Annotated in this window: 47 protein-coding genes (2 of these 47 only partly in view); 19 read left to right on the top strand and 28 right to left on the bottom strand. The window is 73.8% G+C overall.

All coding sequences use genetic code 11. The features are described from left to right. On the top strand, positions 1 to 595 hold the 3' portion of the coding sequence (locus tag AC6CKD_RS01645; RefSeq protein ID WP_498325390.1) for a DMT family protein. 233 nt of this gene lie to the left of the window's left edge; the window shows 595 of its 828 coding nt (coding positions 234–828); its start codon lies off the left edge, out of view; the stop codon is at positions 593 to 595. 272 nt (positions 596 to 867) lie between these two features. Here AC6CKD_RS01645 and pdxR read toward each other — a convergent pair whose 3' ends face one another. After that, a complete protein-coding gene (gene pdxR, locus AC6CKD_RS01640; RefSeq protein WP_498324649.1) occupies positions 868 to 2274 on the bottom strand; it encodes a MocR-like pyridoxine biosynthesis transcription factor PdxR in 1407 nt (468 codons plus the stop codon). Positions 2275 to 2320: 46 nt separating this feature from the next. Between pdxR and AC6CKD_RS01635 the strand changes: the two genes are divergently transcribed. Next, positions 2321 to 2809, top strand: coding sequence for a carboxymuconolactone decarboxylase family protein (locus AC6CKD_RS01635; RefSeq protein ID WP_498324648.1), 489 nt, complete (start codon positions 2321 to 2323; stop codon positions 2807 to 2809). 55 nt (positions 2810 to 2864) lie between these two features. Here the strand turns inward: AC6CKD_RS01635 and AC6CKD_RS01630 are convergent, their stop codons facing one another. Beyond that, on the bottom strand, positions 2865 to 3287 hold the full coding sequence (locus AC6CKD_RS01630; protein WP_498324647.1) for a serine/threonine kinase C-terminal domain-containing protein: 423 nt from the start codon (positions 3285 to 3287) through the stop codon (positions 2865 to 2867). Here AC6CKD_RS01630 and AC6CKD_RS01625 point away from each other — a divergent pair. Then, positions 3265 to 3663, top strand: a complete 399-nt coding sequence (locus AC6CKD_RS01625) for a hypothetical protein (RefSeq protein WP_498324646.1) — start codon at positions 3265 to 3267, stop codon at positions 3661 to 3663. The genes AC6CKD_RS01630 and AC6CKD_RS01625 overlap by 23 nt on opposite strands. 403 nt (positions 3664 to 4066) lie before the next feature. On the opposite strand, the gene AC6CKD_RS01620 is transcribed toward AC6CKD_RS01625, so the two are convergent. The 5 genes from AC6CKD_RS01620 to AC6CKD_RS01600 form a co-directional block, all read right to left on the bottom strand. After that, entirely contained in the window at positions 4067 to 4483 is a 417-nt protein-coding gene (locus tag AC6CKD_RS01620; protein ID WP_498324645.1) for a hypothetical protein, read from the bottom strand. Next, on the bottom strand, positions 4473 to 6179 hold the full coding sequence (locus AC6CKD_RS01615) for an AbeC-like domain-containing protein (RefSeq protein ID WP_498324644.1): 1707 nt from the start codon (positions 6177 to 6179) through the stop codon (positions 4473 to 4475). The genes AC6CKD_RS01620 and AC6CKD_RS01615 overlap by 11 nt, the downstream gene beginning before the upstream one ends. A 136-nt stretch (positions 6180 to 6315) precedes the next feature. After that, positions 6316 to 7305, bottom strand: a complete 990-nt coding sequence (locus AC6CKD_RS01610) for a malate dehydrogenase (protein WP_266905310.1) — start codon at positions 7303 to 7305, stop codon at positions 6316 to 6318. Between the two features lie 209 nt (positions 7306 to 7514). Beyond that, positions 7515 to 8111: a DUF3017 domain-containing protein gene (locus AC6CKD_RS01605; RefSeq protein WP_498324643.1), complete on the bottom strand. Its 597-nt coding sequence runs from the start codon at positions 8109 to 8111 to the stop codon at positions 7515 to 7517. Continuing rightward, positions 8101 to 8964, bottom strand: coding sequence for a bifunctional methylenetetrahydrofolate dehydrogenase/methenyltetrahydrofolate cyclohydrolase (locus tag AC6CKD_RS01600; RefSeq protein ID WP_498324642.1), 864 nt, complete (start codon positions 8962 to 8964; stop codon positions 8101 to 8103). Before AC6CKD_RS01600 ends, AC6CKD_RS01605 begins: the two co-directional genes overlap by 11 nt. Before the next feature lie 349 nt (positions 8965 to 9313). On the opposite strand from AC6CKD_RS01600, the gene AC6CKD_RS01595 reads away from it, so the two are divergent. Beyond that, a complete protein-coding gene (locus AC6CKD_RS01595; protein ID WP_498324641.1) occupies positions 9314 to 9949 on the top strand; it encodes a hypothetical protein in 636 nt (211 codons plus the stop codon). A 121-nt stretch (positions 9950 to 10070) separates the two neighbouring features. Here AC6CKD_RS01595 and purH read toward each other — a convergent pair whose 3' ends face one another. Beyond that, complete coding sequence (purH, locus tag AC6CKD_RS01590) at positions 10071 to 11660, bottom strand: bifunctional phosphoribosylaminoimidazolecarboxamide formyltransferase/IMP cyclohydrolase (RefSeq protein ID WP_498324640.1); 1590 nt, start codon at positions 11658 to 11660, stop codon at positions 10071 to 10073. 32 nt (positions 11661 to 11692) lie between these two features. Continuing rightward, on the bottom strand, positions 11693 to 12316 hold the full coding sequence (purN, locus tag AC6CKD_RS01585; RefSeq protein WP_243333506.1) for a phosphoribosylglycinamide formyltransferase: 624 nt from the start codon (positions 12314 to 12316) through the stop codon (positions 11693 to 11695). A gap of 262 nt (positions 12317 to 12578) precedes the next feature. Here purN and AC6CKD_RS01580 point away from each other — a divergent pair, with 262 nt between their 5' ends. Further along, a complete protein-coding gene (locus AC6CKD_RS01580) occupies positions 12579 to 13280 on the top strand; it encodes a hypothetical protein (protein ID WP_498324639.1) in 702 nt (233 codons plus the stop codon). Here the strand turns inward: AC6CKD_RS01580 and AC6CKD_RS01575 are convergent, their stop codons facing one another. After that, the gene (locus tag AC6CKD_RS01575) at positions 13281 to 14996 is read right to left on the bottom strand and encodes a cell division protein PerM (protein WP_498324638.1); all 1716 of its coding nucleotides are present in this window, start codon (positions 14994 to 14996) and stop codon (positions 13281 to 13283) included. Between the two features lie 119 nt (positions 14997 to 15115). Between AC6CKD_RS01575 and AC6CKD_RS01570 the strand changes: the two genes are divergently transcribed. Beyond that, positions 15116 to 17101 carry a helix-turn-helix domain-containing protein gene (locus AC6CKD_RS01570; RefSeq protein ID WP_498324637.1) on the top strand — a complete coding sequence of 662 codons (1986 nt, stop codon included), beginning with the start codon at positions 15116 to 15118 and terminating at the stop codon, positions 17099 to 17101. A 125-nt stretch (positions 17102 to 17226) separates the two neighbouring features. On the opposite strand, the gene sucD is transcribed toward AC6CKD_RS01570, so the two are convergent. The 5 genes from sucD to AC6CKD_RS01545 form a co-directional block, all read right to left on the bottom strand. Then, positions 17227 to 18117, bottom strand: coding sequence for a succinate--CoA ligase subunit alpha (gene sucD / locus AC6CKD_RS01565; protein ID WP_498324636.1), 891 nt, complete (start codon positions 18115 to 18117; stop codon positions 17227 to 17229). Between the two features lie 21 nt (positions 18118 to 18138). Continuing rightward, entirely contained in the window at positions 18139 to 19317 is a 1179-nt protein-coding gene (gene sucC / locus AC6CKD_RS01560; protein WP_498324635.1) for an ADP-forming succinate--CoA ligase subunit beta, read from the bottom strand. A gap of 277 nt (positions 19318 to 19594) precedes the next feature. Then, positions 19595 to 20758 carry a VWA domain-containing protein gene (locus AC6CKD_RS01555; RefSeq protein ID WP_498324634.1) on the bottom strand — a complete coding sequence of 388 codons (1164 nt, stop codon included), beginning with the start codon at positions 20756 to 20758 and terminating at the stop codon, positions 19595 to 19597. A gap of 484 nt (positions 20759 to 21242) precedes the next feature. Continuing rightward, positions 21243 to 23621, bottom strand: coding sequence for a DUF5682 family protein (locus AC6CKD_RS01550; RefSeq protein WP_498324633.1), 2379 nt, complete (start codon positions 23619 to 23621; stop codon positions 21243 to 21245). After that, positions 23618 to 24724, bottom strand: a complete 1107-nt coding sequence (locus AC6CKD_RS01545; protein ID WP_498324632.1) for an ATP-binding protein — start codon at positions 24722 to 24724, stop codon at positions 23618 to 23620. The genes AC6CKD_RS01550 and AC6CKD_RS01545 overlap by 4 nt, the downstream gene beginning before the upstream one ends. 134 nt (positions 24725 to 24858) lie before the next feature. On the opposite strand from AC6CKD_RS01545, the gene AC6CKD_RS01540 reads away from it, so the two are divergent. Then, a complete protein-coding gene (locus AC6CKD_RS01540; protein WP_498324631.1) occupies positions 24859 to 26298 on the top strand; it encodes an SWIM zinc finger family protein in 1440 nt (479 codons plus the stop codon). Positions 26299 to 26538: 240 nt separating this feature from the next. Then, complete coding sequence (locus tag AC6CKD_RS01535) at positions 26539 to 28128, top strand: DUF5691 domain-containing protein (RefSeq protein ID WP_498325389.1); 1590 nt, start codon at positions 26539 to 26541, stop codon at positions 28126 to 28128. Positions 28129 to 28363: 235 nt separating this feature from the next. Here the strand turns inward: AC6CKD_RS01535 and icmB are convergent, their stop codons facing one another. After that, positions 28364 to 28771 (bottom strand): coenzyme B12-dependent isobutyryl CoA mutase small subunit, encoded by a 408-nt coding sequence (icmB, locus tag AC6CKD_RS01530; RefSeq protein WP_266905332.1) that lies wholly within the window; start codon positions 28769 to 28771, stop codon positions 28364 to 28366. Positions 28772 to 28957: 186 nt separating this feature from the next. Here icmB and AC6CKD_RS01525 point away from each other — a divergent pair, with 186 nt between their 5' ends. Both AC6CKD_RS01525 and AC6CKD_RS01520 read left to right on the top strand, forming a co-directional pair. Continuing rightward, positions 28958 to 29707 carry an esterase/lipase family protein gene (locus AC6CKD_RS01525; RefSeq protein ID WP_498324630.1) on the top strand — a complete coding sequence of 250 codons (750 nt, stop codon included), beginning with the start codon at positions 28958 to 28960 and terminating at the stop codon, positions 29705 to 29707. A gap of 267 nt (positions 29708 to 29974) precedes the next feature. Continuing rightward, positions 29975 to 31534, top strand: a complete 1560-nt coding sequence (locus AC6CKD_RS01520) for a M23 family metallopeptidase (RefSeq protein ID WP_498324629.1) — start codon at positions 29975 to 29977, stop codon at positions 31532 to 31534. A 61-nt stretch (positions 31535 to 31595) separates the two neighbouring features. Here AC6CKD_RS01520 and pcrA read toward each other — a convergent pair whose 3' ends face one another. Further along, positions 31596 to 34124, bottom strand: coding sequence for a DNA helicase PcrA (pcrA, locus tag AC6CKD_RS01515; RefSeq protein ID WP_498324628.1), 2529 nt, complete (start codon positions 34122 to 34124; stop codon positions 31596 to 31598). Between the two features lie 148 nt (positions 34125 to 34272). Between pcrA and AC6CKD_RS01510 the strand changes: the two genes are divergently transcribed. The 5 genes from AC6CKD_RS01510 (at position 34273) to AC6CKD_RS01490 (ending at position 38628) form a co-directional block, all read left to right on the top strand. After that, a complete protein-coding gene (locus tag AC6CKD_RS01510) occupies positions 34273 to 35337 on the top strand; it encodes a C40 family peptidase (RefSeq protein WP_498324627.1) in 1065 nt (354 codons plus the stop codon). Between the two features lie 353 nt (positions 35338 to 35690). Then, a complete protein-coding gene (locus AC6CKD_RS01505) occupies positions 35691 to 36224 on the top strand; it encodes a hypothetical protein (RefSeq protein WP_498324626.1) in 534 nt (177 codons plus the stop codon). Between the two features lie 149 nt (positions 36225 to 36373). After that, the gene (locus AC6CKD_RS01500; RefSeq protein ID WP_498324625.1) at positions 36374 to 37033 is read left to right on the top strand and encodes a class F sortase; all 660 of its coding nucleotides are present in this window, start codon (positions 36374 to 36376) and stop codon (positions 37031 to 37033) included. Between the two features lie 21 nt (positions 37034 to 37054). Beyond that, a complete protein-coding gene (locus AC6CKD_RS01495) occupies positions 37055 to 37408 on the top strand; it encodes a hypothetical protein (RefSeq protein WP_498324624.1) in 354 nt (117 codons plus the stop codon). A 140-nt stretch (positions 37409 to 37548) separates the two neighbouring features. Beyond that, positions 37549 to 38628 carry a C40 family peptidase gene (locus AC6CKD_RS01490; protein ID WP_498324623.1) on the top strand — a complete coding sequence of 360 codons (1080 nt, stop codon included), beginning with the start codon at positions 37549 to 37551 and terminating at the stop codon, positions 38626 to 38628. A gap of 55 nt (positions 38629 to 38683) precedes the next feature. On the opposite strand, the gene AC6CKD_RS01485 is transcribed toward AC6CKD_RS01490, so the two are convergent. Both AC6CKD_RS01485 and AC6CKD_RS01480 read right to left on the bottom strand, forming a co-directional pair. Next, positions 38684 to 39379 (bottom strand): LuxR C-terminal-related transcriptional regulator, encoded by a 696-nt coding sequence (locus AC6CKD_RS01485; RefSeq protein WP_243333471.1) that lies wholly within the window; start codon positions 39377 to 39379, stop codon positions 38684 to 38686. Beyond that, positions 39376 to 40671, bottom strand: a complete 1296-nt coding sequence (locus tag AC6CKD_RS01480; protein WP_498324622.1) for an ATP-binding protein — start codon at positions 40669 to 40671, stop codon at positions 39376 to 39378. The genes AC6CKD_RS01485 and AC6CKD_RS01480 overlap by 4 nt, the downstream gene beginning before the upstream one ends. A 131-nt stretch (positions 40672 to 40802) precedes the next feature. On the opposite strand from AC6CKD_RS01480, the gene AC6CKD_RS01475 reads away from it, so the two are divergent. From AC6CKD_RS01475 to AC6CKD_RS01465, 3 genes are read left to right on the top strand one after another with little or no spacing between them, the layout of a single operon-like run. Further along, a complete protein-coding gene (locus tag AC6CKD_RS01475; protein ID WP_498324621.1) occupies positions 40803 to 42209 on the top strand; it encodes a PspC domain-containing protein in 1407 nt (468 codons plus the stop codon). Continuing rightward, positions 42196 to 42429 (top strand): hypothetical protein, encoded by a 234-nt coding sequence (locus AC6CKD_RS01470; RefSeq protein WP_498324620.1) that lies wholly within the window; start codon positions 42196 to 42198, stop codon positions 42427 to 42429. Before AC6CKD_RS01475 ends, AC6CKD_RS01470 begins: the two co-directional genes overlap by 14 nt. 13 nt (positions 42430 to 42442) lie before the next feature. After that, the gene (locus AC6CKD_RS01465; RefSeq protein ID WP_498324619.1) at positions 42443 to 42607 is read left to right on the top strand and encodes a hypothetical protein; all 165 of its coding nucleotides are present in this window, start codon (positions 42443 to 42445) and stop codon (positions 42605 to 42607) included. A gap of 13 nt (positions 42608 to 42620) precedes the next feature. Here the strand turns inward: AC6CKD_RS01465 and AC6CKD_RS01460 are convergent, their stop codons facing one another. From AC6CKD_RS01460 to guaA, 4 genes are all read right to left on the bottom strand, one after another. After that, on the bottom strand, positions 42621 to 43139 hold the full coding sequence (locus AC6CKD_RS01460) for a DoxX family protein (protein WP_498324618.1): 519 nt from the start codon (positions 43137 to 43139) through the stop codon (positions 42621 to 42623). Between the two features lie 18 nt (positions 43140 to 43157). After that, entirely contained in the window at positions 43158 to 44399 is a 1242-nt protein-coding gene (locus tag AC6CKD_RS01455; protein WP_498324617.1) for a hypothetical protein, read from the bottom strand. A gap of 117 nt (positions 44400 to 44516) precedes the next feature. Next, positions 44517 to 45320 carry a class II aldolase/adducin family protein gene (locus AC6CKD_RS01450; RefSeq protein WP_498324616.1) on the bottom strand — a complete coding sequence of 268 codons (804 nt, stop codon included), beginning with the start codon at positions 45318 to 45320 and terminating at the stop codon, positions 44517 to 44519. Positions 45321 to 45464: 144 nt separating this feature from the next. Then, on the bottom strand, positions 45465 to 47051 hold the full coding sequence (gene guaA / locus AC6CKD_RS01445) for a glutamine-hydrolyzing GMP synthase (RefSeq protein WP_498324615.1): 1587 nt from the start codon (positions 47049 to 47051) through the stop codon (positions 45465 to 45467). A gap of 295 nt (positions 47052 to 47346) precedes the next feature. Here guaA and AC6CKD_RS01440 point away from each other — a divergent pair, with 295 nt between their 5' ends. After that, positions 47347 to 47610 (top strand): chorismate mutase, encoded by a 264-nt coding sequence (locus tag AC6CKD_RS01440; RefSeq protein WP_498324614.1) that lies wholly within the window; start codon positions 47347 to 47349, stop codon positions 47608 to 47610. A 351-nt stretch (positions 47611 to 47961) separates the two neighbouring features. Here AC6CKD_RS01440 and AC6CKD_RS01435 read toward each other — a convergent pair whose 3' ends face one another. From AC6CKD_RS01435 to AC6CKD_RS01415, 5 genes are all read right to left on the bottom strand, one after another. Then, positions 47962 to 49623, bottom strand: a complete 1662-nt coding sequence (locus AC6CKD_RS01435; protein WP_498324613.1) for a COG1361 family protein — start codon at positions 49621 to 49623, stop codon at positions 47962 to 47964. A gap of 201 nt (positions 49624 to 49824) precedes the next feature. Next, positions 49825 to 51642 (bottom strand): GMC oxidoreductase, encoded by a 1818-nt coding sequence (locus AC6CKD_RS01430; RefSeq protein WP_498324612.1) that lies wholly within the window; start codon positions 51640 to 51642, stop codon positions 49825 to 49827. A gap of 42 nt (positions 51643 to 51684) precedes the next feature. Next, on the bottom strand, positions 51685 to 53313 hold the full coding sequence (locus AC6CKD_RS01425; protein WP_498324611.1) for a succinic semialdehyde dehydrogenase: 1629 nt from the start codon (positions 53311 to 53313) through the stop codon (positions 51685 to 51687). A gap of 151 nt (positions 53314 to 53464) precedes the next feature. Next, positions 53465 to 55168, bottom strand: coding sequence for a serine/threonine-protein kinase (locus tag AC6CKD_RS01420; RefSeq protein WP_498324610.1), 1704 nt, complete (start codon positions 55166 to 55168; stop codon positions 53465 to 53467). 117 nt (positions 55169 to 55285) lie between these two features. Beyond that, positions 55286 to 57328 carry the 3' portion of a serine/threonine kinase C-terminal domain-containing protein gene (locus AC6CKD_RS01415; protein WP_498324609.1) on the bottom strand. The gene runs 1206 nt beyond the window's last position, so only the last 2043 of its 3249 coding nucleotides appear in the window; the start codon falls outside the window, past its right edge; it ends in the stop codon at positions 55286 to 55288.

Below are 57328 nucleotides of genomic sequence, written 5' to 3'. Positions count from 1 at the left end.
GGCCAGCCTCGCGGTGACCGCGGTGGTCGCGGCGCGGCTGCTGGGGGTGCGGCTGAGCGGGACGGAGTGGGGCGCGGTCGGGGTGGTCTGCGCGGGGCTGCTGATGCTGGGGCTCGCGTCCGGAGAGGAGGGCGCGGGGAAGGGCGCGCTCGCGCTGAAGCTGGGACTGCTGGCGGTGGCCGGGCTGGTGCTGGTCGTCGGGGCCGTGGCGGGCGGACTGCCGGACCGCAGCCGGGCGCTGACGCTGGGTCTGGCCGCCGGGACCGGCTTCGGGGTGGTGGAGGTGGCGGTCCGGCTCATCGACGACGTCTCGCTCTCCGCACTGTCGAACCCGGCGTTCTACGCGCTGCTGCTGGGCGGCGGCGCCGCGTTCCTGCTTCTCACCTCGGCGCTCCAGCGCGGCTCCGTGACGGCGGCGACCGCCGGGCTGGTGCTGGGCGAGACGATCGGGCCGGCGGTGGTGGGGGTGGCCTGGCTGGGCGACCGCACCCGCGAGGGCCTGACCTGGCTGGCGGTCGCGGGCTTCGTGGTGGCCGTGGCCGGATCCCTGGCCCTGGCCCGCTTCGGCGAACCCCCGTCGGAGCCGGCCCCTTGAGCGCCACCGGCCCGGGCAGCACCAACCCAGCCGTCCGGCGTTTGAGGACCGGCGTCCGGGGCCGGGCCCCAGGCCCTTCCAGCCCGTCCGGCGCTTGAGAACCGGGTCCCGGGGCCGGGCCCCAGGCCCTTCCAGCCCGTCCGGCGCTTGAGAACCGGCGTCCGGGGTAGAGCCCCAGGTGCTTCCAGCCGTCCGGCGTTTGAGGACCGGGTCCGGGCAGCGCCCGGGGAACGGTGGAAGGGCGGGTAGGGGACCGCCCCGCAGGGTGCCCGTCACGGGAGCGTCGCGATCAGGGCGGCCAGGGTCGGGGCCCAGGCGCTCTGGGACGGCGTCCCGAAGCCGACGACCAGGGCCTCCCGCGCGGGCATGCCCGCCTCCGGGTGTCGGAAGAACGACAGCGGCAGCAGCCCGAGGTCCTGCCGGGCGGCCGACCGCAGGGCCGCCCGTTCGCCGCCCGGCGGGAGGTCCAGTACCGCGTGCAGGCCCGCGGCGATGCCGGAGACCGCCGCGCGGTCCCCGACGGCCGCCACCAGTTCGTCGCGCCGCCGCCGGTAGCGCAGCCGCATCTCCCGCACGTGCCGGTCGTAGGCACCCGACCGGATGAACTCCGCGAGCGTGAGCTGGTCCAGCGCGCTGGAGCTCCAGTCGCTCCGGTCCCTCACCGCGAGCACCTCGCCCATCAGCGCCCCGGGCACCACCATCCAGCCCATGCGCAGCCCCGGCGCCAGGGACTTGCTCGCCGTGCCCAGGTAGACCACCCGGTCCGGGTCCAGCCCCTGGAGCGCGCCCACCGGCTGGCGGTCGTAGCGGAACTCGCCGTCGTAGTCGTCCTCCAGGATCAGCCCGCCCGTGGACCGGGCCCAGTCGACCGCCGCCGTCCGCCGTCCGGGCGTCAGCGCGGCGCCCGTCGGGAACTGGTGGGCCGGCGTCAGCAGGACCGCCCCCGCGCCCGAACCGGCCAGCTCGGCGGTGCGGGCCCCGGCCCCGTCGACCGTCAGGGGCCGCGTCCGCAGCCCGGCGCCGGCCAGCAGGTCCCGGTGCACGTCCAGCCCGTACCCCTCCACCGCCACCTCCCGGACCCGGCGCGCCCGCAGCATCCGCGCGAGCAGCAGCAGGCCCTGCCCGAAGCCCGCGCACAGCACCAGGTGTTCGGGGTCCGCGTACACCCCGCGGGCCCGCGCCAGGTATCCGGCGAGGGCCTCGCGCAGCTCCACCCGGCCGCGCGGGTCCGCGTACCCGAACGCCTCGTTCGGGGCCTCGGTCAGCGCCCGCCGGGCCGCCGCCAGCCAGCCGGCGCGGGGGAAGCCGCCCAGGTCCGGGGAACCGGGCTGCAGGCTGTACGCGGTCCGCGCGCGCACGGGGCGCCGTACGGGCACGGCCGCCGCGGGACGCCGGCCCCCGACCCCCACCTGGGCCCGCTCCGCGACCCGGGTCCCGGAGCCCCGACGGGCCGTCAGCCAGCCTTCGGCGACGAGCTCGGCGTAGGCCTCGGCGACGGTGTTGCGGGCGATCCCGAGGTCCGCCGCGAGCGACCGCGAGGAGGGCAGCCGGGTCCCCGGCGCCAGCCGCCCGCCGCGCGCGGCCTCGCGCAGCGCCTCGGTGAGACCGGCCCGCACGCCGCGTCCGGGGACCGGTTCCAGATGCAGGTCAGCGCCGAAAGTGGCCCACGATTCCGTCATGGACATGGACCATATAGGCGGGCCGCCTGCCTTCTACGCTGGCTCCATGACCCACACGGAGAAGGCACCCGAGCACACCCCCCGCATGCAGCTGGCGAAGCTCGCCCCGGAGTTCTACAAGGCCGCCGTGGCCCTGGACGCGGCCGCAGCCAAGGGGCTGGACCCGGCCCTCGTCGAGCTCGTCAAGCTGCGCGCCTCGCAGATCAACCACTGCGCCTTCTGCATCGACATGCACTCCAAGGACGCCCTCGCGGCGGGCGAGGACGTGGAGCGGCTGCTGCTGCTGGGCGCCTGGGAGGAGTCGCGGCACTTCTACACGGAGAAGGAGCTCGCCGCGATCGAGCTGACGGAGGCCGTGACCGTCCTGACCGACGGCTTCGTGCCCGACGAGGTCTACGAGCGGGCCGCGCGGCACTTCGAGGAGAAGGAGCTGGCCCAGGTGATCGCCCTGATCGCCGCGATCAACGTCTGGAACCGGATCGGGGTCACCACCCGCCTGTCCCCGGGGCACTACACCCCGGGGATGTACAAGTGACCGTCCGGACGGCTGCCCTGCCCTGACGGCCGCCCGGAGGGCTGCCCGGCCGCCGTCAGCCGCCCGAGGGACGGAAGGCGGCCAGCGCGGCCCGGTGGTGCTCCTGGGTGAGCGTCCACTCGCCCGCCGGGCCGGCCGTCAGGACGGCCCACTTCTTGCCGTCCTCGGCGACGAAGACCCGTTCCACGCCGCGTCGGCGGCCGCGTGATTCCGCGCTGTCGTACTCGTAGACGAGCTCCCCGCCCTCGGGGGTGCCCGGGGCGGGGCCGACGCGGATCTCCTGGTAGCCGGTGGTCTGGGCGCGCAGGTAGGTGGAGGCGCCCTGGACGGCCGCGAGCGGGGTCAGTTCGGGCTCGCTCACCTCGAAGATCTGGATCAGCGCGGTGCGGTCGGGAGAGCGGTAGAAGACTCCCGTGGCACCCTCCTCCCGGGCCCATCCGGCCGGGACGGCGACGGTGAACCCCTGCGCGTCGCGCACGGTCTCGCGGGCGGGGTCGCTGCCGCTCGGGCTGGGGGTGGGGCTGCCGCTGCCGCTGCCGGTCGGCGACGGGGAGCGGGTGGCCGTGGCCGAGGCGGCCGGCGAGTCCTCGCCGCTCGGCGGGGCGCTGGAAGCCGTCGGCCCCGCGTGCGCGGGCCGCTCGCCGGAGTCCCGCGCCACGAACCACACGGTGGCCGCGCCGATCGCGAGCGCGGCCACCGCGACGGCCGCCGTGGTCGGCGTCAGCCACCGCCCGCCCCGCGCGGGCCCCGGCGGGGCCGGGTGGCCCGGCCGTTCCGGCTGCGGGTACGGGTACGCGGGGTACGGGTACGGGTCCTGCGCCGACGGCCCCGGCCCGTACCCGTCCGGCCCGTAGCCGCCCGCCCCGGTCCCGGGAACGGGCCCCGAGGCGGGCGGGTAGCCCGGAGCCGGGGCCGGAGGGGGAGCCGGGTCGTGACCCGGAGGAGGAACGGGTGCCGGTCCGGAGCCTGTTGCCGGCCCCGGCTCCGGCCCCGGGGCCGGAGCGGGCACGGCTGCCGGACCGGTAGCGGGCGCCGGAGGCGGCCCGGGAGCCGGGTCGTGGCCCGGAGCCGGAGGCCTCCCCGAGGTCGGGTCGTAGCCCGGAGCCGGAGCCGCAGGGCGTCCCGACGCCGGGTCGTAGCCCTGGGGCGGAGTGGGGGGCGGAGACGGGTCGGGGGTCGGGGGCGGGGTCTGTGGGGGGTCCGTGACCCAGCGTTGGGTCGCGGGGTCCCAGCGGGGGGTGTCCTGCGGGGACACGGTCAGCCTCCCAGGGTGGTCAGGAGCCCGGCCAGGGCCGTGGCGGCGCTGACCGAGTCCACCAGCGGAGCCCACCGTTCCAGCGCCCCGCGGAGCCGCGGGACCAGGCCGGGCCGGATCTCCGAGGCCCCTTCCAGCCCCTCCGCGACCCCGTCCAGTTCGGCGTCGAGCGCCGCCCTGTCCTCGCCGCGCGGCAGCCGTACGAGGGCCGCGCGCAGCTCCAGTACGGCGTCGAGGAGGGCCTGCGGCCCGACGGTGTCCGGCCCCGCGCCCCCGTGGTTCACGCTGTTGGTGTTGTTGCTGCCGCCGATGCTGAACGCGCTGGCCGAGACCTCGCCGATGTGGACCCCGGGCTCCCGCCCGGCCGCGCCGGCACCCGCACCCGCACCCGCACCCGTAACGCCGTCTTCAATTGCCACCGGTACTCCCCTTGCCCCTGGTGCTGTTGGTGTTGTTGCTGCCGCCCACGCTGAAGGCGCTGTGGCTCATCGACTGGATGAACACCCCGCCCTCGGCGACGTTGACCGCGCGCTGCGCGAACTCCTCCGTGTGCCAGCCCGCCTCGTGCAGCGCGACGACGACGCCCCCGACGACCCGGTCCTGAATGGTCTTCAGGAAGCGGTCGAGGTCCATCAGGTGGAACAGCGAGCCGTTGTCCTCGGAGGCCAGGTCGCGCACCGACACCCGCGGCCCCTCGGGCCGGGCCCCGCCGTGGCCGCCGGTGGCGATCCGCCACCAGCTCGCCAGGCCGCGGCCCAGGGTGGCCGCGGAGGCCGCGAGGGAGCCGGGGGTGTGGCGCAGGGCCCAGACGGCCTTGCCGAAGGCGCTGTTGTTGCGGTAGCGCTGGGCGTCCGCGTCCGCGTTGTGGAAGTCGGTCCGGACGGGCAGCAGCACGTGCGGCGCCACCTCCAGCATCATCATCCCGCCCTGCGTGTGGACCCGTACGAAGACGGTGACGACGAGGTTCTCGTCCCAGCCGCCCACCCGCACGCGCAGGAAGTGCCGGCGGCGCTCCCCGCCCTCCTCGATGGCGGCGGCCCGCTGCTCGCCGAACTGCCCGTGCACGACCTGCGCGGTGTCCCGGTGCGGCAGCCCGCCCGCGGGCAGGAACACGCACTCGTCCAGGACCAGTTCGCGCATCCGGTCGCCCACGGCGGCGGCCTGCGCCGGGGAACCGTGCGGGGAGGGCACCCGCAGGCGCTCCAGCAGCGGCACGATCCGCGCCAGGATGTGGGCGTTGGTGACCGGGACCGGCTTCCGCTCGGGGCCGAGGTCCTCGCGCGGGCGCAGCTCCACGGAGAGCTGCCAGGGCCGGAAGGGATCACCCGCGCCGCAGAACGGGTCGTTGACGTCGTACATGATCATCGGCGTGTGCTGCTCGGCCCGGATGCGCTGGCGGACCCGCTGGAACCGGGCCCCCTCGGCGGCTTCGGCCGGGTCGTTCGCGTGGTCGGCGTAACGGCGCTCGGCGAGGTCGGTGGCGATGGTCCGGAAGACGTGTCCGCGCTGGAGCCCCACGACGGCGACCACCCCGGCGAAGACCACCGGCACCCACCAGAAGCCCACGGCGGCGTCGAGGTTCCCGCCGGTCGGGGCGAAGGGCAGGAAGCCGCCCGCGCCGATCTCCGACAGGACGCCGAACAGGGAGAACCCGCCGAAGGCGAGGACGAGCAGGACGGCGGCCAGCGTCCACCAGACGTAGATCCGCAGGATCACGGACAGCACGCGCAGCACCGGGACGTTCCGGGCGCGCAGCCAGTCGGCCAGGCTCAGCAGCAGGAAGGGCAGGATCAGCGCGGCGAGGGCGCCGCCCGTGAGCAGTGAACCGACGAACCAGGCCCCGAGGACTCCGGCGGCCCAGCCGAGCTCGGCGCGACGGGCGCGCAGCGCGTGGGCGAGGACCCGGGAGGCGTCGTAGCCGTAGGAGGGGGCGACGATCCGTTCCTCGTGGACGTACAGCTCGTCGATGACCCGGTCGCGGTACCCGGCGTCGAGGTAGGTGCCCGCGCACAGGAAGCGGCCGGCCTCGCTGAGGGAGGGGTGCACCGGGGGGCGGGCCGCGGAGGGATCCGCCCAACTACCGCCGGGCTGATGGGGAATCGGGATCTCGGTCACCGACCGACCCTAGGGTTCCCCTACATCGGGCGACAGAACGATTCACGCCAAACGCCCCGGCCAGGTTTGGCCGGGGCGCTCGGGTGATCACACCTGTTCGTACGGGGGCCCGCGCGGCCCGGCCGTACGGGGACGATCAGATCAGGCCGAGCTCGCGCACCGCGTCGCGCTCCTCGACGAGCTCCGCCACGGACGCGTCGATGCGCGCACGGGAGAACTCGTTGATGTCCAGGCCCTGGACGATCTCGTAGCGGCCGTCCTTGGTGGTGACCGGGAAGGAGGAGATGATGCCCTCCGGGACGCCGTAGGAGCCGTCCGACGGGATGCCCATGGAGGTCCAGTCGCCCGCCGCGGTGCCGTTGACCCACGTGTGGACGTGGTCGATGGCGGCGTTGGCGGCCGAGGCGGCCGAGGACGCGCCGCGGGCCTCGATGATCGCCGCGCCGCGCTTGGCGACGGTCGGGATGAACGTGTCGGACAGCCAGGCCTGGTCGTTGACCAGCTCGGCGGCGTTCTTGCCGGCGATCTCCGCGTGGAAGATGTCCGGGTACTGGGTCGCCGAGTGGTTGCCCCAGATGGTCAGGCGCTTGATGTCGGAGACGGCGGCGCCGGTCTTGGCGGCCAGCTGCGAGATCGCGCGGTTGTGGTCCAGGCGGGTCATCGCGGTGAAGCGCTCGGCCGGTACGTCCGGGGCGGCGGCCTGCGCGATGAGCGCGTTGGTGTTGGCCGGGTTGCCCACGACCAGGACCTTGATGTCGTCCGCGGCGTTCGCGTTGATCGCGGCGCCCTGCGGCTTGAAGATGCCGCCGTTGGCGGAGAGCAGGTCACCGCGCTCCATGCCCTTGGTACGCGGGCGGGCGCCGACCAGCAGCGCGACGTTGGCACCCTCGAAGCCCTTGTTCGGGTCGTCGAAGATGTCGATGCCGGCGAGCAGCGGGAAGGCGCAGTCGTCGAGCTCCATGGCGGTGCCCTCGGCGGCCTTCATGCCCTGAGGGATCTCCAGAAGACGGAGCTTGACCGGCACGTCCGCGCCGAGCAGGTGGCCGGAGGCGATGCGGAAGAGCAGCGCGTAGCCGATCTGGCCGGCGGCGCCGGTGACGGTGACATTCACGGGAGTGCGGGTCATGGCCTTCTCCGTTAGACAGCTGGCGGTGGGGCGTCCCTGCCCCATGTGCTGGGAGGACGCCGCTCCGTGGCCCAGTAAATCTTGACGTGAAGAGACATCCGCCGTCAGGCTATCCGACCCTGGACCACCCCAATCCCCCGCCCCGTGTGGCGCGGGGCACACGGGGCGTTCTCCGGGCGCGCCCCGGGGGCCCCACGGGGTCCGTGGGGTCAGCGGACCGTGAAGCGGATCGCGGTCTCCAGGAAGGGGACGTCCAGCCACGGGTTGGGCTCCATGACCAGCGCGAGCAGCGTGATCGCCAGGCCCAGCAGGCCGTACGTGACCATGTCCGTGAAGCGGGAGCGCACCGCGAGCATGCCCACGGAGGGCAGCAGACGGCGCATCACCGAGCCCGCGATCAGCGCGGCGCCGATCAGCAGGCACCCGCGGCGGGGGTAGCCCAGGGCGGTGAGCAGCAGTCCGACCGCCGTCGCGGCGAGGACGGCCAGCATCGGCCACTGCCGGGCCGGTGCCGGAGCGTCACCGGGCGCGGCCCGCCCGCCGCCCTCGGGACGCGCGGTGTCCCGGGTGACGGACGGGAACCGCCTGGACCTGGCCCCTTCGGCCCCTTCAGCCCCTTCGGCTCCTTCGGCCTCCTCGGCGGCCGCGGAACCGGAGGTCCGCCCGCCGTCGGGTCCCGAGGCCGGCCCGCCGCCGCCCTCGTCCTTCGCGGCCCAGCTCGGAACCGGCCGCGCGGCCGCCGGGGCACGCGCCGCGGCGGGAGCGGGCTCGGGGGCGGCGCCGGGCTCCGGCCGCTCAGCCGGCACGGGGAACCGCCCGCTCGGCGGCCTCGACCACGTTGACGAGCAGTTGCGCCCGGGTCATCGGACCGACGCCGCCCGGGTTCGGGGAGATCCAGCCGGCCACGTCCGCGACCCCGGGGTGCACGTCCCCGACGATCTTGCCGCTCTCGTCGCGGCTGACGCCGACGTCGAGCACGGCCGCGCCCGGCTTCACGTCCTCCGGCTTGACCAGGTGCGGCACACCGGCCGCCGCGACGACGATGTCCGCCTGGCGCAGCAGTCCGGACAGGTCGCGGGTGCCGGTGTGGCACAGCGTCACGGTCGCGTTCTCGGACTTGCGGGTGAGCAGCAGGCCGATGGACCGGCCGACGGTGATCCCGCGGCCGAGGACGACCACGTGCGCGCCGTTGATCTCGACGCCGTGGTGGCGCAGCAGCTGGACGATCCCGTACGGGGTGCACGGCAGCGGGCCCGGCTCGTTCAGGACCAGCCTGCCGAGTGACATCGGGTGCAGGCCGTCGGCGTCCTTCGCCGGGTCCATGAGCTCCAGGACCCGGTTGGTGTCGATGCCCTTGGGGAGCGGGAGCTGCACGATGTAGCCGGTGCACTCGGGGTTGGCGTTCAGCTCCCGCACGACCTCCTCGATGTCCTCCTGGGAGGCCGTCGCGGGCAGTTCGCGCTGGAGGGAGGCGAGGCCGACCTCGGCGCAGTCCTTGTGCTTGCCGTTGACGTACCAGCGGCTGCCCGGGTCGTCGCCGACCAGCAGGGTGCCGAGGCCCGGGGTGATGCCCCGGGCCTTGAGCGCCGCCACGCGGGCGGTCAGTTCGGACTTGATCGCGGCTGCGGTGGCCTTGCCGTCGAGAATCTGGGCGGTCATGGCCCCATCCTCCCGGATGGAGCGGTCGCGGATCCAGTCGCGGATTCACGACGCGGCCCCCGTACGACCTCTCCGGCCTCGCTCCGGGCTCGTCCCGGGCTCGCTCCGGGCTCGCTCCGGACACGCTCCGGACTCACTCCGCACTCGTCCCGGTCCCGTCCCGGCTTCGTTGCACTTGCACAACAAGTGCCGGGCGCACAGGGTCCCGGCTGGACAAGCCCGGTCCGGCCGGACGACCATGCGGGGATCAGTAGTGCCGCGGGCAGTGCCGGGGGGCGGGCCGCACGACGTGCAGTGACTCCTCCGCGCGTGCCGTGCGTCCCCGCACTTCCACGGAGGAACACCCCAGATGAGCTTCGGCGACCCGAACAACCCCTACGGGCAGCAGCCGCAGGGCGGCCAGCCCGCCTACGGCTACCCCCCGCAGGCCCCCCAGGGCATACCGGCCCAGGGCGGCTACGCCTACCCGCAGCAGGCCTACCCGGGCGTCCCCGGCTACCCGGGCGCGCCGATACCGATGCCGGGCGGGGTCAAGGGAGCGCGGGTCATCCTCTGGATCCTCGGGATCCTCCAGGCCCTCGGCGGCGTGGCCGTCGTCGTCATCGGCGCCGTGTTCGCCTCCGAGTTCACGGACTCCAGCTACTCGTCGAGCGACGCGGGCACCGCCCTGAGCATGTTCTTCGTCATCATCGGCGTCGTCGTCGTCGGCTTCTCGCTGTGGCCGATCCTGACCGCCGCCAAGCTGGGCAAGGGCCGCGGCGGCGTGCGGGTCTCCGGCATCATCTTCGGCTCGGTGCAGGCCCTCTTCGCCGCACTCGGCCTGGCCGGCAACCTGTTCACGCTCAGCAGCGCGCACGGCTCCGCCGCCGGGGCCGCGGTGTTCTCGCTGGTCCTCACGCTGATCTCGCTCGGCCTGGGCCTGTGGATCATCTTCGGCCTGGCCAACTCCGCCGCGGGCGCCTACTTCCAGCGCCCGCGCTACTAGAACCCGGGCCGGTGCGACCCCTCGTACCGGTACCGCGTACGGCGAAGGCCGCGCACCGCACTGCTGCGGTACGCGGCCTTCGCCGTCTGCGGGTGAGCGCCGGACTCGGCTACTCAGTGGCTCAGTGGAAGAAGTGGCGGGTGCCGGTGAGGTACATCGTCACGCCCGCCGCCTTCGCGGCCTCGATCACCAGCTCGTCGCGCATCGAACCGCCCGGCTGGACCACGGCCTTGATGCCGGCGGCCGTCAGGATCTCCAGCCCGTCCGCGAAGGGGAAGAAGGCGTCGGAGGCGGCGTACGAGCCCTGCGCGCGCTCGGCGCCCGCCCGCTCGACGGCCAGCTTCGCGGAGTCGACGCGGTTGACCTGGCCCATGCCGACGCCGACCGAGGCGCCGTCCTTGGCGAGCAGGATCGCGTTGGACTTGACGGCCCGGCAGGCCTTCCACGCGAAGGCGAGGTCGGCGAGCTCGTCGGCGGAGAGGGCCTCGCCGGTGGCGAGGGTCCAGTTCGCCGGGTCGTCGCCCTCGGCCTGGAAGGCGTCCGACTGCTGGAGCAGCACGCCGCCGGAGATGGGCTTGAGGTCGCCCGGCTGGTGCGGGTGGCCCTCGACCTTCAGGACGCGGATGTTCTTCTTCTTCGCGAGGACCTCGACGGCGCCCGGCTCGAAGTCGGGGGCCACGATGACCTCGGTGAAGATCTCCGCGACCTGCTCGGCGAGCTCGACGCTCACCGGGCGGTTGACGGCGATGACCCCGCCGAAGGCGGAGACCGGGTCGCAGGCGTGCGCCTTGCGGTGGGCCTCGGCGACGTCCTTGCCCACCGCGATGCCGCACGGGTTGGCGTGCTTGATGATCGCGACGCAGGGCTCTTCGTGGTCGTAGGCGGCGCGGCGGGCCGCGTCGGTGTCCACGTAGTTGTTGTAGGACATCTCCTTGCCGTGGAGCTGCTCGGCGTTGGCGAGCCCGCCCGGCTGCCCGTCCGTGTACAGCGCGGCCGCCTGGTGCGGGTTCTCGCCGTAGCGGAGGGTGGACTTGCGCTCCCAGGCGCCGGCCAGGAACTCGGGCAGCGCGGCCGTGTCCCGGGGGGCCTCGGGCGCGTACGCGTTCGTGAACCAGGAGGCCACGGCGACGTCGTACGCGGCGGTGTGCTGGAAGGCCTCGGCCGCGAGCCGCTTGCGGGCGGTCAGGTCGAAACCGCCGCCCTGGGCGGCGGCGATCACGGCGTCGTAGCGCGCCGGGCTGGTGACCACGGCCACCGAGGGGTGGTTCTTGGCGGCGGCGCGGACCATCGAGGGGCCGCCGATGTCGATCTGCTCCACGCACTCGTCCTCGGTCGCGCCCGACTGGACGGTCGCGAGGAAGGGGTAGAGGTTGACGATCACCAGGTCGAAGGGCTCGACGCCCAGCTCGGCGAGCTGGGCGCGGTGGTCCTCCAGGCGCAGGTCGGCGAGGATGCCGGCGTGCACGCGCGGGTGCAGGGTCTTGACCCGGCCGTCCAGGCACTCGGGGAAGCCGGTCAGCTCCTCGACCTTGGTGACGGGCACCCCGGCGGCGGCGATCTTCGAGGCCGTGGAGCCGGTCGAGACCAGTGCGACACCGGCCTCGTGCAGGCCGCGGGCCAGCTCTTCCAGTCCCGTCTTGTCGTAGACGCTGATGAGCGCGCGCCGGATCGGGCGCTTCGACGCGGCGAGGTCGTCGCCCTCTGCGGTCACGGTCTCTACGGTCCCTGCGGCCTCTGCGGCGGTCACTGGATTGTTACCTTTCGTCCCTCGATGCGGTAGCCGTGCCGGGCCAGGCGCCCCACGACGTCGACGAGCAGCTCGCGCTCGACTTCCTTGATCCGCTCATGGAGAGCGGCTTCGTCCTCTTCGTCCCTGACCTCGACGACACCCTGGGCGATGATCGGACCGGTGTCCACGCCGGCGTCCACGAAGTGGACGGTGCAGCCGGTGACCTTCGCGCCGTAGGCGAGGGCGTCCCGTACGCCGTGGGCACCCGGGAAGGCCGGGAGGAGGGCGGGGTGGGTGTTGACGAACCGGCCGCCGAAGCGGCCGATGAACTCCGGCCCGACGATCTTCATGAAACCCGCCGAGACCACCAGGTCGGGCGCGTGCGCGTCCGTGGCCTCGGTCAGGGCGGCGTCCCACTCCGCACGGCTCGCGTACGCCTTGACCGGACACACGAAGGTGGGGATCCCGGCCTTCTCGGCGCGCTCCAGGCCGGCGATGTTCTCGCGGTCGGCTCCCACGGCGACGACTTCGGCGCCGAAGCCCTCGGGGCCGCCGGGGTGGGCGTCGATGGCGTCGAGCAGGGCCTGGAGGTTGGTGCCGGATCCGGAGACCAGCACGACCAGGCGGGAGGCGGCCATGGGAGGCCCTTTCTCGTCGAGCGGGGGCGCCTCCCGGCGTGAACCGGGGGCGCGTCGTTCGTCTTGTGCGATCGTATGAAAACTCGGGTCCCTGAGATACGGGGGACCATACGAAGCCACCGACCGCCTGCAACGATACCGGCACACCGGACGGCCCCCGAGGGACGGGGGGACGGGTGGGCGGTAGCGTCTGGCGTACACGCCGTAAACAGGCCTCGGACGTCCCAGCGGCGTCCACGACACAGGGGATGAAACACACCCGATGCCGGACCGCCCCCAGCCCGACCGCCCCACCGACGACAACCCCTTCGCGGCGCCCCCGGAAGGCCGGCCCGACCAGCTCTGGGAACCGCGCGCCGGCGGCGACGGCGGCGACAAGCAGAACCCCGGGTCGGGACCGGGCGCGGACCCCGGGCCGGGACCGGCGCGCTGGGACCCCACGGACCCGATCCAGCGGCGGGCGCGGTACGCGCTGCTGGCCGGCATGTGGGGCTTCTTCTTCGGGGTCTTCGGCATCCCGTCGATGGGGCTGCTGCTGGGCGCGCTCGCGCTCTACTGGGGGATCAGCGCGCTGCGCGGGGTCCCGGCGAAGGCGTCCGGAGACGGCGCGCAGGGCGCCTCGGGCCGTTCCGGCGCCTCGGCGGCGGATGTCGGTACGGCGATGGGCAGGGGTGCCGCCCCGGAGGCGGCTGCCGGTGCCGGTGCGGCCACGGGCGCCGGTGCGGGCCGTGGCGGGCTGGCGGCGCTGGGTGCCGCCGCCCGGCCCCAGCGGACGGCGGCGGTGAGCGGCCTGGTGACCGCTTCGCTGGCGATCCTGCTGGCGCTGTCCTCGTACGCGGTGCAGCTCACGTACAAGGACTTCTACGTCTGCAAGCAGGACGCCCTCACCAAGCCGGCCGAGCTGCAGTGCAACGACCTGCTGCCGGACAACTTCATCGGCAAGATGCTCGAGGTCAAGCGGTAGCTAATCGGTCCGGGCGGCCGCCGGATCGGGCTGTGCCGCCCGGTCCGCCCGCTCGGGCCGTACCGGGTCCGTTTCCCCGTTCGTCGCGTTCGCCGTCGCCGTTGCGGCCGCCGCCGTCGCCGTTTCCGGGCCCGCTGCCGGCTTCCGGCGGGTCAGTACGCGGGATCCGGCCACCGGCGGGACCAGCGGGGCGGGGGCCGGTGAGTGCCGGGGCGGGGGCGGCTCCGCGGGCAGCGCGGGGATCGGGATCGGGGTCAGGTCCAGCTTGAGGCCGGGCATGACCAGCACCGGACGCTTCGGCGGTGCGGAGCCCGGCCGGGGCCCCTCCTGCGGAACCCGGGCCGGGGGCGGCCCGTCGCCCTCCGCCGGGGTGCTGGAGAAGTCCGGAACCAAGGTGCCCGCCGCGCGGCGCAGGGCCGCCCAGCGGACCTCGCGCACGCCGCTGTCGTGCCAGCCGTCCTCGGAGCCCGCGCCGACCGGGCCCTTCGCCGGCCGGTTCCGCCAGGCGTGCACGGTGACGGCCAGCGGGACCGCGAGGACCAGGGTCCAGCCCAGGGCCGCCCCGCCCGCCTGCCACCACACGGGGCCGAAGGCGGCCAGCTCCCGGGAGCCGAGCGGCCCCGCCGAAGCCGCGGCGAGAGCGGCCGTGGCCAGGGCGCACACCAGCGAGCCCAGCGCGGCCGTCAGCGCGGTCTCCCCGTACGAGACATCGCGTGCCCGGCGTACCGCGAACCAGCCCACCGCCAGCCCGGCCACCACCGGCACCGCGCCGACGGCCCAGGTCAGCGGCGTGCCGGCACCCTCCGCGGGCAGCGCCGCGAGCAGCGGGAAGCGCGGCAGCGCGGGCGAGCCGCCGAAGCCGAGCGGGGTCGCGGCGGCGCCGGTGCCCAGCGCGAAGCCGGGACCGAGGGCGTAGGCGGCGCCCCAGACGACGGCGTTCGGGATCAGCACGAGGGCGAGCAGCAGCACCGCGAAGCGGCCCGACCACACCCCGGTCAGCGCCGCGAAGGAACCCTGCACCTCCGCCCCGTGCCAGGCCAGTGAGGCCCCGACCAGCAGGGCTCCGCCGCCGAGGAGCACCAGCACACCGCCGATGCCGGCCCGCAGCGCGAGGGCGTAGCGGGGCCGGGCGAGCCGGCCGGAAAGCTGCCCGAGCGGCCTCCCCCGGGCCTCCCAGACCCCGCCGGCCGCGGCGACGGCGGCGACGATGGGGAGGTGCAGGGCCGCGCTGAGCGGGTCCGCGGGCATCGGCCCGGCGGCCGCGTACACGACGGCCAAAGCACCGACCCCGAGGTAGCCGCAGAGCACGGCGGCGAACACCACGCTCGCGGGCAGCGGCTCCGCGCCCCGCTCCTCCTGCGCGGCGCTGCCGAGCCGGGCGGCGCGCCGGATGAGCAGCGCGGGCAGGGCCACGAGCAGCAGCGGCGTCAGGCCGACGGGGGCGGGCACCCCGGAGAGCGTCTCGTAGCGGACGAGGTCGGTCCCGTGGGCGAGCAGCCAGAGGCCCGCGGCGAGGTGCAGCGCGCCGCCGGGGCCGCTGTCCGGGTAGGGGGAGCTGATCCACAGCACGATGACGAGCACGGCGAGGAAGCCGAGCCCCAGTACTGCGGCGACGGCGCCACCCACGACACACGCGGCGGCCGCCGGCGAACGGCGCCGTGCGGGGGCCCTGGGGGGCATGGGCAACGAGGTCCCGCGTTCGGTCACTTGGGTCACCCCGCCATGGTGCCAACGACACGCGCTATGGGCGGGTAACAGGCGAATGACCGTGGTGTCGCTCAATATACGTTTATGTACTTTTTCGCTCAGGGCGTCCGGGTCGCGGGGAGTGTGGCATGACACAAAGCGTCACGGAGCTGGGCCTCCCCACCCCGAAGGAACGCCGACGCCTGCGCGAAGCGGCCGACCTGACGCACGAAGAGGTCGCGGCGGCGGTGGGCGTCACCTCGAACACGGTCCGCTCCTGGGAGACCGGCCGCACCCACCCCAGGGGTCGCAAACTGGAGGCCTACTCCAAGCTCCTGAGCCGCCTGTCCACGGACCAGGGGCTCGACTCCGCCCCCTCTGGCCCGTCCAGACCCATTGACCCTTCTGGCCCCACGGGGCGCACCGGGCGCACCGACGGCTCGGCTTCCCCGGACGGCCCGGCCGCGGGTTCCGCCGCCACAACCGCCGCCGGTACGCCCGTCAGGCCCGCCTGGGCCAACGGCACCGCCACGCCGCGGACCGGCACACCTCAGGCCGCGTCCGCCACGTCGACCGTCGACGCTTCCGCCGTCGATGCGCCCACCGTGGACGCGTCCGCCGCAACCGGTCCCGCCGGGGCGGACGCGGACGGGGCGTCAGCCGCGGCCACCGCGCCCGCCGGCCGGGTCGACGGCGACACGGAGCCCGCCGAGGCGGCAACCGGCGCCGACCCCTGCGACGCAGACACGGCGTCAGCCGCCGGGACACCCGGGGCCCCCGAGACCGCCGAGGGCCGCTTCGGGCTGCGCATGATGCGCGGACTCACCCGGCCCGCCGGGGCGCAGACCCGGCCCAAGGCCGCCGCCAAGCGTGCCGCGAAGCCCCCGGTCGGGGGGCCCCGGCACGAGGCCAAGTCCCCGGTCAGGGCCGGAGCCGCCATGGGCGGCGGCAACGGCGGAGGCGGCCCCGCCGCCCTCCGCCCCGACGGCCCGCTCCCCCCGGGCACGGGTACGGACACCCGTACGGACACCCGTACGGACGCGGCCCCTGACACCGGCTCAGGCGGTGGACCGGACTCCGCACCCCGCTCCGGGAAGGCGGCCGCGCCGAGCACCGGGCGTGGCACCGGGAAGCCCGCCGGGCCGGATGCCGCGTCGGGCGCGGGGAAGGCCGCGGGGCCGGACTCCGCACCGGACGCCGCGCCGGACGCCGAGGCCGCCACCGTTCCGGCGGACGGCCCCGAGGGGCCCGCCGGCCCGGCGGGCGGTACGGCGGGGGACCCGGCCGTGGAGGCCCCTGCGGCCCCCCAGGAGACGGCGACGGAGACGGCGACCGCCGCCTTCGACGCCCTCTACGACCGCACGGCCCCCGCCCTGTCCCGCCAGGCCTACCTCCTCACCGGACGCCACGCCCTCGCCTGCGAGGCCGTGGAGCGCGCCTTCCAGCAGGCGTGGGAGCGCTGGCCCGAGGTCGCCACCGACCCCGATCCGGTCGGCTGGCTGCGCGCGGCGACGTACGAGTACGCGCTCTCCCCGTGGCACCAGTTCCGGCGTTCCCACCGGCACCCCGACGAGCCCCCGGCCGACCCCGCGGACCGCGCGCTCCTGGACGCGATGCTCGGGCTGCCCCCGGCCCACCGCCGCACCGTGCTGCTCTACGACGGCGTCGGCCTGGACCTCCCCGACACCGCCGCCGAGACCGAGGCGTCCACCCCGACCGCCGGAAGCCGACTCGTCAACGCGCACGCCGACCTCGCCGACCAGCTCCCCGAACTGGTCGACGTAGCGCCCGAGAAGCAGTCCTCCGTGCTGCGCGAGCGGCTCGGTTCGCTGACGCCGGCCGTCCGGCTGGAGCCGCGCGCGGCAGCCGTCGTACGGGTGGCCGGCGAGCACCGCGTCCGGCTGTGGACGCGTGCGGTGGTGGGCGTGACGGCGGTCATCGCCGCGGCGACCGCCTACACCGCGGTGACCGCGCCGACCGAGTACGAGCCGCCGCGCGCCCCCGGCGCGAGCGTGTCGGGCGTGCCGCCGCACAGCGGCCCGCAGCAGCTCACGGACGAGGGCAGGCAGCTCCACGACAAGCTGCTGTCCGATCCGTCGGCGGGCCCCTCCCGGATCACGCCGAGCCTCGAATAGCCGTACGGCCGGCGTTCCTCACGGGCGGAAACGGAAACGGAAACGGGCGTGGCCCGCACCCCTCACAGGGTGCGGGCCACGCCCGTCTGCGCGTGCCGCCGCAGGCGGCGGCTACCGCGCGGCCTCTACTTCGCGGCGTTCAGGATCTCGCGCGCCAGATTCGCGGTCTCGGTCGGCGTCTTGCCGACCTTCACGCCCGCGGCCTCCAGGGCTTCCTTCTTGGCCTGTGCGGTGCCGGAAGAGCCGGAGACGATCGCACCGGCGTGACCCATGGTCTTGCCCTCGGGGGCGGTGAAGCCCGCGACGTAGCCGACGACCGGCTTGGTGACGTTCTTCGCGATGAAGTCCGCCGCCCGCTCCTCGGCGTCGCCGCCGATCTCGCCGATCATGACGATCAGGTCGGTGTCGGGGTCCGCCTCGAACGCCTCCAGGGCGTCGATGTGCGTGGTGCCGATGACCGGGTCGCCACCGATGCCGACGGCGGAGGAGAAGCCGATGTCACGGAGCTCGTACATCATCTGGTAGGTCAGCGTGCCCGACTTGGACACGAGACCGATGCGGCCGGGCTTGGTGATGTCGCCCGGGATGATGCCGGCGTTGGACTGGCCGGGGGTGATCAGACCCGGGCAGTTCGGGCCGATGATCCGCGTCTTGTTGCCCTTGGACGTCGCGTACGACCAGAAGGCGGCGGAGTCGTGCACCGCGATGCCCTCGGTGATGACGACGGCCAGCGGGATCTCGGCGTCGATCGCCTCGACCACGGCGGACTTGGCGAACGCCGGCGGGACGAAGAGGACGGAGACGTTGGCGCCCGTCTTCTCCATCGCCTCGGCGACGGAGCCGAAGACCGGGACCTCGGTGCCGTCGAAGTCGACGGTCGTGCCGGCCTTGCGCGGGTTCACGCCGCCGACGATGTTGGTGCCGTCAGCGAGCATCAGCTTGGTGTGCTTCATGCCCGTGGCACCGGTCATGCCCTGGACGATGACCTTGCTGTCCTTGTTGAGGAAGATAGCCATGTGAGTCTGTGACCTCTGCCCTTACTTCGCAGCCGCGAGCTCGGCGGCCTTGTCGGCCGCGCCGTCCATGGTGTCCACGCGCTGGACCAGCGGGTGGTTGGCGTCCGAGAGGATCTTGCGACCCAGCTCGGCGTTGTTGCCGTCGAGGCGGACGACGAGCGGCTTGGTGACCGCCTCGCCCTTGTCCTCGAGCAGCTGCAGCGCCTGGACGATGCCGTTGGCGACCTCGTCACAGGCGGTGATGCCACCGAAGACGTTGACGAAGACGGACTTGACGTCCGGGTCGCCGAGGATGATCTCGAGACCGTTGGCCATGACGGCGGCGGAGGCGCCACCGCCGATGTCCAGGAAGTTGGCGGGCTTGACGCCGCCGTGGTTCTCGCCGGCGTACGCGACGACGTCGAGGGTGCTCATGACGAGACCCGCGCCGTTGCCGATGATGCCGACCTCGCCGTCGAGCTTCACGTAGTTGAGGTTCTTCGCCTTGGCGGCGGCCTCGAGCGGGTTCGCGGCAGCGTGGTCCACGAACGCCTCGTGGCCCGGCTGGCGGAACTCGGCGTTCTCGTCGAGCGAGACCTTGCCGTCGAGCGCGATGACGTCGCCGTTGGCGACCTTCGCGAGCGGGTTGACCTCGACGAGGAGCGCGTCCTCGGCGATGAAGGTCACCCACAGGGTCACGAGGACCTCGGCGACCTTCTCGGCGACCTCGGCCGGGAACTGCGCCAGCGCGACGATCTCGCGGGCCTTCTCGATGGTCACGCCCTCGTTGGCGTTCACCGGGACCTTGGCGAGCTTCTCCGGGGTCTCCTCCGCGACCTGCTCGATGTCCATGCCGCCCGCGACCGAGGCCATGGCCAGGAAGGTGCGGTTGGTGCGGTCGAGGAGGTAGGAGACGTAGTACTCCTCCAGGATCTCCGGAGCCGTCTCGGCGATCATCACCTTGTGGACCGTGTGGCCCTTGATGTCCATCCCGAGGATGTCCGTCGCCCGGGCGACGGCCTCGTCCGGGGTGGCGGCGAGCTTGACGCCGCCGGCCTTCCCGCGGCCGCCGACCTTCACCTGCGCCTTGACGACCGACTTGCCACCCATGCGCTCGGTGGCCTCGCGGGCTGCCTCAGGCGTGTCGATGACTTCACCGGCCAGCACCGGTACACCGTGCTTGGCGAAGAGGTCCCTCGCCTGGTACTCGAACAGGTCCACGCGCGTCCGTCCCTTGTCTTTTTTAAAGATTCGCAGTGATTCGCGGTTGTCTGCTATCTGCGTGGGCGTGCCGCGGAGGGCAACGTGACGGCGCTGTCACAAGGAAGGCGCACACGGTGACCGTGGACGCGGCATGTCCGTCCCGCAGGTTATCCCCGTGGGACGTAGGTCCCTAAATCGCAGATCACACCTGAGCGGTGATACCTGTCACAGATCGCCTCACGGTTGAACTGCATCTTCGTGCGATCTGCCGATGGCGGGCCGCCGCGCGGGGTCCTCACGGGACGGGCAGGGGCCGCTTCTCCAGCGCCGCGGCCATCACCTCCGGGAACAGGTCGGGGGTGCAGGCGAAGGCCGGGGCGCCGAGCGCCGCGAGGGCGGCGGCGTGGTCCCGGTCGTAGGCGGGCGCGCCCTCGTCGGACAGCGCGAGCAGCGTCACGAACTCCACCCCCGCCGCCTTCATCGCCGCGACCCGCTTGAGCATCTCGTCGCGTATGCCGCCCTCGTAGAGATCACTGATGAGGACGACGACGGTGTCGGCGGGGCGGGTGATCTTCGACTGGCAGTAGGCGAGCGCGCGGTTGATGTCGGTGCCGCCGCCGAGCTGGGTGCCGAAGAGCACGTCGACCGGATCGTCGAGCTGGTCGGTCAGGTCCACGACGGCCGTGTCGAAGACGACCAGCCGGGTCGCGATCGAACGCATCGAGGCCAGCACCGCCCCGAAGACGGAGGCGTAGACGACCGAGGCCGCCATGGAACCCGACTGGTCGATGCAGAGGACCACCTCCTTCTTCACGGCCCGCGCGGCGCGGCCGTAGCCCACCAGCCGCTCCGGGACGACGGTCCGGTACTCGGGCAGGTAGTTCTTCAAGTTCGCCCGGATGGTCCGGTCCCAGTCGATGTCCGCGTGCCGGGGCCGGCTGATCCGGGCGGATCGGTCGAGCGCACCCGTCAGCGTGGCCCGCGTCCGGCTCGCGAGCCGCTTCTCCAGCTCCTCGACCACCTTGCGGACCACGGCGCGGGCGGTCTCCCGGGTGGTCTCGGGCATGGCCTTGTTGAGGGAGAGCAGGGTGCCGACGAGGTGCACGTCCGGCTCCACCGCCTCCAGCATCTCGGGCTCCAGCAGCAGGGCGGACAGCCCGAGCCGCTGGATCGCGTCCCGCTGCATGACCTGCACGACGGAGGTGGGGAAGTACGTACGGATGTCCCCGAGCCAGCGCGCCACGTTGGGCGCGGACCCGCCGAGCCCGGCCGACCGCTCCCCGGCCCGCTTGCGTCCGCCGCCGCCCTCTGCCCCGTAGAGCGCCCCGAGCGCGGCATCCATCCCGGCGTCCGCCCCGCTCAACGCACACCCGGTCCCCTCCCCCTCTCCCCCACCGAGCACCATCCGCCACCGCCGCAGCCGCTCCGCGCCGCCGCCGTCCACTTCTCCACCAGCCATCTCCATCGGTCCCACCCCTCACTTTCGTCACACCCACCGAAACCACCACCCGGTACCGCTCCACGGGGCGGAGTTCCCCTCCCCGCCCTTCGCCCGTTCCCCACCCTTCGCCCGTTCCCCCGGGCCCCGCCCGGACCCCCTGGGGCTCCGCCCCGGACCCCGCGCCTCAAACGCCGGCGAGGCTGGATTCGGCCGGTGCCGGCCCACACGTTCAGGTCGCCGGGCCGGAGGATTGCCCGCAGGGCAATCTCGGCCCCGCCGGCAACCCCAGCCCCGCCGGCAGACTCCAGCCCCGCCGGCGTTTGAGGCGCGGGGGTCCGGGGGCTGGCCCCCGGGAACGGCGCCGCACCCGGCAACGGGTCCGGGGCGCAGCCCCCGGGGAACGGGCGAAGGGCGGGTAGGGGACTCCGCCCCGCGCAGCGGCCCACCGCAGCCGCCCCACCGGGCCCGGCCTGGCCGCCTACCCCGGCCAGGACCGGTCCGCTCACCCCGGCGCCCCCGCCAGCAGCAGGTGGACCAGGTCCACCACCGCGTCCGCCCGGACCGGGTCCAGCTCCGCGCCGAAGCCGGCCGGCACCGCACCGGATCCCGCCACCGCGGCACCGGCTCCGGCCGGCCCCCGCCGCACCAGCTCTCCCAGGCTCCGCCGAACCCCCGCCTCGTACGCCCCGAAGGTCCTCCGCAACAGCGGCAGTACGTCGACGAACGCCCGCTCCGGCACCGACACCAGCCAGCCGTCGATCAGCCCCAGCAGCCGCTCGTCGTGTACCAGCAGCGTGCCGCCGCCCGAGCCCCCGCCCGCGAACCCCTCGATCCAGCCCGCCGCGTCGGCCGGCGCGCACGCCGGGGACAGCGAGAGCCCCATCAGCCGCGCGGTCTCCTCGGGCGGGAGCCGCCCGTCGTCGAGCAGCAGCCGCGCCGCCCGCCCCCGTATCAGTCCGGGGACGGTGTCCCGCCCGGCCAGCGTCCGCAGCACCGCCGCCCAGCGCTCCCGCAGGCCGTCCGTGCGCGGCTCTTCCAGCGGCCCCTCCAGCAGGCCCACCGCCCCGTGTACGCCGTCCACGTGCCCCCGCAGCTCCTCCGCCGCGTCGGCGTCCAGCCCCGCCGCGCAGGCGGGCGGCAGTGCCACGCATATCCGCTCCGCGAGCCCGGCCGCCACCGTCCCCAGCGCCGCCGCGTCGGTGCCCCGTACGTCCCCGTAGCGCAGCGAACGGGCCAGCGCGGGCAGCGCCTTGGCCAGGCCCGCCACGTCGGTGTCCAGCGCCGCCCGGTCGGCGAGGGCCCGCAGTACGGCGGGCAGGGCCCCGGAGAGCCCGGCCAGCAGGCACCGCTCGGCCAGCGCGGTGACCTCGCCCAGCTCCCCGGCGCCCGCCGCGTCGGCCTCGGCCCTGGCGGTGGCCGCCCCGAGGACCGTGGTCCCCCAGATGCCGGCTTCGGCCACCCGTACCGCCAGCTCCGGCTCCCAGCGGAGCCGCCAGGTCTCGCGGAAGGTGCCCGTGCTCCCCCGGGAGGCCGTCGGGACGCCCCAGTCGATGCCGAGCAGCCGCAGCCGGTGCAGCAGCAGGGACTTGGCCGCGTCGGTGTCCTTGCGCAGGTCGAGCTCCAGCTCCCGGTCCTGCGCCTCGGGCTTGAGCCGCAGCGAGCGCTGCTGCCGGGTCAGGTCCCGTTGGAGCGGTACGACGGGCGCCGCGTCGGGCACTTCGCCGAGCACGTCCCCGACGACGAGCCGGTCCTCGATCAGCGCGAGCGGTATGTCGGAGCCGTCGCACATCACCGCCCGGACCGCTTCCAGGGTCTCCGTCAGCCCCGGCACCGGCCGGCCCCGCATCGCCGCCAGGGTGTCGGCGAGCCGGACCGCTTCGATGACGTGGGCCGGGGACACCTGCCGGTCCTCCGCACGGAGCAGGCCCGCGACCTTGGTCAGCCAGCGCTCGACGGGCCGGTCGCGGGCCTCGAAGAGGTGGGCGTACCAGCCGGGCGAGGTGATGCCCGCGCCGTACCCGCCGGCCCGGGCGAGGCGCCGGTGGGTCCAGGGCACCCAGGTGGTCTCCACCTTGACCTTGGGCAGCCCGGTGAGGAGCGCCCTGTCGGCGGCCGCGGTGGTCTTCGCCCGCAGGGCCGGGACGTGCCAGGCCCCGCAGATGACGGCGTAGGCGTCGCCGAACTCCCGGCGGGCGGCCCGCATCCGCTGCCGCATGTGCGCCTCGCGCACCAGGTCCCGGTGGTGCCCGCCCGCTCCGTACTCCTCGCGCAGGGCGCCCATGGCCTCCCCGAGCGCCTCGAACGCCGCCAGCGGGTCGGCGGCCGGTCCGGCCCCGCCGCGGTGCTCGACCACGTCCTCCCACCAGCGCTCGGGGTCGTCGTACCCGGCGGTCTCGGCCAGCACGGCCAGCGGATCCAGCCGTACGGAGCCGCGGGCCGCGCCGTTCCCTTCCCCGCGCCCCTCCTCGACCGGCTCCTCGGCCCCCTCCCCCTTCCACTCCCCCTCCCCGCTCTCCGGCGCGGCCAGCGAGTGCGCGGCCGGGAGGTCGATGAACCGGACCGGGACCTCCCGCTCCTGCGCCCACCGGATGGCCGCCCATTCCGGGGAGAAGCCGGCGAGCGGCCAGAACGCGGCCCGGCCGGGGTCGTCGGCCGCGTGGGCGAGCAGGGCGACGGGCGGCCGCATCCCCGGGTCCGCGGCCAGCGGCAGCAGGGCGTCCCCCTCCGGCGGCCCCTCGATCAGCACCGCCGCCGGCCGCGCCGCGTCCAGGGCGGCCCGCACCGCACGGGCGGAGCCGGGCCCGTGGTGCCGTACGCCCAGCAGCAGCGGGCCCGCGGCGTACGGGCCGCCGGCGTACGGGCCCGTCGTCCCCGGGCTCATGCCGTCACCTCCCGGCAGGCCCGGTAGAAGTCCTTCCAGCCGTCGCGCTCGCGGACCACGGCCTCCAGGTACTCCTGCCAGACGACCTGGTCGGCGGCCGAGTCCCGGACGACGGCCCCGAGGATCCCCGCGGCCACGTCGGAGGCGCGCAGGACGCCGTCCCCGAAGTGGGCGGCCAGCGCGAGGCCGCCCGTGACCACCGAGATGGCTTCCGCGGTCGACAGGGTGCCGCTGGGCGATTTGACCTTGGTGCGACCGTCGGTGGTGACTCCGCCGCGGAGCTCCCGGAAGACCGTGACGACGCGGCGGATCTCTTCCAGCCCCTCCGGGGCGGCGGGCAGGTCGAGGGCGCGGCCCAGCTGGTCGACGCGGCGGGCGACGATGTCGACCTCGGCGTCGGCGGTGGCGGGCAGCGGCAGGACGACGGTGTTGAAGCGCCGGCGCAGCGCGCTGGAGAGCTCGTTGACCCCGCGGTCGCGGTCGTTGGCGGTGGCAATGAGGTTGAAGCCGCGCACGGCCTGCACCTCCTGGCCGAGCTCCGGTATCGGGAGCGTCTTCTCGGACAGGACGGTGATGAGGGTGTCCTGGACGTCGGCGGGGATCCGGGTGAGCTCCTCGACGCGGGCGGTCATGCCCTCGGCCATGGCCCGCATGACCGGGCTCGGTACGAGCGCTTCGCGGCTCGGGCCGTGGGCGAGGAGCCGGGCGTAGTTCCAGCCGTACCGGATGGCCTCCTCGGGGGTGCCGGCGGTGCCCTGGACGAGGAGGGTGGAGTCTCCGCTGACGGCGGCGGCGAGGTGCTCGGACACCCAGGTCTTGGCGGTTCCGGGCACTCCGAGGAGGAGCAGGGCGCGGTCGGTGGCGAGGGTGGTGACGGCGACTTCGACGATCCGGCGCGGGCCGACGTACTTGGGGGTGATGACGGTGCCGTCTTCGAGCGTGCCGCCCTGCAGGTACGTCGCCACGGCCCACGGGGAGAGTTTCCAGCGGGCCGGGCGGGGCCGGTCGTCGGCGGCCGCCAAGGCTTTCAGTTCTTGCGCGAAGGCGTCTTCGGCGTGCGGTCGCAGCGCCTCTGTGGTGGTCTCGTTCCCGGTCGTGGCCATGGTCCCCCTCCAATGCTCCGCAGCCGCTTCCGACTGCTGGAACCACGATGCACCCGACCACTGACAACGGGCCCCGGATGACGCGTCGTTGCAGGTCAGAGGGATTGTCAGTGGGGGTCTCTACGGTGGGACACATGACTGAGCAGGGGGTCCGCTGGACGGCGGAACAGGTACTGGCTCTGGCTCCTGACGACGCCTCACGCAGGGCGGGGGCGAGACTCGGCGGGGCGGGGCCGTGGTCGCGGACCGGAGGTTCCGCTTCCGGTGCGGTGTGGGGGTTGTGCAAGGGCAGCGGCAGCAAGCCGTACCGGACGGTCGTCGACCTGTCCGGGCCGGCGTACAAGTGCTCCTGCCCGAGCCGGAAGTTCCCGTGCAAGCACGCGCTGGGCCTGCTGCTGCTCTGGGCCGCGGAGGGGCTCGACGGCCCGGCCGGCGATCCGGCCGAGGCTCCGGACTGGGCGGACGAGTGGCTCGCGGAGCGGGCGGCGAAGGCCGCACGGCCGGCCGCTGACCGCTCCGGCCGGACCGGACCGGCGGACGCGGAGGGGGCCCGCAAGCGGGCCGAGCGGCGGGCGGCCCGGATCGGCGCCGGCGTCACCGAGCTGGAACAGCGGCTCGCGGACCTGGTGCGCGGCGGCCTCGCCGGTCAGGAGCGGGCGGGATACGCGGCCTGGGAGGAGACCGCCGCCCGGATGGTCGACGCCCAGGCACCCGGACTGGCCGCTCGGGTCCGGGAGTTGGGGACGATACCCAGTTGCGGTACCGGCTGGCCCGCCCGGATGCTGGAGGAGGCCGCGCTGCTGCACCTGCTGGACCGGGCCTGGCTGGGGGTTTCCGGGTTGCCGGAGCCGCTGGCCGCGACGGTCCGCAGCCGTCTGGGACTGCAGCCCCAGACGGACGGCGAGGCCGTACGGGACCACTGGCTCGTGCTGGCCCAGTACGACACGGCGTCACCGGACGGCCGTCTCACCACCCGCCGGATATGGCTGCGCGGGCTGGCGAGCGGGCGGCCGGCCCTGGTCCTGGACTTCGGCCCGCCCGGGCGGCCGCCGGGGCTGGCGCTGCCCGTCGGCTTGGTACTGGAGGCGGAAGCCCGCTTCCGGCCCGGCTCGGCGGGGCTGCGCGCGGACCTCGGGGAGAGGTTCGCACCGGCCGTCCCGTGCCGGGCCGCGCCGACCGGCGTGAGCACGGGCGCGGCACTGGAGGCGTACGGCGCGGCACTGCGCGAGGACCCCTGGCTGGAGTCCTGGCCGGTGGTGCTCGGCCCGGTGGTTCCGATACCGGGAGGACAACAGGGAGGACAACAACAGGGGGGACTACAAGGGGGACCGCGAGGGGGACCGCGGGCGGAGCAACAGGGATCGGCGGCCTGGCAATTGGCGGACGCCGAGGGGAGCTCCGCCCTGCCCGTGGCCTCGACCGGGGCCGGGAGCCGGCCCGGGACCGGGCTGTGGCAGTTGGCCGCGCTCTCCGGGGGCGGCCCGTTGATGGTGTTCGGCGAATGCGGACACCGCGGATTCACCCCGCTGACGGCCTGGCAGCCGGACTCACCGGAGCCGGTGGTGCTGGGCTGAGCGGGCGCAGGGGGAAGGCGGCGGCGCGGGGGCGCCGACGTATTCGAAACGAGTGAGCCGGGGGGCTTTCGTGGACGACAACCACGCCAGTTGAGGCAGTAGGTACGGCCGTGTGTGCCACAGGGAAATCGAGCTGCTCCGGTCCCGCGGAGGGGGCGGGACCGGAGCGCGACACCCTGCACGCGGCACGACGCACGAGGGAAAGAGGGAGGGGATCCGGTGAACACGACGACCACGGCCATGGACACAACCACGGCCACGACGACGGACGGGCCGACCGACTCGGCCTACGGGGACGGCGGCTGGGACGAGCTGGTGGCCGCCGCGCTGCTGGGTACCGAGCGGCGCCGGGGCAGTCCCGAGGCGCTGCTCGGGGCCGCAGCCGTGCAGACGCTGCGGCGCCGGGCCGGGCTGAGACCCGCCGAGGCGGGTCCCCGGCCCGAGCCCGCGCCGCGCGACCCTCGTCCGGAGCCTCCGGAGGCGGCCGGGAGGCGGCTCGCGCAACTGTTGGCGGGCCGGGCCGGTGCGGGCAGCGGCAGCGGGCGGCGGGGGGCCGCCCCGGACCTGACGGAGCTGCTGCCGCAGTGGCTGGCCGCCGCCGGACAGCACGGGTACCGGGCACCGGACTCGCTCGTGCCCGCGCTGCTGGACGTCGCGCGGGCCCGCAGCGACCTCCGGCCGCAGGCGCTGGCCCTGGCCGGTACGCGCGGCCTGTGGCTCGCCCGGCTCAATCCGGACTGGCGGTTCGCGCTGCGCGGGGGGTCCGGTGGTGGCGCCGGTGAACTGCCCGACGCGAAGGACGCGGCGGGCGTGGAACGACTCTGGCAGGAAGGGCTGTTCGCCGAGCGGGTCGCGTTGCTCGGCCTCGTACGGGCCCACGAGGCGGCCGCCGGGCCGCGGCTGCTGGCGACCACGTGGAGCACCGAGCGGGCCGAGGACCGGCTGATGTTCCTCGACTCCCTGCGGGTGGGGCTGTCGGCGGGTGACGAGCCCTTCCTGGAGGCCGCGTTGGGCGACCGCAGCCGCAATGTCCGCGCGACCGCCGCCGAGCTGCTCTCCGCGCTGCCGACCTCGGCGCTGGCCGGGCGGATGGCGGAGCGGGCGCTGGCCTGCGTGGGTCCGGAGGGGGTGACGCCACCGGCCGAGTGCGATGCGGGCATGCTGCGCGACGGCGTGGTCAAGCGGCCGCCGGCCGGGCGCGGGGAGCGGGCCTGGTGGCTGGGTCAGTTGGTGGACTCCGCGCCGCTGTCGTGCTGGCGGGACCGGTTCGGGGGGCTCGGCCCGGCGGAGATCGTGGCGCTGCCGGTGGCCGAGGGCTGGGCGGAGGAACTGCACGCGGCGTGGTGCCGGGCGGCGGTGCGGCAGGGCGACCCCGCGTGGTCGCAGGCCCTGCTCGGCCCGGCGTCCGCGCCGCCCGCGGCAGGACCGGCGACGGCCTCGCTGGCGGAGCGGGCGAAGCTCCTGTCGACCCTCGGGGAGGAGGAACGGGCGGCGTGGGTCGCGGAGTTCATACGCGCGCACGGGCTGTCGGAGGCGTTCCAGCTGCTCGGGGTGTGCGTGGTGCCGTGGGCGGAGGCACTGGGGAGGGCGGTGATCGAGGCGCTGGACTCCGCGCGGGAGGCGGGGGGCTACCCGTGGAGCTTCAGCGGGGTCATGGGGCTGGCGGAGCGGTGCCTTGATCCTGCGGAGGCGGGGCGGCTCGATGCGTTGGCGGCGGAGCCGGTGGAGGAGGGGGGTGCGGCGGCGTACTGGTCGGAGGCCTTCCAGCGACTGGTCGCCACCCTCCGGCTGCGGGCCGCGCTGCACGCGGAACTGACCCCGCCGAGCTGATCACTACCCCCGGCCCGGGGGTGCGCGTCGCGCCGGCGGGGCTGATGTGAGCGACGTCCTCCTGCACGTGAACGCCGGTGGCTGGGAAGATCCAGCCCCTCCGGCGATTGAGGAGCGGGGGTCCGGGGGCCGGCCCCCGGGAACGGCGGCGCGCCACATCAGCCCCGCCTGCGGGGACGGTGCAGTGCGGGCACGGCGAGGCCGGCCCCGGGGCCGGGGCCGGCGGGGGCCGGGGCTAGACCGGCTGGCGGACGTGGGCGCGGACCCAGTCGACGATCGCCGTCGTCGTCGCGCCCGGGGTGAAGATCTCGGCCACGCCCTTCTCCTTCAGCGGAGCGATGTCCGCTTCCGGGATGATGCCGCCGCCGAACACCTTGATGTCCTCCGCGTCGCGCTCCGCGAGGAGTTCCAGGACGCGCGCGAACAGCGTGTTGTGCGCGCCCGACAGGATGGACAGACCGATCGCGTCGGCGTCCTCCTGGATCGCGGTGTCGACGATCTGTTCGGGGGTCTGGTGGAGGCCGGTGTAGATGACCTCCATGCCCGCGTCCCGCAGGGCCCGCGCGATCACCTTGGCGCCTCGGTCGTGGCCGTCGAGGCCCGGCTTGGCCACCACCACACGGATCGGACCGGTCACACCCATCGCACTGCCTCCCGAGTGAACGAACGTTAAGTACAGCATCACGCATACCCCCGTTTCGCGGTCAACCACGAGGGGGAAATCACACATGGGATGGCGTACCACCGCTCCGCGCCGACAGCCGCACGGCACGGAGCGGTCGGACGCCCCGGTCCCGAGGCGCTAGGGGGGCCGTCTATGGGGCTGACCATGTCCGGAGCCGCACTGCGGGCCGGCGTACTGGAAGCCATCGTGCTCGGCGGGCACATCCTGCTGTATCCCACCGGAGTCCTGCCGGAACGACCCGCCGCCGCCACCCACGAGCGACCGCCGGTGCTCCTGCTCCACGGGTTCACCGACAACCGCTCCGTCTTCGTCCTGCTGCGCCGCTCCCTCGGGGCAGGCGGCCGGCGGCAGGTGGAGGCGTACAACTACTCCCCCTTCACCCGCGACCTGCGCGTCACCGCCCGGCATCTCGCCCGCCGCGTCGAGGAGCTGTGCGAGCGCACCGGGCAGGACCGGGTGGACCTGGTGGGGCACAGTCTCGGCGGGCTGGTCGGCCGGTACTACGTCCAGCGCCTCGGCGGCGACGCGCGCGTCCGCACGCTCGTCACGCTCGGGACCCCGCATTCCGGCACCCGCGTGGCGCCCTTCATGGACGCGCACCCCCTGGTCCGGCAGATGCGCCCGGATTCCGAGGTACTCACCGAACTCCGCGCGCCCGCGCCCGCCTGCCGGACCCGGTGCGTGGCGTTCTGGAGCGAGTTCGACGAGCTGATGGACCCGACCGGGACGGCCCGCATCGAGCACCCGGACCTGCTCGTGGAAAACGTTCAGGTCACCGGCATCGGACATCTCGCCCTGCCCGCGCACCCCACCGTCATCGCGGCGGTCCGGCGCACCCTCGACGGACCCGGGCCGGTCGCCCTGCCGCACCCCGGCGCCGCTTCCGTCGCCTGACGGGCCGTTCCGCTTCGGCGTCGACCGCCGGGTCGACCGTTGGAGCGAAAACCGACCCCATAGTCGAACACTTTTCGAACTCAAGGCCAAGGGTGGGTCTTCCGGCGACCGAAAGGCGGCCGAATGCCCGGTTCCGTCAGGCACAAACCCCGCCGAAGATTGTCGTTGCGAGTAACCGCCGGGTACAGTCACGCCACTGCTCTCCTCCGAGGACCCCACGTTCCTCGGCCACCCAGGCCCCCCGCTGCCGAGGCGAAAGAGAAGTTGGTGAACGACCGCCCCTCGTCGGGCCAGTACCCCGATTTTGGGTATGACGGCCTTTCCACCACCACTTTCGCTGGCAATTCAGCGTTTACGTCCTATGAAACGCAGGGCCAGGGCTACAACTACGGCGCCACCTACGGTTCTTACGAGACCGGCTCGTACGACACCACGGCCTGGACCGCCCCCCAGAACGGCTACCCGCAGCAGCCCGTCGACGGCTACGACGGCTACCTCTCGACCGTCCCCGCCCAGGGCGGCGTCTCCATGGACTACCAGTCCACCGCCTTCGGCTACGACGCCTCCGCCGAGCAGACCGGCCAATGGTCGGCCCCCGGCTACGGGACCGAGACCGGCGCCTACGACGCCACCGCCTGGAACACCGCCTCCGAGCAGGCCTACGGGTACGGCGGTTACGAGCAGCAGCACGTCCCGGAGCCGGCGCAGGAGCAGGACCAAGCCCAGGCCCCTGCCTACACCCAGGCCCCCGACCAGCAGTACGCCTACGACTACGGGTACGAGACGTACGCCGCGACCTCGCCCGAGCCGGCCTACGCGGCGGCCTCCCCCGAGCCGGCCTACGCAGAGACCGCCGTCGAGGCCGCCTACACCGAGACCGCCGTCTTCGAGTTCCTCCCGGCCGACCCGGCCGACGCCGCCGACGCCGCAGACGCCGCGGTTCACGAGCTCCCCACGCAGGCCATGCCCGTCACCCCGGCCGCGCCCGCCGAGCCGCGGCCCTCGCGCCGCGCCGGCTCCAAGCCGGGCTCCAAGCCCGCCGCGAAGCCCGTCGCCAAGGCGAGTACCGCCAAGGCCGGCGCCGGCAACCGCCGTCGTACCCCGGCCAAGCGTTCCGCGCTGCTGACCGTGGCCGTGCCGTCGGCCTGCGTGATGGGCGTCGCAGGTGTCGCCGCCGCCTCCGTGGGCGGGCTCACCGGTACGGAGAAGCCGTCCGAGGAGACCACGACCCTGGCCGCGCCCGACCCGGCCTCCATCAAGCCGGTCGCGGCGAACAGCAAGCTCGACACGCAGCTCACCGCCCTCAGCGCCGACGCCGGCGACTTCGCGGACCGTGCGAGCCGCACCCAGGAGCGCATCGACCTGCGCCTGCGCCAGGACGAGGAGAAGAAGCAGAAGGCGGAGGAGGCGGCGGCCAAGGAAGCGGCCCGCCCCAAGTTCGCCCTCCCCGTCGCGCGGCACGGCCTCAGCGCCGGCTTCGGCCAGGCGGGCGTCAACTGGATGTCCGTGCACACGGGCATCGACTTCCCGGTCTCCTACGGGAGTTCGGTCATGGCCGCCACCGACGGCACCGTGCGCAGCCAGTGGAACCCCGCCTACGGCAACATGGTGATACTCACCGCGCCCGACGGCACCGAGACCTGGTACTGCCACCTCAGCAGCGCCAAGATCCGCTCCGGCAAGGTCAAGGCGGGCGACGTGATCGCCTACTCCGGCAACTCCGGCAACTCCACCGGCCCGCACCTGCACTTCGAGGTACGGCCGGGCGGCGGCTCCCCGGTCGACCCGCAGTCGTGGCTGCGCGCCAAGGGCCTGAACCCGAACTAGGACCGGCACGAACGCGGAACGGCCCGCCCCCGAGGGGGCGGGCCGTTCCGCGTTCTGCCCGCTAGAGCTTCTGCACCGGCGCGTACCGCAGCAGGAGCCGCTTCGGCTTCTCGTCCCCGAAGTCGATGGTGGCCTGCGCGTCCGCGCCCGCGCCCCTGACCTCCATGACCGTGCCCAGCCCGAACTGGTCGTGCGTGACCCGGTCCCCGACCACCAGCGTGATGACCGGCTTGTCGGTGGCCCGCCGCGTCGCGAACCCCGACGGGCCCGACTTCGTGCGCGACGAGGACAGGAAGGACTCCGGCGAGGTGCCGAAGGAGGCCTTCGACCCGCCCGAGCCCGAAGATCCGTAACCCGAGCCGGAGCTCCGCATGGGGCCCGCCGGCTTCTGCGCCGCGCCCGTCCGCTTCCACTGCAGGTATTCGGCCGGGATCTCTTCCAGGAACCGCGACGGCGGGTTGTAGGAGGGCGTGCCCCACGCGCTGCGCATGCTCGACCGCGTCAGGTACAGCCGCTCGCGCGCCCGCGTGATGCCCACGTAGGCGAGGCGGCGCTCCTCCTCCAGTTCCTTGGTCTGGCCCAGCGCGCGCATGTGCGGGAAGACCCCGTCCTCCATGCCGGTCAGGAAGACCACCGGGAACTCGAGGCCCTTGGCGGTGTGCAGGGTCATCAGGGTGATGACCCCGTTGCCGTCGGTGTCCTCGTCCGGGATCTGGTCGGAGTCGGCGACCAGCGCGACCTGCTCCAGGAACTCCGAGAGGGTGCCGGGGCCCACCGGCGGGGCGCCGTTCTCGGCGGCCTCGGCCGCCGCCGCTTCCCTGGCCTGCTCGAATTCGAGTGCCACCGCGGCGAGTTCCTGGAGGTTCTCGATGCGCGTCTCGTCCTGCGGGTCGGTCGAGGCCTGGAGTTCGGCGAGGTAGCCCGTGCGCTCCAGGACCGCTTCCAGGACCACCGCCGGGCCGGCGCCCGAATCGACGATCGTACGGAGCTCCTCCATCAGCACGTTGAAGCGCTTGACGGCGTTGGTCGAGCGGGCGGCCATGCCGAAGGCCTCGTCGACGCGGCGCAGCGCCTGCGGGAAGGTGATCTTCTCGCGCATCGCGAGGGCGTCGATCATCGCCTCGGCGCGCTCGCCGATGCCGCGCTTGGGCACGTTCAGGATCCGGCGGAGCGGGACGTTGTCCTCGGGGTTCGACAGGACGCGCAGGTACGCGAGGACGTCGCGGACCTCCTTGCGCTCGTAGAACCGGACGCCGCCGACGACCTTGTAGGGCAGTCCGACGCGGATGAAGATCTCCTCGAACACGCGGGACTGCGCGTTGGTCCGGTAGAAGATCGCGACGTCGCCGGCCTTCGCGTCGCCCGCGTCCGTCAGCCGGTCGATCTCGTCGGCGATGAACTGCGCCTCGTCGTGCTCGGTGTCCGCGACGTAGCCGGTGATGACGGCGCCGCTGCCGGCCTCGGTCCACAGGTTCTTCGCGCGGCGGTTCTCGTTGCGCTCGATGACCGCGTTGGCGGCGGACAGGATCGTCTGGGTGGAGCGGTAGTTCTGCTCCAGCAGGATCGTGGTCGCGTCCGCGTAGTCCTCTTCGAACTGGAGGATGTTGCGGATGGTCGCGCCCCGGAAGGCGTAGATCGACTGGTCGGCGTCACCCACGACGCACAGCTCGGCGGGCGGCAGGTCCGGGTAGCCGGTGCCGACCAGCTCGCGCACGAGCGTGTACTGGGCGTGGTTGGTGTCCTGGTACTCGTCGACCAGGACGTGCCGGAAGCGGCGCCGGTAGTGCTCCGCGACGTCCGGGAAGGCCTGGAGCAGGTGGACCGTGGTCATGATGATGTCGTCGAAGTCGAGGGCGTTGGCCTCGCGCAGCCGCCCCTGGTACATCGCGTACGCCTGGGCGAGGGTCTTCTCGAAACCGTCGACGGCCTGCCCGGCGAAGGCGTCCTCGTCGATGAGCTCGTTCTTCAGGTTCGAGATCTTGGCGCTGAAGGCCTTCGGCGGGAACTTCTTCGGGTCCAGGTCCAGGTCGCGGCAGACGAGCGCCATCAGGCGCTTCGAGTCGGCCGCGTCGTAGATCGAGAAGGACGAGGTGAAACCGAGCCGCTTGGACTCGCGGCGCAGGATGCGCACGCACGCGCTGTGGAAGGTGGAGACCCACATCGCGTTCGCGCGCGGGCCGACCAGGCCCTCGACGCGCTCCTTCATCTCACCGGCGGCCTTGTTGGTGAAGGTGATCGCCAGGATCTGGCCGGGGTGGACCCCGCGCGCGCCCAGCAGGTGGCCGATGCGGTGCGTCAGCACGCGCGTCTTGCCGGATCCGGCGCCGGCCACGATGAGCAGCGGGGAGCCCGCGTGCACCACGGCGGCGCGCTGCTCCGCGTTCAGCCCCTCCAGGAGCGCCGCCGGGTCGATGACGGGCCGGGGGGCACCGTCCCGGTAGTACGCGTCCCCGCTGATGGGCGCGTCGAACCGGCCCCCGAAGAGATCGTCCGCGTCCGCCTCGGGGGCGGCGTGGTCTTCGGGCGGCGGGGGGACCTCTTCGGAGGGGGAGAGGTCGGCCAGGAAGCTGTCGTCAAAGAGGCTGCTCATCGCCTTCCGAGTTTAGGGGGCGGGACCGACACACGGTCCCGCCCCCGGAAAATTCGGCGGCATATGCCCTGCGGCCCCCTCCCGCCCCCTTCCGAGGCGCCCCCTCCGCCGCTAGCGTGCTCCGCCAACCGGAAGGAGGTGCCGGCCCGTGTACACGTACGGATTCCCCTCGTCCCACCCCTCCCCCCACCACCGCAAGCCGCGCACCCGAAGACATCCGAACGCCCCCACCGCGGTCGTCACGACCGCGGCCCTGTCCTCCTTGGGCCTGCTCCTCCCCCACCCGGCCGCGGCGGCGCCCGCGCCCCGGCCCTCGGTGGAGGAGGTACGGACCCGCGTGGACGAGCTGCACCGGCAGGCGGGCACGGCCACCCAGGCCTACGACGCGGCCGCCGGGCGGACCGCGGAGCAGCGGGCCCTGCTGTCGGCGCTCATGGACCAGGTGGCCGGCACCACCCAGAAGCTGAACGAGGCCCGGCGGCTGCTCGGCAGCTACGCCGCCGACCGGTACCGCGGCGCCGGCGGCCTCGGCGGGACCGCGACCCTGCTGCTCAGCGACGATCCGCAGGCCTTCTTCGCGCAGACGCACCTGCTGAACCGGCTCGGCGGCCGCGAGGACGCGCTGCTCACCCAGTACACCCGGGCAAGGGCGGAGACGGCCGCCAAGCGCCGGGAGGCGGTCGTGGTGGTCACGGACCTGGAGCGGGCGCAGGAGGATCTGCGCGGGCGCAAGCAGGAGGTGCAGACCCGGCTCGCGGAGGCGAACACCCTGCTGGCGCGGCTCACCGCGCCGGAGCGGGCGCGGGCCCTGGCCCCCCGGGCCCCGGCCGCCCCGGGACCGCTGCCCGCGGACGCCGCCGCGTCGGCGTCCGGCGCCAAGGCGGTGGCCTTCGCCCGGGCCCAGCTGGGCAAACCGTACGTCTGGGGCGCGACGGGCCCGCGCTCGTACGACTGCTCCGGCCTGACCCAGGCGGCCTGGCGGGCGGCGGGGATCACGCTCCCGCGCACCACCTGGGACCAGGTGAAGGCGGCTCCGCGGATCGGGACGAAGGAGCTGCGGCCGGGGGACCTGGTCTTCTTCTACGCGGACATCAGCCACGTCGGGATATACATCGGCGGCGGCCGCATGATCCACGCCCCGCGGCCGGGGACGTCCGTCCGCGAGGACTCGGTCCACTACCAGCCGATCTACGGGAGCGTCCGGCCGGGGTGAAGGTGCCGGGGCCGCCGCGCTTCGGTCCGTCGGCGCCCTCGCTCTCGTCCGTCGGCGCCCACGTTCCGACGCGTCGGCGCCCACGGGTCGGCCCATCGGCGCCCGTTGGCCTCCCCTCGGCGTGTCCGTCACTCAGCGCCACCCTTCGACAGGTCCGCCGGCGTGGCGCTCACCGTCCGTATCAGAGGAGTTGGCGCGGCGCCCGCCAACTCACTTCCGCTGTTGGTCCGTTCGGGCCGTTCGATTCGCAGGTTCGGCCAACCGGACCTAGCGTCTAGCACATCGAGGGGCATTCCTTTCCTTTTGCGGACAAACTATTCGCGGCTGCGCCTCGGGGACCCGGAGGATTCACCATGCGTTCCATACGTGTCGCGTCCGTAGCCCTGCTGTCCACCGCGGCCTTCGCGCTCGCCGCGCCGATGGCCTCGGCCAATGACGGCGGGACCACGCCCAACGTCACGTCCTTCGGCTTCACCGTCTCCCCCACCACCGTCGCCGCGGGCGGCACCGTCACCCTGAACGCCACCGGGTGCCAGGAACCGCTGGTCAAGGCCTCCTCCGGCATCTTCGACGCGGTCGAGCTCAACGAGGGCAAGCCCGCCACCGCCACGGTGGACGCGGACGCCAAGCCGGGTGCCCAGTACGAGGTCACCTTCGAGTGCAAGGGCGAGAAGGGCACGACCACCCTCACGGTCGCGGGCCACTCGACCGGTACGGGCACCGGCACGACCGCTCCCTCCACCCCCTCCAAGGGCGTCAAGGCCGGCCTCGGCGGCGGCGCCGCGGGCCTGAACGGCACCGAGATCGCGGCCGGTTCCGCGCTGCTGGCCGGTGCGCTCGGCGGCGGCGTGGTCCTGATGCGCCGCCGAGCGGGCGACCGCGCCTGACCCCCGGCCCCCTGACCGCCGGGCCCGTCCGACCCGCCCCTGGCGGCCGGACGGGCCCGGTCCAGTACCCGCCGCCGGATCGCGGTCCCGGACCACGGCTCCGGGCCCCGCCCCCAGAACCCCTCGGCACTACGGAAGGAGCGCGCATCATGGCCCGCCCCCAGGAGCGTACGAAGCCTCGCGGCGGCTGGGGCGTCGTTGCCGTGGTCGCCCTCAGCGGCACCTTCCTCCTCTCCAACGGGCTCGACCTGAACGGCGGTCCGCCGCAGCCCGCGCAAGCCGCGTCGCTGGTCAGCGACCCGGCCCACGACGAGGCCGCCCGCCGCCTCCCGCCGGCCCCGCAGCCGCTGAGGCCCTCCCCGCCGACCCGGATCCGGATTCCCGCCGTACGGGTCGACGCCCCCGTCACCCGCGTCGGACTCGACTCCGAGGGCTGGGTGGACGCCCCGCCGCCGGAGGACGGGAACCTGGCCGGCTGGTACGAGGGCTCCCCCGCGCCGGGGGCGCAGGGCACGGCGGTGATCGACGGCCACGTGGACAACAAGCTGGGGCCGGCCGTCTTCTACGCGCTCGGCTCGCTCGAGCAGGGCCGGCACATCGAGGTGGACCGACAGGACGGCCGTACCGCCGTGTTCACGGTGTACGGCATCGAGGTCGTCGGCAAGAACGATTTTCCGGCGGCTCGGGTCTACGGCCCCAACGGCGCTCCGGAGCTCCGCGTGATCACCTGCGGCGGCGGCTTCTCGAAGAAGGGGGGCTACGACGGCAACGTGGTCGTCTTCGCCCGCCTGACGGAGATCCGCGGATAGCCGCCGCCTACGCTCGTCGCCATGAACGTTCTCATCAACATCTTCCTCGGCCTGCACATCATCGGGATCGCCTCGCTCCTCGGCGGCTTCCTGACCCAGATGAAGGCGATGAGCGCCGGGACCGCCCGCTTCGTGCCCGCCATGCTGCACGGCGCACTGACCATGCTCGTCACCGGCGTCCTGCTGGTCGGGTTCCGCGAAATGGACGGCGCCGCCGTCAACAACATCAAGGTCGGCGTGAAGCTCGCGATCCTGTTCGTGATCCTGGCGATCGTCTACGTGAAGCGTGACGAGGAGCGGGTGGAAAAGGCGCTGTTCGGTGCGGTCGGCGGACTGACCGTGGTCAATATCTTCATCGCCGTTCTCTGGCGCTGACACCCCGCGGCCACGGAGTGCCGTCCGACCGGCCGGCTCCGGTCACGTACGGCCAGTTTCGATCATCTCGTCATCTGCCCGTTACCTTCGGGTCTAGCGTCCTCCTCCAAGCACCGATGGAGGAAGGACGTGAGGCCCTCGTGGCCAGTCATCGAAAGCCCAGGCAGCGCCCGCTCACCGGCGGCACGGCACGGAGCACCGCACGCACCACCGCCGCCACCCTCGCCCTCGCGGGCGCTGCCACCGCCACCGCGTTCGAAGGCACCTCCCACGCCGATCCGCAGATGACGCCTTCGCAGGTCACGGCGGAGATGGACCGGCTCTACGAGGAGGCCGGGGCCGCGACGGACCAGTACAACGGGGCGAAGGAGAAGGCCGACGAGGCGCAGCGCGCCCTCGACGGGCTGCGGGACGAGACGGCCCGCAGGACCGACCGGCTCAACACGGCCCGCAGTGCGCTCGGTTCGCTGGCCGCCACCCAGTACCGCAGCGGCACCCTGGGCGCCGCCGTACAGCTGGCGATGTCCGACGATCCGCAGGAGTACCTGAACCGGGCCGCCCTCATCACCCGCGCCGGCCACCTCAACGCGGCCGAGGTCTCGGCCGTGCGGCGGGGGCTCGACGAGGTCGGGCAGCTCAAGGAACAAGCCGACGGGCGCCTCGCCGACCTTCGGGCCCGGCAGGGCGAACTCGCGGGCCACAAGGCCCGGATCGAGGAGAAACTGGCTGCCGCGCAGCGGCTGCTGACCAAACTGACGGCCGAGGAGCGGGCGGCCTACGAGGCCCGCTCGGCCGGCCCCGCCCCGAGCGGCCCCGCCACCCAGGCTCCGCCGCCCTCCTGGGGGCACCTCCCAGCGGTAGCCGGGGGAGGCTCCCGCGCGGCCCGCGCGGTGGCGTTCGCGCACGGGGCGATCGGCAAGCCGTACGTGTGGGGCGCGACGGGCCCGGGCTCGTTCGACTGCTCCGGTCTGACGCAGGCGGCCTGGCGGGCGGCCGGGGTGTCGCTGCCGCGCACCACCTACACGCAGATCAACGCCGGACAGCGGATCTCCCGCGACCGGCTGGCCCCCGGCGACCTGGTGTTCTTCTACTCCGGGATCACGCACGTCGGCATGTACATCGGCAACGGCCAGATGATCCACGCCCCGCGCCCCGGCTCCACCGTCCGCGTGGCCCCGGTGGACTCGATGCCCTGGGCCGGAGCCTCGCGGCCCGCCTGAGCTCCGCCCGGGGCCCGGGCGACCCCGGCCGGCGCCGGGCGGGGCGTGGTCCGGGTCAGATCAGCCGACGGGCCGTCGCCCAGCGGGTCAGCTCGTGGCGGTTGGAGAGCTGGAGCTTGCGCAGCACCGCCGAGACGTGGGATTCCACCGTCTTGACCGAGATGAAGAGCTGCTTGGCGATCTCCTTGTACGCGTACCCGCGCGCGATCAGCCGCAGCACCTCGCGCTCGCGCTGGGTGAGGCGGTCCAGGTCCTCGTCGACCGGCGGGGCGTCCGTGGAGGCGAAGGCGTCGAGCACGAAGCCCGCCAGCCGCGGCGAGAACACGGCGTCCCCGTCCTGGACGCGGAAGACCGAGTCCACCAGGTCGGTCCCCGTGATCGTCTTGGTGACGTAGCCGCGGGCGCCGCCCCGGATGACGCCGATGACGTCCTCGGCGGCGTCCGACACCGACAGGGCCAGGAACCGTACCGGGTCCTCGACGGCGCCCATGAGCGGGGCGCAGCGGCGCAGCACCTCGACGCCGCCGCCACCGGGCAGGTGCACGTCGAGGAGCACCACCTCGGGGCGGGTGGCGGTGATGACGGTGACGGCCTGGTCCACGTCGGCGGCCTCGCCGACGACCTCGACCCCGGTCCGCTCGGTCTCGCCGATCTCGGCCTGCACCCCGGTGCGGAACATCCGGTGGTCGTCGACGAGCACCACCCGGACCCTCCTGGTCACGCCGCCGGTGCTCGCGCTGTCCTCGGTCATGCTGCCTTCGCCGCCCTCTCCATCTCCAGCTCGACTTCCGTGCCGCCGTCGGGCGCGGACCGCAGTCGCGCGGTCCCGCCGTTGCGCTGCATCCGGCCGATGATCGATTCTCGTACGCCCATCCGGTCGTCCGGTACCGCGTCGATGTCGAAGCCGGGTCCGCGGTCCCGTACGGACACGAACACCGTCTGGCCCTCCACCTCGGCGTACACCTGGACGGGGCCGCCGTCGCCACCGTACTTGGCGGCGTTGACCATCGCCTCGCGCGCGGCCTGCATCTGTGCGGCCAGCTTCTCGTCTAGGGGGCAGTCGCCGACGACGACCACCTCGATCTGGACCCCGTGGTGGTCCTCCACCTCGGCGGCGGTCTTCTTCACGGCGTCGGCCAGCGTCGTCGGCTCCTCGCCCTCGTCCTTGCCGGTGCCCTCGGGCTTGTACAGCCAGTTGCGCAGCTCCCGCTCCTGGGCCCGGGCGAGGCGGCGCACCTCGCCGACGTCCTCGGCGTTGCGCTGGATCAGGGTGAGGGTGTGCAGCACCGAGTCGTGGACGTGGGCGGCCACCTCGGCGCGCTCCTGGGCGCGGATGCGCATCAGGCGCTCCTCGGAGAGGTCCTGGGTCATCCGGATCAGCCAGGGCCCGGCGAGGAGGGCGACGCCGACGAGGACGGCGAGGGTGGCGGTCAGCACGTTGCCCAGCTGGGCGGCGGAGCCGCGGACCACGATGAAGACGGTGAGGCCCACGCCGACCAGGGCGACGCCCGCGAGGGCGCGGGCGGCCTGCAGCAGCCTGGCGTGCCGGCCGGCGGCGGCGTTCCAATGGGCGCGGCGGGCGTTGTCGGCCTGGCGCCAGACGAGGACCACGCCGGCACCGACGAGCAGGGTCGGCCACACGTACCGTCCGGAGCTGCCGCCGACCTGGACCTGGGAGATGAAGATGCCCGCGCCGACGCACAGCGCTATCAGCGCGATGATCTGGCCCCGCTCGGGCTTGCGCAGCCGCCGGGTGCCGTCGGGGAGGGTGTCGAAGTAGGAGCGGTGGCCGCTGCGGCCGCCGACGCCGAGCGGTACGAAGACCCAGAACGCGGCATAGAGCAGCACGCCGAGGCCGTCGCCCCACATGAACAGGCCGAGGAAGGCGAGCCGGACCCAGACGACGGGCAGGCCCAGGTGCCCGGCGAGGCCGCGCGCGACGCCGCCGAGCATCCGGCCGTCGGCGCTGCGGTAGAGCTTGCGCTGCGGCGTCTCGTCGGGGTCCGGTGCGTACGGCGTGCGTGGGGCGGCTGCTACGGGCATGTCATCGATGGTCACACGCTGGCGGCGGCCCTGGCATCAGGGCAGCCCCCCAGTTCTCTCGGGGGGATATCAGGGTTGCGCCAGGGTAGATCCGGATGCCCGCGGCGGCGGCGGACCGTCACCATGGACGCATGACCGAAGTACACGATTCCCCGTCGCCGGACGCAGGAGCCGGCAGGAGTGCGGCCGGCCCGAGCGCCGGCTCCGCTTCGCCCCCCGGCGAGCGCCCGCCCCTGCGCCGCGGCAAGCGGGACAAGGTGCTCGCGGGCGTGTGCGGCGGCCTGGGCCGGTACTTCGGCCTCGACCCGGTGATCTTCCGGATCGTGCTCGGCGTCCTCGCCGTCACCGGCGGCGTCGGTCTGATCTTCTACGGCTTCGCGTGGCTGCTGCTGCCCCAGGAGGGCGAGGAGGACAGCGAGGCGAAGAGGCTGCTGACCGGCCGGGTCGAGGGCTCGACGCTGGCGGCGGTCTTCGCCGCGCTGGTGGGCTGCGCCCTGTTCCTGTCGATGCTGGACAACGGCGGGCTGGCGGTCTTCTCCGTCCTGGCCGTCCTGGCACTGGGCGCCGCCGCGTACTGGTCGCAGCGGCGGCGGAGCGGGCCCGGCGGACGGCCCCAGCCGGGAGAGGACGAGAAGGCCGCGCCGGGCGCCGAGTTCGTGTACCCGGCGGCCACCCGCACCGGGCACCGCACCGCGCACAGTCCGGCGCCGCCCGAGACCCAGGCGCCGCCCGCGCCCGGCGGCCCGTCCTGGTGGCGGGATCCGCTGGTCAAGGACGGGACCACGGGGCCGGTCGGCTCCACCGGGTACCTGTGGGGCCCCGAGGACGCGGTCCCCTTCGGCCCCGGCGGCGATCCGGCCGCGCCCGCGGCCCCGGAGTACGCGCGGCAGGTCCGTACGGAGGCGCGGGGCGGCATCGGCGGCCGGGTGTTCGTCCTGGCCGGGCTGGCCGGGAGCACCGCGACCGCCGCGGTCTGGGCGGGCAGCACCCTGAGCCACGCCCTGCAGGTCGGCTTCGCCGCCGCCCTCGCCGTCTTCGGCCTCGGTCTCGCGGTGAGTTCGTTCAAGGGCCGCACCGGCTTCGGCACCGTGCTGCTCTCGATGATCACGGCCGTCCTGCTGGCCGGGTCGGTCGCGCTGCCCAAGGACATCAGTACCGACTGGCGCGTCGTGGACTGGCATCCGACCGCGGTGTCCGAGGTGGCGCCGGTGTACGAGGCGGGTACCGGGCTCGCCACTCTGGACCTCAGCCACGTGGACGTGCCCAAGGGCACCACCGTGCCCGTCCGCGCCTCCATCGACGCGGGCCGCCTGCGGGTGATCCTCCCGAGGGAGGTCACCGCGAAGACGGAGGCGACGATCAGGCTGGGCGACATCCAGATGCCCGGCGACACCGGCGAGGACGTCCGTATACGCAACCACCCCGAGACCCGGGAGGCGACGCTGCCCCCCGCCTCGGGCACCAAGGCAGGCGGCACGATCGAGCTGCACCTCAGCGCGGGTGTGGGACAGGTGGAGGTGGCCCGTGCGGCGTCATGAGTTCCAGCCGGGACGGCTGATCGCGGGACTGGTCCTGATGGCGGCCGGGGTGCTCTATCTCCTCGGCGCGGCGGGTGAGGCCGATCCGCCCTGGTTCTTCGTCCTCATGATGACCGCGGGCGGTCTGGCCTTCGCCGCCGTCACCGGGCTGGTGACCTACGCCGTGCGCCGCGACAGGCGCGACCGGATCGGGGAGACCCACCGGTCCGGCGGGAGGTGATGTCACGCCCGTCATGACAGGTCCCCGCCGTCTGCCCCTGCACGACCCGGCAGCCGGAACGCGGGCACCGGCCGGCAACCTGATCGACCGGTCGACCTTCCACATCGCCGTCGGCGAGTGGGGGCCCGCCCTCGACGACTTCCGCCGGGCACTGGGTCATCTGGGAGCGGCGGACTGACCGGACCGATCCCTCAGCCGCGGGCCCGCCGCCCGCGCCCGATCAGGGCGTCCAGTGACCACCGGGGCGCCCCCGCAAGGATCAGCGGGGTCCAGGCCATCAGGTAGATCAGGTCGTTGCCGTAGTAGTAGGGGGTCACCGCCCAGGACACGGTGAGCCACAGGCTGAGCGAGATCAGGGCCCCGCCGACGGAGGCGATCCGGGTCAGCAGTCCGGCCAGGACCCCCAGGCCGACCAGGATTTCCCCTATGGCCAGGGCGACGGCGAAGCCGACGGGCGCCTTCAGGGCCAGGTCCACAAGGGCCGGGACCGCCGAGGTCTCGCGCACCCCGCGCATCAGCTCGCCGATGGAGCCGCTGCCCGTGGCGGACAGGAACGCGGAGTCGGTCAGCTTGTCCAGCCCGGCGTAGACGAACGTCACGCCGAGGAAGATGCGCAGGGGCAGGAGCGCGTGGCGGGCGGCGAGCTCGCGCAGGCCGCTCGGTCCGGTAGGAGCGTCAGGGGCGCCGGAGGGGACGTCAGTTCGGGTCACGCGCTATGTGTACCCGCTTCACTCCGCCACGTCGATGGTGCACCGGTTGGATTCCACCCCCGCGGCGGTGACGACCTGGATCTCGATCCGCCCCGGCTCCACTTCCGCCGGGACGGGCACGGTCAGTACGGCGTCGGACGGGTTCGTGAACCCGCCCGCCACCGGGACCAGCGGTACGTGCACATGGACCGCACCCACCCGGACCACCAGCCGGGCCAGCATCTCCGGCGTCTGCGCCCCCGGCGGGACGAAGCCCACTCCGCGGATCTCGATGTCGTCCCCGGGGCGGATCGCCGCGTCCAGATCCCCGGGCTCGCGTCTGCGCACCACCGACAGGACCAGCGGGCGGCTGCCCTCCGCATACTTCGCCGCCAGGTACACGGCCGCCGACAGGGCCACCAGCAGCGCCAGCGCCCACGGCAGCGCCGGCAGCCGGTCCGGGAACCGGGCCAGCGAGACCGTCGCGAAGGCCAGCACCACCGTGGAGACCAGCACGTACTGGGCGTCCGGGAAGGAGCCCCGGCCCGCGTCGTCCGTCAGCAGGTCCGCCCCGGTCGGGCGGTCCGCCGGCAGCTTCTGCAGCCGCTGCCCCATGATCCGTACGGAGACCACCCGGCGCACCAGCACCGCGACCCCCGACGTCAGCCCGAGCACCGCCAGCAGCGGCAGCGCCCGGTCGAGCGCGAACCCCTCGAACAGTGCCTGGCGCTCGGGTCCCGGCGAGGAGGCCGCGAGCCGCAGCGCGGGCAGCAGCGTCGCGAAGGCGGTGAGCACCAGCCAGGCGGTGGGCACCGCCTTCGAGGTGGACAGCCGGTTGTCCTCGCCGACCAGCGGGGCAAGCAGCCCGCCCCGGAGCGTCTGCGCGCGGGCCGCCACCGTCAGCAGGGCGGCCAGCACGAGCGCGGCCAGCAGCCCGGCGGTGCGCGCCGTGGACCAGCCGGTGCCGAGCGCGGTGCCGACCTGGATCAGGAGCAGCACCCCCGCGGCGATCCACACGGCGAGGACCGCCCGCCGGGAGAACAGGTAGAGCCAGGAGTTCCCCGCTTCCCGGCCCCGGTCGGCGACCGTCCGGGCCGACAGGGTCAGCTCGTCGGAAACCCACTGGCGGGAGGCCCCGAGGGAGTGGGCCACGGCGGCCGGTACCCCCTGCCCCGAGGCGAACTCGTCGCGCTTCTCCAGGAACGCTGCGACCGCGCGGCGGTGCCCCTCTCGTGTGCAGTCCTCGCAGGCGCAGGCCGCGGAATGGGTGCTTCTGGACATCTCTTGGACAGCCACGAACGTGCCGCCTCTCTGAACTACGGTGCGATGCCAGCGAATTGTGCACCACTGCGGCAGTGTTCCGGATTGCGCACGATGTCAGAGCAGGTGATTAACCGTTCATGATGTTGACGGACCCGCATCCGCGGCCTCCAGCAGCGGCTGGCAGTTCACCCAGGCGGCCAGATCGGACCCGAACCGCTCCCGGGTCGCGAGCGCGCCGTGGTGACTGATGAGGACCGCCTTCCCGGCCGCCCGCGCGATCAGCTGCACCTGCGCCGCCCGTTCCGCCGCGATGAACCACCAGGCGGCGGCCTCCACCGAATCACCGACCGTCAGCAGCCCCAGGTTCCGCAGGACCAGCGCCTTGTAGGGACCGAGCGCACCCGCGATCCGCTCGGCGTCCCCGCCGCCCGCGGCCCCGCCGCCCAGAAACTCGTCGAGCAGCGCGTGGTCCTCGTAGAAGGCGCAGGCCTCCTGGGTGACGGGGGCGAGCAGTTCGCCGAGCGCGGCGAGCGCCCTGCCGTACGGGGCCTGCGTGCGGACGACGGCCACCACGGCGGGCCGGGCCCGGTGGACGGCCGCGTGCACGGCGAAGGCCAGCTGGTTGACCCGGCGCTCCCCCTGCCGGACCCGCCCGTCCCCGTCGACCAGCAGCAGGTCGTCGGGGCGGATCGCGGCGAAGGCCCGGCCGAACGGGTTCACCCAGTAGCAGTCCTCGAACTCCGGGTCCCGGGCGGTGACGTGCCCGCCCACCCCGTCCTCGTACCCGAGCCGCCCCAGCAGCCTCAGCACCCCGGCGACCCGTTCCTTGCGGTACGCCCGCTCCTCCCCGGCAGTGGCGAACACCGGCGGCATCTCGAAGCCCAGCCGCTCGACGGGCACGGGTGCGGGTGCGAGTGCACGTGCGAGTCGCTCAGTCATGGCCCCTCCTTCAAGGTCGCGCAAGGTCGCGGCGCAAGGTACCGGCGGCCGGCCGAAGAGGCCATACACGCGGCGAGGCCGCCGCTCCCGGGCGGGAGCGGCGGCCTCGTCACGTACGACTGCGACCCGGTGGGCGGGCGGGGACTACTCCCACTCGATGGTGCCCGGGGGCTTGCTCGTGCAGTCCAGGACCACGCGGTTGACGTCCGGCACCTCGTTGGTGATGCGGGTGGAGATCCGCGCGAGCACCTCGTACGGCATGCGCGTCCAGTCCGCGGTCATCGCGTCCTCGGAGGAGACGGGGCGCAGCACGATCGGGTGACCGTACGTACGGCCGTCACCCTGGACGCCGACGCTGCGGACATCGGCCAGCAGGACGACCGGGCACTGCCAGATCTCGCGGTCCAGGCCGGCCGCCGTGAGCTCGTGGCGGGCGATGGCGTCGGCCTCGCGGAGCAGGTCCAGGCGCTCCTTGGTGACCTCGCCGACGATGCGGATGCCGAGGCCGGGACCGGGGAACGGCTGGCGCTGGACGATCTCGGCGGGCAGGCCGAGCTCCTGGCCGACCATCCGGACCTCGTCCTTGAACAGCTGGCGCAGCGGCTCGACGAGCTCGAACTCGATGTCCTCGGGAAGGCCGCCCACGTTGTGGTGGGACTTGATGTTGGCGGTGCCGGTGCCGCCGCCGGACTCGACGACGTCCGGGTACAGGGTTCCCTGCACCAGGAAGGCCACCGCCGGGCCGTCCTCCTGGAGGATCTCCAGCTGGGCCTGCTCGAAGACGCGGATGAACTCGCGGCCGATGATCTTGCGCTTGGTCTCCGGGTCGGAGACCCCGGCCAGCGCGTTCAGGAAGCGCTCCTGGGCGTCGACGACCTTCAGCTGCACGCCGGTGGCCGCGACGAAGTCCTTCTCGACCTGCTCGGTCTCGCCCTTGCGCATCAGACCGTGGTCCACGTACACGCAGGTGAGCTGGGAGCCGATGGCCTTCTGCACGAGGGCCGCGGCGACCGCGGAGTCCACGCCGCCGGACAGGCCGCAGATGGCGCGCTTGTCGCCGACCTGCTCGCGGATGAGGGCGACCTGCTCCTCGACGATGTTGCCGGGGGTCCAGGTGGGCCGCAGGCCCGCACCGCGGTAGAGGAAGTGCTCCAGGATCTGCTGGCCGTGCGTGGAGTGCATCACCTCGGGGTGGTACTGCACGCCGTAGAGCTTCTTCTCGTCGTTCTCGAAGGCCGCGACCGGGACGACGTCGGTCGACGCGGTGACGGTGAAGCCCTCGGGAGCGGCGGAGCAGGCGTCGCCGTGGGACATCCACACCGACTGGTTCTCCGGGGTGCCCTCGAAGAGGGTGGATCCGGCCTTGGAGACGGCCAGCGGGGTACGGCCGTACTCGCGCGAGCCGGTGTTGTCGACGGTGCCGCCGAGGGTGACCGCCATGAGCTGGAAGCCGTAGCACATGCCGAAGACGGGGACGCCGGCCTCGAAGATCGCGCCGTCGAGCTGGGGGGCGCCCTCCTCGTACACGGAGGACGGGCCGCCGGACAGGATGATCGCCTTCGGGTTCTTGGCGAGCATCTCGGCCACGGGCATCGTGCTGGGCACGACCTCGGAGTAGACCCGTGCCTCGCGGACGCGGCGGGCGATCAGCTGCGCGTACTGGGCGCCGAAGTCGACGACGAGAACCGTGTCCGGGGCGCTGTCGTGGGGGGCGAAGGTGGCTTCTGGCACGGGGCAGGCCTTCCGGCGGAAGAGGGGGTTGTTTTGTCGATTCTAACGGGGGACGGATACCCCTCTTCGTCTCAGTGTCCGAACCGGCTTGGCACGGAGCGGTACAGAGGGTCATAATCCCTCCGTGCGCAAGCAGCTGAGCTTCCTCTTTACCTATGGCACCGGCCGGTCCGGTCGCCATGGGTCATCGTGATGCTCGCTTGAGCCACTGACTTCCCAGAGCGCCCCGGTCCGACAGGACCGGGGCGCTCTGGCGTTCCCGCTCCGGTCGGACCCCACCGACAGGAGACCGACCATGAGCACGACCACGACCACCCCCGAGCAGCTGATCGCCGGGTCCCGCGAGCGGATCGACGCCCTCGACGACCGGATCATCGGCCTGATCCAGGAGCGGATGGCCGTCTCGACCGTGATCCAGGAGGCCCGGATCGGCTCGGGCGGGCGCCGGGTGCACCTGTCGCGGGAGATGGAGGTCCTGAGCCACTGGAGCGACGCCCTCGGCAGGCCCGGCACCACGCTCGCGATGACCTTGCTGGAGCTGTGCCGGGGCCGGGTCTGAGGCCCGCGCCCGTGACGCCTGTTCGTCACCCGTCCGGACCGTGACCGCCCCCACGGCCCTTCGTTGATGCGGATGACCGTGCCAGCCAGGTGCGGGACCGCAGCACCACGCGTGGCTCCGCTGGAGCGATGAGACGCACCCCCTGCGGGGCGTGCGTCGTGGGACCTCGCTCCTTCGCGTGACCGGACGGCAGGGGACAGCAGCCCGGTCACCACACAAGGACGGCCGGCCCGGGGGACGCCCCGGACCGGCCGTTCTTCTGTTCCCCCCGTCGGTTTCCCCCGCCAGTTCCCCCGTCGGTTTCCCCCCGTCAGTTCCCCCGCTGCCCCCGGCGTTCCCCCGCTTACGTCGTCACGCGCGGCCGGTGACCCGTCGGCGGAAGACCAGGAACACCGCGCCACCGGCCGCCACGAGTGCCGCACCGGCCATCAGAACCGGCCCGGCGGCGGAGCCGGTGTCGGCGAGGCCGCCGTTCGGCGTCTTGCCCGTACCGGTACTGGTCCCCGGGCTCGGAGCGGTGCTCGCACCCGGCGTGGCCGCCGGGGTCGTGGGAGCCGTCGGCGTCGGGCCGGCCGTGGTCGGGGCCGGGGTCGGCGTGGGGCCGGCGCTCTTGCCGTTGATCACGAAGGCGGCCTTGTTGTTGGCCTGTGCCGGGTCCCAGTTCGGCGGCACCGAGCCCACGGGGGACCAGCCGCCGACCGTCACGGAGCCCGTGGCGTCCGCGACCGCCTTCTCGATCTTCAGCTCGAACGGGAAGGCGAACTTCTCCTTCTCCCCGATGACGTGCGAGGTCGGGCAGAAGTAGCGCGGGGCGCCCGCCTGCTCCTCGCGGTAGCCCCCCGAGGCCGTGACGGCCCGGCAGGGCTCCGGCACCTTGGTGACCTTCGCGCCGGCCGGGATCACGATGTCCGCCATGGCCACGTCCTCGCCCGAGCGGAGGTGGGCGATCCACGCCGGGCCGTCGTTGCGGAAGCCGAGCTCGGCCCTGACCGTCTCGCCCGCCTTGCCCTTCAGGGAGGTGCCGGCGGCCACCAGGTCGGCGGTGTTCTTCACCGAGAAGTCGAACTCGTGCCGGTTGTTCCACGGGTCCAGGTCCGCCGTGCGCGGCGCGGCCTTGGCCGAGCGCACCGTGAGGCCCAGCTTCCCGCCCGTGCGGGGCGTGCTGAACTTCTGCGTGGACTTCGGCTCGGAGCCCGCCCGGTGCACCCCGTAGAGCAGTCCCTCGGTGAAGGCGTGCGGAGCGGCCCTGAGGGTCAGCGCGCCGGCGATCTCGTAGACCTCGCCCGGCTTGACCACGTTGTCGAAGGTGCAGACCGTCGTGGCCCAGCCCACGTTCCAGGGCCGGCCCGCGCTGTCGTCCTCGCTGTAGGAGCAGTTGTCGTACTGCTCGACCAGGCCCATGCCGTGCGTGGTGTTCAGTTCCAGCGCCACGCCGTCGACGGACTCGGTGCCCGTGTTGCCGAAGACGATCGGGAGCGGCTGCTCCTGCCCCGGGGACAGCTTCGCCGTGAGGGCGGCCTCCTCCATCACCAGGTCCGGGCCGCCGATCCTGACCTTGGCGGTGGCGGGCTTGAAGGTGGCGCCCTCCGCCGTTCCGGTCACCGTCAGGTCGGCGGCCGTGCCGGTCTTGCTGCCCTTGGCGGCGGCGAGCTCCAGGGACACCACGTCGCTTCCGTGCGTCCAGACCGCCCAGTCCTTGCAGATGACCGTCGTCGCGGCGAGGGTGCAGCCGGAGGACCGCTCCTCGGTGAGCGCCACGTCGGCGATGCCCTTGAGGGGGCTCAGGTCGATCGTGTAGGTGGTCGGCCGGTCGAAGGGCTTCCCGGTCTCGTTCTCGACGCGGAAGTCGAGCGTGGTCGTCCGCGGCCGGCCGTCCTGGCCGGGGTGCGGGTGCAGACCGATCTCCGCCGGGCTGGTGAGCGTGAACACCGGATCAGCGGCGTTCGCAGGGGTGGCGGCCAGACCAACGGCCACCAGGCCGGCTGCCGCCAGCAGGGAGATGCGCTTTCTCATGCCGGTCTTGACCTGCGAAGGCCATCCCCGGTTGCCCTCTCCGCCCTGTGACGGACGCCACACGCCCGTCGCCGGATTCGGCTACAACCATCCGGGCCGAGCAGTTGTCTTCCATGTGGTTCGGCGGGTACCGCGCTCGGAGGGGGAGTGCGGTGCCCGCCGAAGTCATGTCGGCGGCCGTTCGGGCGTTCGGCCATTCGGCTATTCGGCGGGGGACACCGACCGCGGCGGGACCTCCGGTACCGCCAGGAACGGCAGGCGCAGCGCCCCGAAGGCCTCCTTCGGCACCGCCGGGCGGGCCGGTTCCACGGCCGCCAGGCGGGTGTACGCCGCTCCCTGCTCGGGGCGCGGGTCGTGCTCGCCGTTGTTCGGCCAGTAGGACATCGCCCGTTCCGCTTGCGCGGTGATCGTCAGCGACGGGTTGACCCCGAGGTTCGCGGAGACCGCCGAGCCGTCCACCACCGAGATGCACGGGTGCCCGTAGAGCCGGTGGTACGGGTCGACCACGCCCTCCTCGGGCGAGGCGCCGATGGGGCAGCCGCCGAGGAAGTGCGCCGTCAGCGGGGTGCCCATCAGCTCGCCGATGTTGCTGCCGGGGAACCCGTTGATCTCCTCGGCCAGCAGGGTCGCCGCCCGCGTGGCCTCGGCGATCTGCACGGGGTTGGGCGCCCCGTGGCCCTGGCGGGCGGTGAGCAGGCCCTTCCCCATGCCGCCGGGCTTGCGGTAGGTCGTCAGGGAGTTGTCGAGGGACTGCATGACCAGGCCGATGATGGTCCGCTCCGACCAGCGCCGGTTGGACAGCGAGCGCAGCAGCTGCACGGGGTGCCGGGCGGTGCGCCCGAGCCAGGCGCGGACCCGGTGGCCGGAGTACGGCACCTGGAGGATGGTCATGAACCCCATCGCGTTGGAGCCCTTGCCGTAGCGGACCGGCTCGATGTGCGTGTCGGCGTTGGGGTGCACCGAGGAGGTGATGGCCACGCCCCGCGTGAAGTCGGCGCGCTTGTCCTTACCGTGCCGCTTGCGGTAGCGGCGGTCATCGGTCTGCGCTCCTACGAGGCCTTCGGAGTTGGTCCGGGTCAGCTCGCCGAGCCGGTCCGAGAGGCGGGGCAGCTCGCCGAGGTCCTTCATCGTGTGCAGGAGGGTCTGGGTGCCGTACGTGCCCGCCGCGACGACCACGTAGCGGGCGCGCAGCACCGTGGGCTCGCCGCGGCGGCGGCTCTCGGTGGGGACGGTGCGGACGCGGTAGCCGCCGTCGGGGTGCTCGGAGAGGGCGGTGACCGTGGTCATGGCGTGGATGACGGCGCCGGCCCGCTCCGCGAGGTGAAGGTAGTTCTCGTTGAGGGTGTTCTTCGCTCCGTGCCGGCAGCCGGTCATGCACTCGCCGCACTCGGTGCAGGCCTTGCGGGAGGGGCCGGCGCCACCGAAGTACGGGTCCGCCACCTCGTCACCGGGGCGGACCTTGCCCTGGCCCGAGGCATCGTCGCCGTCCCCGAAGAAGACGCCGACCGGGGCCATGTGGAAGGAGTCGGCGACGCCCATCTTGGCGGCGGCCGCCTTGAGGTGGACGTCGGAGGGGGTCGTGGTCGGGTTGAGCCGGACCCCCAGCATCCGCTTGGCCTGGTCGTAGTAAGGGGCGAGCTCGTCCTGCCAGTCCGTGATGGACGCCCACTGCCGGTCCTCGAAGAAGGCGGTGGGGGGCACGTAGAGGGTGTTGGCGTAGTTGAGCGAACCGCCGCCGACCCCGGCGCCCGCGAGGACCATCACGTTGCCGAGGAGGTGGATGCGCTGGATCCCGTACAGCCCCAGGGCCGGGGCCCACAGGTAGCCGCGCAGGTCCCAGCTGTTCTTCGGCAGGGTCTCGCGGGTGAACCGGCGTCCTGCCTCCAGGACGCCGACCCGGTACCCCTTCTCCGTGAGCCGCAGCGCCGAGACCGAGCCGCCGAAGCCCGATCCGACGACTATGACGTCGTAGTCGTAAGCGTGGTCGTGGTCGTGGTCGTGGTCGTGGTCGTACGACACTGCGGTGCCTCCCAAACGGACCCAAGCGGACGGACCTGCGGACTAACGGAGCCGGAAGGCCTTCATGACCTTGAGGCTGCGGGTCATGAACGCCGCGTACTTCTCGTCGTCCATCCCGAACGAGGGCGCCATCGGCAGCAGCCGCTGGTGGGCGACGGTCTGGGCCTCGGTGTACTTGAGGATGCCCTCGGAGCCGTGGCGGCGGCCGAGGCCGGATTCCTTCATGCCGCCCATGGGCGCCTGGGCGCTGCCGTAGGCCGGGGCGTACCCCTCGTTGATGTTGACGGTACCGGTGCGCAGCCGGGCCGAGACGGCGTGGCCGCGGCGGGCGTCCTTCGTCCACACGCTGGAGTTCAGGCCGTACGAGGTGCCGTTGGCCTCTTCGATGACCTCGTCCTCGTCGGTGAAGCGGTAGATGGAGACGACCGGGCCGAAGGTCTCCTCCCCGCACACCGCCATCGCGGCCTCGACGCCGTCGAGGATGGTCGGCTCGTAGAAGAGCGGGCCGATGTCGGGGCGGGCGACGCCGCCGGTGACGAGCGTGGCGCCCTTGGCCACGGCGTCGTCCACGTGCCGCTGCACGGCCTCGAGCTGGCGTTCGCCGGCCAGCGAGCCCATGTCGGCGCCGTAGGCGAGGGAGGAGCCGAGGCGCATGGCCTTCGTCCGGGCGGCGAACCGGGCGACGAACTCGTCGGCGATCGAGGCGTGGACGTACAGCCGCTCGATGGAGATGCAGAGCTGGCCGGCGGAGGAGAAGCAGGCGCGGACGGCGCCGGCGGCGGCCTTCTCCACGTCGGCGTCGCGCAGGACGAGCATGGCGTTCTTGCCGCCGAGTTCGAGGGAGGCCCCGACCAGGCGGGCGGCCGCGCCCTGGGCCACTTCGCGGCCGGTACGCGTGGAGCCGGTGAACGAAACGTAGTCGGCGTGCCGGACCACCTCGGGGCCGACGACCGGGCCCTCGCCGAGGACGATCTGGAACACCTCGGCCGGCAGGCCCGCCTCGATCATCAGGTCGCGGGCCCACAGGGCGGTGAGCGCGGTCTCGGTGTCGGGCTTCATCACGACGGCGTTGCCCGCGACGAAGGCGGGCAGGGCGTCGCCGATGGACAGTTCGAGGGGGTAGTTCCAGGGGGCGATCTGGCCGATGACCCCGCGCGGCTGACGCAGCTCGGTGACCTTGGTGAGGGTGGGCATGGCGCCCGTGTGGCCCTTGGGGCGCAGGTACGAAGGTGCCTTGCGCCCGTAGTGCCGGGCGGCGATCGAGACGGCCTGGACCTCCTCGTGGGCGTGCAGGCGGGCCTTGCCGGTCTCCAGCTGGATCAGGTCGAGCACCTCGGCCTGCCGGTCCAGGACCAGGTCGTGGAAGCGCAGCAGTACGGCGGCCCGCGCGCGGACGGGCACGGCGGCCCAGGCGGGCTGCGCGGCGCGGGCCGCGGCGAAGGCGTTCGCCACGTCCTCGGGGGTGGCCTCGGGGAGCTCCGCGAGCCGGTCCCCGGTGAAGGGGGTGTGGTTGGCCGTGCGGCCGGAGCCGGCCACTCCGCGGGTCAGCCGGGCGACGAGCTCGGGGGTCACCACGTCGGCGGCGCGCCGGGCGCCGGCCGGGGCGGGGGCGACGGGATTGGTGGGCTGCGGGGCGCTGTGGAGGGGGGCCGGGGCCTGCGTGTCCGTCATGGCCGTGAGCGTATTGCGCCCGGGGGCGCTTTGGGTACCCGCCGGTAACCGGATTTTGCCATTTCTGCCAGCGATCACTGGCAGGATGGCGGAATCCGGGCACCGGCAGGCCGGGGTCTCAGCGGGCCGGGGGTCCCGGCAGGCCGCGGTCTCAGCGGGCCGGGGCCGGCTGCCAGCCGCTGAGCACGATGTCGAACTGCGCCCTGGTCGTGTCCCAGTCCGCGACCGGACCCGACATGTACACCGCGTACTCAGTGCCGTCCGGCGCGAAGTACATCTGCTCGATGGCCCGCCGGGGCCCGGTGAACGCCCCGGACCTCTCCGTCCAGGTGAACTCCCACAGGGCGGCCTTGACCTGCCCCCGGAAGGTGTTCGGGTGCAGGGTCTGCTGCACGTAGTCGGAGCGCTTCGCGACCTGCTTCTCCAGGTCCAGCAGATGCGCGTACGGGTCCTTGAACACCGGCTTGCGGTCCATCGCGATCCGGATGAAGTGCTTGCCGCCGTCCCCGGTGTAGTCGATCTGCGACCCGTCCTCGCGGCGCTTCCAGCCGTCCGGGACGAAGAGAGAGAAGCCCGCCTTGTCGACCACCTTCCCCCAGCCCGCCGGCGGAGCCTCCTCCGCCTGCCCCTTGGCATCCCCGGCGCCGGCCGAGGCACCGGGCGAGGAGCCGGGCGACTCCGGCGCACCGGACGTCCGGCCCGGAATCCCGCCGTCCGTGTTGGCGTCGCTGGTGTACTTCAGGATCCCGAACACCCCGCCGCCGCCGACCAGCGCCGCCACCACGGCGACGACCGCCGCGCGCCTGATCCGGCCGACGGCTCCGGTGTCCCTGCGACCCTGTCCGGCCGGCCCGGCCCCGGACCGCGCGACGAGCGCCGGCTCCGGGCCCCCACCCGTCTCCGCTCCGGCGCCCCGACCCTCCTCCGCGGGCAGCGCGGCCGTGTCCGCCGGCTCGTTCCGGGCTGCGCCCAGCTCCTCGGAGCCCATCGCGCGCGTGGGTACGTACGCCTGCGCCGCCTTCGGCTCCCGGCCCTCCATCGCCTGCAGCAGCATCTGCTCGGCCTCGTCGGCCGACGGACGCTGCGCCGGGTCCTTGCGCAGCAGCGCCGTGATGACCGGGGCCAGCGCGCCCGCGTGGGTCGGGGCGGACGGCTCCTCGTTCACCACGGCCTGGAGGCTGGAGATGGGCGAGGTGCGGCGGAACGGCGAGCGGGCCTCGACGGCCGTGTACAGCGTCGCGCCGAGCGACCACAGGTCGGAGGCCGGGTCGGGGGCCCCGCCGGTGACCCGTTCGGGGGCCAGGTAGTCGATGGAGCCGACGAGTTCGCCGGTGCGCGTGATGGAGGAGTCGCCCTCGATCGCGGCGATGCCGAAGTCGGCGAGCATCACCCGGCCGTCCTTGGCGAGCATCACGTTGCCCGGTTTCACGTCCCGGTGCAGTACGCCGACCGCGTGCGCGGCGCGCAGCGCACCGAGCACGTGCAGGCCGATCCGGGCCGCCTCGCGGGGCTCGATCCGGCCGGCCGTCTTCGCCGCGTCCGCGAGGGAGGGGCCGTCGATGTACTCCATGACGATCCAGGGCCGGTCGTCGTGTTCCAGCACGTCGTGGACGGTGACGACCGCCGGATGCTGGATCCGGGCCGCGGCCCGGGCCTCCTTCTGCGTCCGGGCGTGCAGGACGTCCCGGTCGGCCTGGGCCACGTACAGCCCCGCCGTCAGTTCCTTGACGGCGACCGTCCTGTGCAGAAGCTCATCGTGTGCGCGCCACACCTTGCCCATGCCGCCCCTGCCGATGGGCTCCACGAGCCGGTACCGGCCCGCGAGCACCGCACCCGCACCTGTCTGCTGTTCCACGAATCCCCGCCGCCGCTCTGTGCACTTCCGGTCAGACTACGGAGATCGCGGGCGGCGGCGGAACCACTCGGAGGCGGTTGGGCCGCACTGTGACGCAATCGCCGTACTGATACCTCGTCAGCCGCCGCTCTTGTAGCTGGCCGTCGCCTGCTCGAAGGTCTCGGTGACCTTGCCCTCCTGGTCCTGCGGGCCGGTCACCATGACCACGTGGTAGGAACCTCCGAGCGCGACCACGAAGTTGCGGGCCACGACGGAGCGGCCGTTGCCGTCGATCCAGGTGTACCGCCCGGTGACGCGGAGCTGGTTGCCGACCTTGGTGGATTTGATGTCGCTCACGCTGGACCAGGTGGAGGAGCGGTACGGAGCCAGTTCGGGCTCCTTGTCCTTCTGGTAGGTGGCCGGGTCGGGGTTGCCCTCGACCTTGTCCCGACCGGGGACGACGGTCAGGACGAAGTCCCCCTCCGTGTAGCGGACCTGCCCGGACTCGTTCATTCCGCGGCGCTCCCAGCCGTTCGGGACGTTGATCGAGAAGTGCTCCGCGTCCTGCTGGGCGGTGTACCCGGGCGGAGCGGGGGCGTTGGTCTGCGGCGCGGGCTTGGACTCGGGCGGGTTCGCGGAAGGGCTCGGGGCCTGGCCGGAGCCGCTCGGCTTCGGGCTCGGGCTCGGACCGGGACTGCGGCCGGGGCTCTGCGACGGGGTCGCGGCGGGCGGCCGCATTCCGGCGGCCTTCTGCCCGCCGCCCTGCGGATCGGCGGCTCGGGGCATGAAGAACAGCGCGTAGGCCACGGCTCCCGAGAGCAGGACGAGGATCCCGAGCAGCAGGGAACGCCCCAGCGAGCGAGGCTTGCCGGGGTGTTCGGCGCTGCGGTGCCGTCCGTGCAGGTCGGCCCGCCGCCGTACGACGGGCAGCCTGGCCGGATCCTCCACCACCGGCGGCAGCATGGCGAAGCCGCCCTCGGGCTCCGGGGCGGACCGCACGAGGGAGCGCAGCCAGCCGCGGAGCTCCTCGAAGTCGGGCCGCTCGGTCGGGTCCTGGCGCAGCAGGGACTCCACGACCGGGCGCAGCGGTCCGCACTCCTCGGCGAAGGCGGGCGGCTCCGCGCAGACCATCTCCACCAGCTCGGCGACGCTGTCCTCGGGGTACGGGGCATGGCCCTGTACGGCCCGGTACAGCAGCGCCCCGAGCCCCCACAGGTCGGTGGCCGGCCCGACCGGGGCGGCCAACTGCCACGGCCCGTGCACGGCCTGCGCCTGCTCGGGAGCCCACCGCTCGGTAACGGCCCCGACCACGGCCATCCGCGTCTGCCGAGCCCGCTCGGCATCGAGCCCACTCCGCGGACCGCTCCCCCACCCGGCGCCGCCCCGCGACCCGGCCTGGCCGTAACCATCGGCCCCGGCAGCCGCCGCACGTCCGGCTCCGGCCCCCGGGCCGCTCTGCGGGCCGGCCCGGCCGGGTCCGCGGGCCCCTGGAACCGCCGGGTACCCGGCGCCGCCCTGTGGATCGCTTTGCCGACCGCCCTGCCCGTACCCACCGCCCTCGGGAGCCGCCGCATACCCGGCTCCGCTGCTCGGGACGGCCCGGTCGGCGCCCGCCGGATCCGGGCGGCCCGGTCCCGGCGAGGGCTGACCGTAGCCCGGCCCGTAGCCCGGCCCGGGGACCGCCCGGTGCCCGGCGCCGTCCTGCGGGTACGCCTGGCCGCCCGGCGCCGTCGGCTGCCCGGTCCCCTGGCCGTAGCCGTAGCCGTAGCCGTAGCCACCGTCGCCCGAGGGTGTCCGTGTCCCACGGGGTGCGCCGGCAGCTCCCGGCGCCCCGGGCCGCTGCGGGGCGGCGGCGTCCTGGCCGTCGGCGGGGGTCCGGAGTGTGCCGTCGCCCGGGGTGTCCGCCTGGTGGTAGCCCTGGGGAAGCGCGAGTTGCGCCGACAGCGCGGCGCGGGCCTGCGGCTCCGCTTCGGCCGGGGGCAGGGCCTTGCGGCGCGGGGTGGCGCCGTGCCAGGCCGCGTCGCTGTCCGGGCCGCCGTACGGGTACGAGTACCCCTGCGGCAGCTTCGACCCCTCGGGCCTGGGCTCCGCCCCCGGCCCCGGCCCCTGCTCCGGCGCGGGCTCCGATCCGGTCCTGCGCTGCTCGGTGATCCGCGCGGCGGCCTGGGCCCCGGCCCGGTA

This window comes from Streptomyces sp. GQ60 (assembly GCF_059758875.1).
This window is presented reverse-complemented; position numbering and strand designations above follow the sequence as displayed.

What these genes read in the sequence shown, in the direction of transcription:
- sucD (WP_498324636.1), bottom strand. Translation starts at nt 18,117, where the DNA reads ATGGCTATCTTCCTCAACAAGGACAGCAAGGTCATCGTCCAGGGCATG.
- AC6CKD_RS01540 (WP_498324631.1), top strand. Translation starts at nt 24,859, where the DNA reads ATGACTGAGCAGGGGGTCCGCTGGACGGCGGAACAGGTACTGGCTCTG.
- AC6CKD_RS01450 (WP_498324616.1), bottom strand. Translation starts at nt 45,320, where the DNA reads ATGACTGAGCGACTCGCACGTGCACTCGCACCCGCACCCGTGCCCGTC.
- AC6CKD_RS01495 (WP_498324624.1), top strand. Translation starts at nt 37,055, where the DNA reads ATGAACGTTCTCATCAACATCTTCCTCGGCCTGCACATCATCGGGATC.
- AC6CKD_RS01570 (WP_498324637.1), top strand. Translation starts at nt 15,116, where the DNA reads ATGACACAAAGCGTCACGGAGCTGGGCCTCCCCACCCCGAAGGAACGC.
- pdxR (WP_498324649.1), bottom strand. Translation starts at nt 2,274, where the DNA reads ATGACGGAATCGTGGGCCACTTTCGGCGCTGACCTGCATCTGGAACCG.
- AC6CKD_RS01525 (WP_498324630.1), top strand. Translation starts at nt 28,958, where the DNA reads ATGTCCGGAGCCGCACTGCGGGCCGGCGTACTGGAAGCCATCGTGCTC.
- AC6CKD_RS01595 (WP_498324641.1), top strand. Translation starts at nt 9,314, where the DNA reads ATGAGCTTCGGCGACCCGAACAACCCCTACGGGCAGCAGCCGCAGGGC.
- AC6CKD_RS01550 (WP_498324633.1), bottom strand. Translation starts at nt 23,621, where the DNA reads ATGAGCCCGGGGACGACGGGCCCGTACGCCGGCGGCCCGTACGCCGCG.
- purN (WP_243333506.1), bottom strand. Translation starts at nt 12,316, where the DNA reads ATGGCCGCCTCCCGCCTGGTCGTGCTGGTCTCCGGATCCGGCACCAAC.
- AC6CKD_RS01610 (WP_266905310.1), bottom strand. Translation starts at nt 7,305, where the DNA reads ATGACCCGCACTCCCGTGAATGTCACCGTCACCGGCGCCGCCGGCCAG.
- AC6CKD_RS01555 (WP_498324634.1), bottom strand. Translation starts at nt 20,758, where the DNA reads ATGGCTGGTGGAGAAGTGGACGGCGGCGGCGCGGAGCGGCTGCGGCGG.
- icmB (WP_266905332.1), bottom strand. Translation starts at nt 28,771, where the DNA reads ATGGGTGTGACCGGTCCGATCCGTGTGGTGGTGGCCAAGCCGGGCCTC.
- AC6CKD_RS01465 (WP_498324619.1), top strand. Translation starts at nt 42,443, where the DNA reads ATGACAGGTCCCCGCCGTCTGCCCCTGCACGACCCGGCAGCCGGAACG.
- pcrA (WP_498324628.1), bottom strand. Translation starts at nt 34,124, where the DNA reads ATGAGCAGCCTCTTTGACGACAGCTTCCTGGCCGACCTCTCCCCCTCC.
- AC6CKD_RS01435 (WP_498324613.1), bottom strand. Translation starts at nt 49,623, where the DNA reads ATGAGAAAGCGCATCTCCCTGCTGGCGGCAGCCGGCCTGGTGGCCGTT.
- AC6CKD_RS01545 (WP_498324632.1), bottom strand. Translation starts at nt 24,724, where the DNA reads ATGGCCACGACCGGGAACGAGACCACCACAGAGGCGCTGCGACCGCAC.
- AC6CKD_RS01635 (WP_498324648.1), top strand. Translation starts at nt 2,321, where the DNA reads ATGACCCACACGGAGAAGGCACCCGAGCACACCCCCCGCATGCAGCTG.
- AC6CKD_RS01480 (WP_498324622.1), bottom strand. Translation starts at nt 40,671, where the DNA reads ATGCCCGTAGCAGCCGCCCCACGCACGCCGTACGCACCGGACCCCGAC.
- AC6CKD_RS01485 (WP_243333471.1), bottom strand. Translation starts at nt 39,379, where the DNA reads ATGACCGAGGACAGCGCGAGCACCGGCGGCGTGACCAGGAGGGTCCGG.
- AC6CKD_RS01425 (WP_498324611.1), bottom strand. Translation starts at nt 53,313, where the DNA reads ATGACGGACACGCAGGCCCCGGCCCCCCTCCACAGCGCCCCGCAGCCC.
- AC6CKD_RS01455 (WP_498324617.1), bottom strand. Translation starts at nt 44,399, where the DNA reads ATGTCCAGAAGCACCCATTCCGCGGCCTGCGCCTGCGAGGACTGCACA.
- AC6CKD_RS01505 (WP_498324626.1), top strand. Translation starts at nt 35,691, where the DNA reads ATGCGTTCCATACGTGTCGCGTCCGTAGCCCTGCTGTCCACCGCGGCC.
- AC6CKD_RS01475 (WP_498324621.1), top strand. Translation starts at nt 40,803, where the DNA reads ATGACCGAAGTACACGATTCCCCGTCGCCGGACGCAGGAGCCGGCAGG.
- AC6CKD_RS01580 (WP_498324639.1), top strand. Translation starts at nt 12,579, where the DNA reads ATGCCGGACCGCCCCCAGCCCGACCGCCCCACCGACGACAACCCCTTC.
- AC6CKD_RS01500 (WP_498324625.1), top strand. Translation starts at nt 36,374, where the DNA reads ATGGCCCGCCCCCAGGAGCGTACGAAGCCTCGCGGCGGCTGGGGCGTC.
- AC6CKD_RS01440 (WP_498324614.1), top strand. Translation starts at nt 47,347, where the DNA reads ATGAGCACGACCACGACCACCCCCGAGCAGCTGATCGCCGGGTCCCGC.
- AC6CKD_RS01600 (WP_498324642.1), bottom strand. Translation starts at nt 8,964, where the DNA reads ATGACCGCCCAGATTCTCGACGGCAAGGCCACCGCAGCCGCGATCAAG.
- AC6CKD_RS01535 (WP_498325389.1), top strand. Translation starts at nt 26,539, where the DNA reads ATGGACACAACCACGGCCACGACGACGGACGGGCCGACCGACTCGGCC.